General features: G+C 52.8%; 49 protein-coding genes and 1 other RNA gene (2 of these 50 running past the window's edge). 19 read left to right on the top strand and 31 right to left on the bottom strand.

Translation table 11 applies throughout. The features are described 5' to 3' along the window. The 3 genes from gcvP to gcvT all read right to left on the bottom strand — a co-directional run. On the bottom strand, window positions 1–2,199 hold the 5' portion of the coding sequence (gene gcvP / locus AB1N33_RS03870) for an aminomethyl-transferring glycine dehydrogenase (RefSeq protein WP_411270219.1). The gene continues 699 nt to the left of window position 1, outside the view; the window shows 2,199 of its 2,898 coding nt (coding positions 1–2,199); its start codon is at window positions 2,197–2,199; its stop codon lies beyond the left edge, outside the window. A gap of 91 nt (window positions 2,200–2,290) precedes the next feature. Continuing rightward, a complete protein-coding gene (gene gcvH, locus AB1N33_RS03865) occupies window positions 2,291–2,680 on the bottom strand; it encodes a glycine cleavage system protein GcvH (protein ID WP_411270218.1) in 390 nt (129 codons plus the stop codon). Between the two features lie 24 nt (window positions 2,681–2,704). Continuing rightward, window positions 2,705–3,784, bottom strand: a complete 1,080-nt coding sequence (gcvT, locus tag AB1N33_RS03860) for a glycine cleavage system aminomethyltransferase GcvT (RefSeq protein WP_411270217.1) — start codon at window positions 3,782–3,784, stop codon at window positions 2,705–2,707. A 136-nt stretch (window positions 3,785–3,920) separates the two neighbouring features. Here gcvT and AB1N33_RS03855 point away from each other — a divergent pair, with 136 nt between their 5' ends. After that, entirely contained in the window at window positions 3,921–4,766 is an 846-nt protein-coding gene (locus AB1N33_RS03855; protein ID WP_411270216.1) for a LysR substrate-binding domain-containing protein, read from the top strand. Between the two features lies 1 nt (window position 4,767). Here the strand turns inward: AB1N33_RS03855 and AB1N33_RS03850 are convergent, their stop codons facing one another. The 6 genes from AB1N33_RS03850 to AB1N33_RS03825 form a co-directional block, all read right to left on the bottom strand. After that, window positions 4,768–6,711 carry a PAS domain-containing hybrid sensor histidine kinase/response regulator gene (locus AB1N33_RS03850; RefSeq protein WP_411270215.1) on the bottom strand — a complete coding sequence of 648 codons (1,944 nt, stop codon included), beginning with the start codon at window positions 6,709–6,711 and terminating at the stop codon, window positions 4,768–4,770. Window positions 6,712–6,842: 131 nt separating this feature from the next. Beyond that, window positions 6,843–8,123 (bottom strand): M24 family metallopeptidase, encoded by a 1,281-nt coding sequence (locus tag AB1N33_RS03845; protein ID WP_411270214.1) that lies wholly within the window; start codon window positions 8,121–8,123, stop codon window positions 6,843–6,845. 119 nt (window positions 8,124–8,242) lie between these two features. Further along, entirely contained in the window at window positions 8,243–9,418 is a 1,176-nt protein-coding gene (locus AB1N33_RS03840; RefSeq protein ID WP_411270230.1) for an FAD-dependent monooxygenase, read from the bottom strand. Further along, window positions 9,405–10,634 (bottom strand): 2-octaprenyl-6-methoxyphenyl hydroxylase, encoded by a 1,230-nt coding sequence (ubiH, locus tag AB1N33_RS03835; RefSeq protein ID WP_411270213.1) that lies wholly within the window; start codon window positions 10,632–10,634, stop codon window positions 9,405–9,407. The genes AB1N33_RS03840 and ubiH overlap by 14 nt, the downstream gene beginning before the upstream one ends. Window positions 10,635–10,637: 3 nt before the next feature. After that, window positions 10,638–11,951 (bottom strand): Xaa-Pro aminopeptidase, encoded by a 1,314-nt coding sequence (gene pepP / locus AB1N33_RS03830; protein WP_411270212.1) that lies wholly within the window; start codon window positions 11,949–11,951, stop codon window positions 10,638–10,640. A 12-nt stretch (window positions 11,952–11,963) separates the two neighbouring features. Beyond that, a complete protein-coding gene (locus AB1N33_RS03825) occupies window positions 11,964–12,530 on the bottom strand; it encodes a UPF0149 family protein (RefSeq protein WP_411270211.1) in 567 nt (188 codons plus the stop codon). A gap of 339 nt (window positions 12,531–12,869) precedes the next feature. Between AB1N33_RS03825 and ssrS the strand changes: the two genes are divergently transcribed. The 7 genes from ssrS (at window position 12,870) to serA (ending at window position 19,300) form a co-directional block, all read left to right on the top strand. Continuing rightward, window positions 12,870–13,052: non-coding RNA, 6S RNA (gene ssrS, locus AB1N33_RS03820), on the top strand. A 21-nt stretch (window positions 13,053–13,073) separates the two neighbouring features. Continuing rightward, window positions 13,074–13,970: a ribokinase gene (locus AB1N33_RS03815; RefSeq protein ID WP_411270210.1), complete on the top strand. Its 897-nt coding sequence runs from the start codon at window positions 13,074–13,076 to the stop codon at window positions 13,968–13,970. 12 nt (window positions 13,971–13,982) lie between these two features. Then, window positions 13,983–14,924 (top strand): nucleoside hydrolase, encoded by a 942-nt coding sequence (locus tag AB1N33_RS03810; RefSeq protein ID WP_411270209.1) that lies wholly within the window; start codon window positions 13,983–13,985, stop codon window positions 14,922–14,924. 54 nt (window positions 14,925–14,978) lie between these two features. Next, window positions 14,979–16,598 (top strand): hybrid sensor histidine kinase/response regulator, encoded by a 1,620-nt coding sequence (locus AB1N33_RS03805; protein ID WP_411270208.1) that lies wholly within the window; start codon window positions 14,979–14,981, stop codon window positions 16,596–16,598. Next, on the top strand, window positions 16,595–17,221 hold the full coding sequence (locus AB1N33_RS03800; protein ID WP_411270207.1) for a 5-formyltetrahydrofolate cyclo-ligase: 627 nt from the start codon (window positions 16,595–16,597) through the stop codon (window positions 17,219–17,221). The genes AB1N33_RS03805 and AB1N33_RS03800 overlap by 4 nt, the downstream gene beginning before the upstream one ends. Window positions 17,222–17,288: 67 nt before the next feature. Next, entirely contained in the window at window positions 17,289–17,945 is a 657-nt protein-coding gene (gene rpiA, locus AB1N33_RS03795; protein ID WP_411270206.1) for a ribose-5-phosphate isomerase RpiA, read from the top strand. Between the two features lie 125 nt (window positions 17,946–18,070). Then, on the top strand, window positions 18,071–19,300 hold the full coding sequence (gene serA, locus AB1N33_RS03790) for a phosphoglycerate dehydrogenase (RefSeq protein WP_411270205.1): 1,230 nt from the start codon (window positions 18,071–18,073) through the stop codon (window positions 19,298–19,300). A gap of 60 nt (window positions 19,301–19,360) precedes the next feature. On the opposite strand, the gene AB1N33_RS03785 is transcribed toward serA, so the two are convergent. The 5 genes from AB1N33_RS03785 to AB1N33_RS03765 all read right to left on the bottom strand — a co-directional run bounded on the left by AB1N33_RS03785 (window position 19,361) and on the right by AB1N33_RS03765 (window position 23,152). Continuing rightward, window positions 19,361–20,080, bottom strand: a complete 720-nt coding sequence (locus AB1N33_RS03785) for a DUF481 domain-containing protein (protein ID WP_411270229.1) — start codon at window positions 20,078–20,080, stop codon at window positions 19,361–19,363. 173 nt (window positions 20,081–20,253) lie between these two features. After that, window positions 20,254–21,057 (bottom strand): DUF481 domain-containing protein, encoded by an 804-nt coding sequence (locus AB1N33_RS03780; protein WP_411270204.1) that lies wholly within the window; start codon window positions 21,055–21,057, stop codon window positions 20,254–20,256. An 81-nt stretch (window positions 21,058–21,138) separates the two neighbouring features. Then, window positions 21,139–21,960 carry an HDOD domain-containing protein gene (locus AB1N33_RS03775; protein WP_411270203.1) on the bottom strand — a complete coding sequence of 274 codons (822 nt, stop codon included), beginning with the start codon at window positions 21,958–21,960 and terminating at the stop codon, window positions 21,139–21,141. A gap of 101 nt (window positions 21,961–22,061) precedes the next feature. Further along, window positions 22,062–22,349: a DUF1289 domain-containing protein gene (locus AB1N33_RS03770; RefSeq protein ID WP_411270202.1), complete on the bottom strand. Its 288-nt coding sequence runs from the start codon at window positions 22,347–22,349 to the stop codon at window positions 22,062–22,064. Between the two features lie 92 nt (window positions 22,350–22,441). Beyond that, complete coding sequence (locus AB1N33_RS03765; RefSeq protein WP_411270201.1) at window positions 22,442–23,152, bottom strand: SIMPL domain-containing protein; 711 nt, start codon at window positions 23,150–23,152, stop codon at window positions 22,442–22,444. Between the two features lie 332 nt (window positions 23,153–23,484). On the opposite strand from AB1N33_RS03765, the gene AB1N33_RS03760 reads away from it, so the two are divergent. Further along, window positions 23,485–25,500, top strand: coding sequence for a S9 family peptidase (locus AB1N33_RS03760; protein WP_411270228.1), 2,016 nt, complete (start codon window positions 23,485–23,487; stop codon window positions 25,498–25,500). Between the two features lie 103 nt (window positions 25,501–25,603). Here AB1N33_RS03760 and AB1N33_RS03755 read toward each other — a convergent pair whose 3' ends face one another. Together AB1N33_RS03755 and AB1N33_RS03750 are read right to left on the bottom strand one after the other, a co-directional pair. After that, window positions 25,604–28,726, bottom strand: coding sequence for an efflux RND transporter permease subunit (locus AB1N33_RS03755; protein ID WP_411270200.1), 3,123 nt, complete (start codon window positions 28,724–28,726; stop codon window positions 25,604–25,606). A 2-nt stretch (window positions 28,727–28,728) separates the two neighbouring features. Continuing rightward, window positions 28,729–29,943 carry an efflux RND transporter periplasmic adaptor subunit gene (locus AB1N33_RS03750; RefSeq protein ID WP_411270199.1) on the bottom strand — a complete coding sequence of 405 codons (1,215 nt, stop codon included), beginning with the start codon at window positions 29,941–29,943 and terminating at the stop codon, window positions 28,729–28,731. A gap of 133 nt (window positions 29,944–30,076) precedes the next feature. On the opposite strand from AB1N33_RS03750, the gene AB1N33_RS03745 reads away from it, so the two are divergent. Then, window positions 30,077–31,105 (top strand): LysR family transcriptional regulator, encoded by a 1,029-nt coding sequence (locus AB1N33_RS03745; RefSeq protein ID WP_411270198.1) that lies wholly within the window; start codon window positions 30,077–30,079, stop codon window positions 31,103–31,105. Between the two features lie 42 nt (window positions 31,106–31,147). Here the strand turns inward: AB1N33_RS03745 and lpdA are convergent, their stop codons facing one another. The 6 genes from lpdA to ampD form a co-directional block, all read right to left on the bottom strand. Further along, window positions 31,148–32,566, bottom strand: coding sequence for a dihydrolipoyl dehydrogenase (gene lpdA, locus AB1N33_RS03740; protein ID WP_411270197.1), 1,419 nt, complete (start codon window positions 32,564–32,566; stop codon window positions 31,148–31,150). A 154-nt stretch (window positions 32,567–32,720) separates the two neighbouring features. Beyond that, on the bottom strand, window positions 32,721–34,709 hold the full coding sequence (gene aceF / locus AB1N33_RS03735; RefSeq protein ID WP_411270196.1) for a pyruvate dehydrogenase complex dihydrolipoyllysine-residue acetyltransferase: 1,989 nt from the start codon (window positions 34,707–34,709) through the stop codon (window positions 32,721–32,723). Between the two features lie 19 nt (window positions 34,710–34,728). Further along, window positions 34,729–37,395 (bottom strand): pyruvate dehydrogenase (acetyl-transferring), homodimeric type, encoded by a 2,667-nt coding sequence (gene aceE / locus AB1N33_RS03730; protein ID WP_411270195.1) that lies wholly within the window; start codon window positions 37,393–37,395, stop codon window positions 34,729–34,731. 137 nt (window positions 37,396–37,532) lie between these two features. After that, window positions 37,533–38,279, bottom strand: a complete 747-nt coding sequence (locus tag AB1N33_RS03725; protein WP_411270194.1) for a GntR family transcriptional regulator — start codon at window positions 38,277–38,279, stop codon at window positions 37,533–37,535. 267 nt (window positions 38,280–38,546) lie between these two features. After that, window positions 38,547–39,416, bottom strand: coding sequence for a beta-lactamase regulator AmpE (gene ampE / locus AB1N33_RS03720; protein WP_411270193.1), 870 nt, complete (start codon window positions 39,414–39,416; stop codon window positions 38,547–38,549). 18 nt (window positions 39,417–39,434) lie between these two features. Continuing rightward, complete coding sequence (gene ampD / locus AB1N33_RS03715) at window positions 39,435–39,968, bottom strand: 1,6-anhydro-N-acetylmuramyl-L-alanine amidase AmpD (protein WP_411270192.1); 534 nt, start codon at window positions 39,966–39,968, stop codon at window positions 39,435–39,437. 87 nt (window positions 39,969–40,055) lie between these two features. Between ampD and AB1N33_RS03710 the strand changes: the two genes are divergently transcribed. From AB1N33_RS03710 to AB1N33_RS03670, 9 genes are all read left to right on the top strand, one after another. Then, a complete protein-coding gene (locus AB1N33_RS03710) occupies window positions 40,056–40,562 on the top strand; it encodes a retropepsin-like aspartic protease family protein (protein WP_411270191.1) in 507 nt (168 codons plus the stop codon). 20 nt (window positions 40,563–40,582) lie between these two features. After that, on the top strand, window positions 40,583–41,473 hold the full coding sequence (gene nadC, locus AB1N33_RS03705) for a carboxylating nicotinate-nucleotide diphosphorylase (RefSeq protein WP_411270190.1): 891 nt from the start codon (window positions 40,583–40,585) through the stop codon (window positions 41,471–41,473). Window positions 41,474–41,709: 236 nt separating this feature from the next. Beyond that, window positions 41,710–42,138 (top strand): pilin, encoded by a 429-nt coding sequence (locus AB1N33_RS03700; RefSeq protein WP_411270189.1) that lies wholly within the window; start codon window positions 41,710–41,712, stop codon window positions 42,136–42,138. Window positions 42,139–42,229: 91 nt separating this feature from the next. Next, complete coding sequence (locus AB1N33_RS03695; protein WP_411270188.1) at window positions 42,230–43,441, top strand: type II secretion system F family protein; 1,212 nt, start codon at window positions 42,230–42,232, stop codon at window positions 43,439–43,441. 81 nt (window positions 43,442–43,522) lie between these two features. Next, window positions 43,523–44,413, top strand: coding sequence for a prepilin peptidase (locus AB1N33_RS03690; protein WP_411270187.1), 891 nt, complete (start codon window positions 43,523–43,525; stop codon window positions 44,411–44,413). Then, window positions 44,410–45,021, top strand: coding sequence for a dephospho-CoA kinase (coaE, locus tag AB1N33_RS03685; protein ID WP_411270186.1), 612 nt, complete (start codon window positions 44,410–44,412; stop codon window positions 45,019–45,021). The genes AB1N33_RS03690 and coaE overlap by 4 nt, the downstream gene beginning before the upstream one ends. 97 nt (window positions 45,022–45,118) lie before the next feature. After that, entirely contained in the window at window positions 45,119–45,871 is a 753-nt protein-coding gene (gene zapD / locus AB1N33_RS03680) for a cell division protein ZapD (protein WP_411270185.1), read from the top strand. An 18-nt stretch (window positions 45,872–45,889) separates the two neighbouring features. Further along, complete coding sequence (gene yacG / locus AB1N33_RS03675) at window positions 45,890–46,108, top strand: DNA gyrase inhibitor YacG (RefSeq protein WP_411270184.1); 219 nt, start codon at window positions 45,890–45,892, stop codon at window positions 46,106–46,108. Between the two features lie 9 nt (window positions 46,109–46,117). Continuing rightward, entirely contained in the window at window positions 46,118–46,981 is an 864-nt protein-coding gene (locus tag AB1N33_RS03670; protein WP_411270183.1) for an aspartoacylase, read from the top strand. Between the two features lie 31 nt (window positions 46,982–47,012). Here AB1N33_RS03670 and AB1N33_RS03665 read toward each other — a convergent pair whose 3' ends face one another. The 9 genes from AB1N33_RS03665 to AB1N33_RS03625 form a co-directional block, all read right to left on the bottom strand. Further along, complete coding sequence (locus AB1N33_RS03665; RefSeq protein WP_411270182.1) at window positions 47,013–48,173, bottom strand: iron-containing alcohol dehydrogenase; 1,161 nt, start codon at window positions 48,171–48,173, stop codon at window positions 47,013–47,015. Between the two features lie 201 nt (window positions 48,174–48,374). Beyond that, window positions 48,375–48,761, bottom strand: coding sequence for an 8-oxo-dGTP diphosphatase MutT (mutT, locus tag AB1N33_RS03660; RefSeq protein ID WP_411270181.1), 387 nt, complete (start codon window positions 48,759–48,761; stop codon window positions 48,375–48,377). Beyond that, the gene (gene secA, locus AB1N33_RS03655) at window positions 48,761–51,469 is read right to left on the bottom strand and encodes a preprotein translocase subunit SecA (protein WP_411270180.1); all 2,709 of its coding nucleotides are present in this window, start codon (window positions 51,467–51,469) and stop codon (window positions 48,761–48,763) included. Before secA ends, mutT begins: the two co-directional genes overlap by 1 nt. Before the next feature lie 182 nt (window positions 51,470–51,651). Beyond that, window positions 51,652–52,530, bottom strand: coding sequence for a M23 family metallopeptidase (locus AB1N33_RS03650; protein ID WP_411270179.1), 879 nt, complete (start codon window positions 52,528–52,530; stop codon window positions 51,652–51,654). Window positions 52,531–52,693: 163 nt separating this feature from the next. After that, on the bottom strand, window positions 52,694–53,605 hold the full coding sequence (lpxC, locus tag AB1N33_RS03645; RefSeq protein WP_411270178.1) for a UDP-3-O-acyl-N-acetylglucosamine deacetylase: 912 nt from the start codon (window positions 53,603–53,605) through the stop codon (window positions 52,694–52,696). Between the two features lie 177 nt (window positions 53,606–53,782). Next, window positions 53,783–54,976, bottom strand: a complete 1,194-nt coding sequence (gene ftsZ / locus AB1N33_RS03640) for a cell division protein FtsZ (protein ID WP_411270177.1) — start codon at window positions 54,974–54,976, stop codon at window positions 53,783–53,785. 105 nt (window positions 54,977–55,081) lie between these two features. Then, window positions 55,082–56,311, bottom strand: a complete 1,230-nt coding sequence (gene ftsA / locus AB1N33_RS03635; RefSeq protein ID WP_411270176.1) for a cell division protein FtsA — start codon at window positions 56,309–56,311, stop codon at window positions 55,082–55,084. A 6-nt stretch (window positions 56,312–56,317) separates the two neighbouring features. After that, complete coding sequence (locus AB1N33_RS03630) at window positions 56,318–57,058, bottom strand: cell division protein FtsQ/DivIB (RefSeq protein ID WP_411270175.1); 741 nt, start codon at window positions 57,056–57,058, stop codon at window positions 56,318–56,320. Beyond that, window positions 57,055–57,671: the 3' portion of a D-alanine--D-alanine ligase gene (locus tag AB1N33_RS03625; protein WP_411270227.1), read on the bottom strand. It continues 334 nt past the right edge of the window; only the last 617 of its 951 coding nucleotides appear in the window; its start codon lies beyond the right edge, outside the window — the gene reads right to left on this strand; the stop codon is at window positions 57,055–57,057. The genes AB1N33_RS03630 and AB1N33_RS03625 overlap by 4 nt, the downstream gene beginning before the upstream one ends.

Below are 57,671 nucleotides of genomic sequence, written 5' to 3'. Positions count from 1 at the left end.
CAGGTGCGATTTTACACCAATAGGACCCATGCCCGGACCGCCGCCACCGTGCGGAATACAGAAGGTTTTGTGCAGGTTAAGGTGCGATACGTCAGAGCCAATAAAGCCCGGAGAGGTAATTCCCACCTGCGCGTTCATATTGGCGCCATCCATGTATACCTGACCACCGAATTCATGCACGATGTCACAAATCTCGCGGATGGTTTCTTCATACACACCGTGAGTTGACGGATACGTGATCATGGCACACGACAGGTTGTCTTTCACTTCCTCGGCTTTTTTGCGCAGGTCGTTCAGGTCAACGTTACCGTTCTTGTCACACTCAACGACCACCACTTTCAGGCTGACCATTTGTGCTGACGCCGGGTTGGTACCGTGCGCAGAACTTGGGATAAGACACACATTACGGTGACCTTCGCCACGGCTTTCGTGGTAACGCTGAATCGCCAGCAGGCCGGCGTACTCACCCTGCGCACCTGAGTTAGGCTGCATAGACAGCGCGTCGTAACCGGTAATGTTAATCAGCCAGTCGCTCAGCTCCTGAATCATTTCCTGATAGCCAGACGCCTGATCCAGCGGCGCGAACGGGTGAAGCTGACCAAACTCAGGCCAGGTCACCGGGATCATTTCCGCCGTCGCATTCAGTTTCATGGTGCACGAGCCCAGTGAAATCATAGAATGGTTCAGTGCCAGGTCTTTATTCTCCAGCGACTTGATATAACGCAGCATTTCCGTTTCTGAGTGATAACGGTTGAACGTTTCATGGGTCAGGAAGTCACTGGTGCGCACCAGATCAGCCGGCACCGACTTGCTGCCTTGTGTGGTGACTTCCGCGTCAAGCGCATCCACGGTCAGGCCATGGCCTTCACCCAGTACTACGTCAAACAGCGCCATCAGGTCGTCACGGGTAGTAGTTTCATCCAGCGAAATACCTACCGCACCATCAAGGTCGCCACGCAGGTTAATGCCTTTGTCATAACCACGCTGAAGCACCGCGTCTTTGTTGTCCGTCATCACCGTGATGGTGTCAAACCAGGTGCTGTGTTTAAGCGACGCGCCTTTCTGCATCAGACCCGTCGCAAGGATGTCGGTCATGCGATGGATGCGGCTGGCAATGGTCTTAAGCCCTTGCGGACCATGGTAAACCGCATAGAACGAAGCCATATTCGCCAGCAGCACCTGTGCGGTACAAATGTTGGAGTTCGCCTTTTCGCGGCGGATGTGCTGTTCACGGGTTTGCAGCGCCATACGCAATGCAGGACGTCCGCGGGTGTCTTTACTCACACCAATAATACGGCCGGGCAGTGAACGCTTATAGCTGTCACGGGTGGCGAAAAACGCCGCATGCGGACCGCCATATCCCATGGGTACACCAAAGCGTTGGGCACTGCCCAGCGCCACGTCGGCACCCAGTTCACCCGGTGACTTCAGCATTACCAGGCTCATCAGATCAGCCGCCACGGCGACGATGCCTTTGTTCGCCTGAACCGCGGCAATCACATCGCGCAGGTCGGCAATTTCACCGGTAGTGCCGGGATACTGCAGCAGCGCACCGAACACATCGTGCTCAGCAGCTTCGGATGCCGGACCGGTCACAATACCAAAACCGAACATCTCTGCGCGGGTTTCTACCACGTCTTTGGTTTGCGGATGCACATCATCGGCAATAAAGAACAGGTTGGCTTTTTTGTTCTTCGACACACGCTTGGCCAGTGCCATCGCTTCCGCTGCCGCTGTCCCCTCGTCCAGCAGTGACGCAGATGCCAGCTCAAGACCAGTCAGGTCAATGGTCAGTTGCTGGAAGTTCAGAATGGCTTCCAGACGACCCTGGGCAATTTCAGGCTGGTACGGTGTATAGGCGGTATACCAGCCCGGGTTTTCCAGTACGTTACGCAGGATCACGTTAGGCACGTGGGTGTCGTAATAGCCCATACCGATGAATGAACGGTTTATTTTATTTTTAGCAGCAACCGCTTTCAGCGCATTCAGTGCTTCCACTTCGGTTGCGCCCTCACCCACTTCGATAGGCTTCTCCAGTGCGATACCGGCAGGCACTGTCTCATTCATCAGCGCTTCCAGTGAAGGCGCCCCGACAGTGTCCAGCATGGACTGTATTTCTGCTTCGCCCGGACCGATATGGCGGCGAATAAATTCGTTTTTCTGCTCAAGCTGAGCCAGAGTAAGAGAAGTAGTAGACATAAACCTGTTCAACATCCGCAATGAGTAAAAGATAAAAAGGGGCTATAGACGGCCCCTTTTTACTAATTTAAAGAATCAAGATCCTGCGACCTTACTCGTCTTCGAGTGTATTCTCGTAGCCTTCCGCGTCCAGCAGATTCTCTGCTTCAGACGCATCATCGGCCTTAATTTTGAACATCCAGCCGTCACCGTAAGGATCAGAGTTGACCAGTTCAGGAGACTCTTCCAGATCTTCATTCACTTCAACAATTTCACCGCTGATAGGCGCATAAACGTCAGAAGCGGCTTTTACTGATTCCGCCACTGCCACGTCATCACCGGTGCTGACCTTATCACCAACGTCAGGCAGCTCTACGAATACCATGTCGCCCAGCAGATCCTGTGCGTGCTCAGAGATGCCTACGGTGAACACACCGTCGCCTTCCGGACGTACCCACTCGTGAGTGGCGGCGTAGCGTAAATCGTTAGGGATATTGCTCATAATCGTTCCTGTTGTTGTTAGTCGTTATAAAACACTTTTACCATTGCGAACAAAGCTGGGTTTAACCACTTTTACTGTAACCCACTTTTTGCGCATTTCCACTTCCACGGTGTCACCGACACCGGCAGGCACGCGGGCCATTGCAATAGCATGCCCCAACGTTGGCGAGAAGGTGCCTGACGTGATCACGCCTTCACCGTTTTCAGTTTTCACTTTTTGTCCGTGACGCAGTACACCTTTGTCTGTCATGACCAGACCAACCAGTTTGTCAGTGCCGGCTTCACGCTGTGCTTCCAGCGCTTTACGACCAACAAAATCACGGTCACCCGGCTCCCATGCAATGGTCCAGCCCATATTCGCGGCCAGTGGCGATACGGTTTCGTCCATATCCTGCCCATACAGGTTCATACCGGCTTCCAGACGCAGGGTGTCGCGCGCACCCAGTCCACATGGCGTAACGCCAGCGTCCAGCAGCCCCTGCCAGAACTCAGCGGCACGTGTTTGTGGCACCATGATTTCGTAGCCGGTTTCACCGGTGTAGCCTGTGGTCGCAATGAACAGATCTTCAGCCTGTACACCGAAGAAGGGCTTCATGCCGGCTACCGCTTCTTTCTGCGCTGCACTGAACAGGGTTGCGGCTTTTTCCTTCGCATTCGGTCCCTGCACTGCAATCATCGCAAATTCATTACGTTCAGTGATGGTGACGTCGAAACCTTCCGCGCAACCGCGCAGCCAGTTCATGTCTTTTTCACGCGTCGCAGAGTTCACCACCAGACGATAATTGGTGTTGTCGAAGTGATACACGATAAGATCGTCTACCACTCCACCGGCTTCATTCAGCATACCGCTGTACAGGGCTTTACCTTTGTCCTGGAGTTTTTCAACGTCGTTGGCCAGCAGGTAACGCAGATAGGCTTTTGCATCCGCTCCTGTCACATCCACAATGGTCATGTGTGATACGTCAAACATCCCCGCGTCGCGACGCACCGCGTGATGTTCTTCAATTTGAGAACCATAACTGATCGGCATTTCCCAGCCAAAAAAGTCCACCATTTTCGCACCGGCTTCCAGGTGCTTGGCGTGTAGGGTTGTTTTACTGGTCATTCGACTCAACTCACAATGCAAAAAAATGTGACCTGAGTATAGAAACAAGGTAGTGGCGCAACAAATTGAAATTATTTATCATTACATTTAACTTTTAAATGTAAATCGATTAAGTGATTAGCTTTTCAAATAAATTATGAAGCAGCTTTCCCTCGATAATCTGCGCACCTTTGTCAGCGTCATTGAGCTGGGCGGTTATGCCAAAGCCGGTGATGCGCTGGGTCGCTCACAGCCGGCAATCAGTCTGCAAATAAAAAAGCTGGAAGCCCAGCTTGAACGCAAACTGTTTACCAAGGTGGGGCAGCGTCATCTGCCCAGTGCGGATGGCAACTGGCTTTATCCAAAAGCCAAAGAAATGCTGGAAATGAACGATGCGATTTTTCGGAGCCTCAATCCGGCGCCGCTGAGCGGGCGGTTACGTCTTGGGATCCCGAATGAGTTCGCGTCCACCCTGCTTCCGGGTCTGATTGGTGAGTTTTCCACCCGTTATCCGGATGTGTCACTGGAGGTGACGTCGGCGCTGAGTCGCGATCTGCTGCATCCGGCCAAACGCAACGAGTTCGATCTTATCCTCGCCCTGTCCAACCCCGACGATGATGCCGGCGGTGAAGTGATCCTGGAAGATGATGTGGTCTGGGTTGGCGATCCAAACCGCAGCTACCTGGGAGAAAGTATTGCCCTGGTGCTGGCACCCGATGGCTGCATGTACCGCAGCCGGGTGATTGAACAGTTGAAACAGCAGACCCGGGCCTGGCGTATCACCTACACGAATGCCGATCTGTCCGGCCTGGTGGCCGCCATTTCGCAGGGCTTAGGGATCACTGCACTGGCCAGGGCCAGTTTGCCGGAGAGCCTGAGCGTGCTCTCCCTGCCACAGCTCCCTGCGCTCGGAAAAATTAACATCTGCCTGTTCAGTCAGCATAGCCGCCATCCGGTGGTGAGTAAAACGCTGTCTGATTTTATTAAGAGCCGACTCAGATAGGTTATAAACAGGATTTTATTGCCGCATCGAACTCTTCAAATCTGAATGGTTTCTGTAGCACAGCTTGCGCACCATGCAACAGCAACCTCTCTGTTTGTTCACCAAGTAAAGACCCTGATGAAATAATCACCTTAACGTCAGGATTTATCGCCAGCAGCTGTGTTAATGTTTGCTCCCCCGTCATGCCCGGCATCATCATATCCAGAATGACAACATCAATATCCTGCTGATGTTGCCGGTACAGGTTAACCGCTTCATCTCCTTCACCAGCGAATACCCCCTGATAACCAAGATTATTGATAAACTCACCACAGATCTCGCGCAACAGCGCCTCATCGTCCACGACCAAAATCACAGGTTTCGTTTCTACTTTTGTCGCAACCCGTTCGACGCTGTCTGGCTTGACGTGCGCTGAATCGACAACGGGCAATAAAATCGTAAAACAGGTACCTCTGCCAGGCTCGCTGTCCACCGAGATAGTTCCGTCCAACTGTTCAATGGCTCGATATACCGATGCCAGCCCCAGCCCAGTACCTTTATCTTCCTCTTTGGTAGTGAAATAAGGCTCAAAAATGCGACGAAGATGCTCCGTTGGTATACCACAGCCTGTATCACGAACACTGATTTGCACATAACTGCCCGGCTGCAGCGTGCCATGTTTCGCAGGAAACGAGTCTGCACTTATCACTTTACCTGCTGTTGAAATATGGATTTCGCCCCCCTCAGGCATTGCATCGCGAGCATTTAGTCCAAGGTTCAGCAATACATTGGGGATGCTTGCTTTGTCCGCTTGAATGACCGCGGAAGGCGCCTGCAGGTCAGCATGAATGGTAATTCTTTTATCGAGGGTGCGGCTCAGCATATCAACGGCGTCGGTAATTTGTTCGTGAATATCAACAGGCTCAGCGTCAATACTCTGCTTTCTCGAAAAGGCCACCAACTGTTTTGTCAGTGATTTTGAATTTTCCGCGGCGGCGATAATCTTTTCGCAGTACCGTTTAACTTTTGTGATGTCGTCTGTTGAGTTAATAAGCTCCGCAAAGCCGAGAATAGAGGCCAGGTGGTTGTTAAAGTCATGGGCAACGCCACCAGCCAGGTGTCCTATCGCATCCATTTTCTGTGAATGCCGAAGTGCCGTTTCCATTTCTCGTCGCTCGGTGACATCGATATGCGAGCCAATCATTCTGACAGGATGACCGTTCTCGTCACCCATCACTGAGGCATGACACAAAATCCAGCGGTACTCACCCTGCTTGTTTTTGAGACGAAATAGCGTCTCGTGATTCTGAGACAATGTGGCGATACTGTGCTTGATAGTCGCGAGTGTTTCTTCACGATCATCTGGATGCAAGCGGGACTCCCACTCAACATATTCATCCGTCATTTCGTCCGCTTCGTAACCCAGTTGTTGCTTGTATTCTTTTGAAAAGTGAACGGTATTAGTGACCAGATGCCAGTCCCAAAACCCAATATTGCCCGCTTTTATAAGCTCACTCATCTGTAAATTTGCATCAATAAGCGCTTCTTTTTTAGCCTGGAGTCGTTCTACCAGATGCTTACTTTCAGTGACGTCAAAACAGGAACCCACGAAGCCAAGAAACTGGCCGTTGTCGTCGTAGTAAGGAGTACCATCATCGCGTATCCATCCATACTGCCCCTCACTGTCCAGTAAACGGTAATCCATTGAAAAGGGTTGCCGCGCATCAAATGCCTGGTTGTAAATGTCAAGACAAAGCTGGAAGTCATCTTTATGTACTCCCTCAGCCCAGCCATACCCATATTCCTGCACAAGCGTCCGGCCACGATAGTCCAGCCATGCCTTGTTGAAGTAGATACACTCCTTGACATCGTTTGAGACCCATATCATCACAGACGACGCATTGGCGATGATGGCGCCAACGCTGTTAATTTCAAACGCGCTGGTAACGTCTGGGGATGAATGCACAAAATGTCCTGATTAATTCAGTTGGGGTTATCCTGATAGTCTAGAGCATCGCGCAAAATATGATTAATTATTAATCAATTCGTTAAGCTTTAATTGATCCAGATCACAGTGAGTCAGTCCCTCAAGCGCGTTCAGATCTTAAGCGGTGCCAGCGCACCTAATGGCGAATCCAGCGATTCTGGCGGCTCAGTAAACCATGCGGGGCCGCTGTCCGTCATATACATGCAGTCTTCCAGACGCACGCCAAACTCGCCCGGCAGGTAAATGCCGGGTTCATTGGAAAAACACATCCCTTTTGCCAAAGGCGTTGTTTCACCATGAACAAAATTGACCTTTTCATGCCCTTCCATACCAATGCCGTGACCTGTACGGTGGGACAGGCCGGGTAGCTGGTAGGCCGGACCATATCCTAATGTTTCGTAATGCTTGCGCACCGCATCGTCCACCCTGCCTGCCGGCACGCCCGGACGGGCCGTATCAAAGGCAATCTGCTGGCCTTTTCTCACATGCTGCCATACCGTCTGTTGCTTTTTGCCCGGCGTACCAAACACAAAGGTACGGCTGATATCCGACTGGTAACCGTGCACACTGCAGCCGCTGTCCATCAGAACCACTGAGCCCTGACGGATAACCTGGCTTTCCCGTGTTCCATGCGGGTAGGCACTCGCCTCATTAAACAATGCCAGACACCAGGTACTTTGCCCGCCCAGACGCTGCTGCGTCGCATTCATCAGCGCCTTTACGTCCTGCTGCGTCATGCCCTCTCGAAGTTGCGCCCACACTTCCTCGTATGCCCGCAGGGTCACTTCGTTTGCTTTATGCATCAGGGTCAGTTCGTGCGCCGATTTGATCATGCGACACCCAAACGTCACCGGCTCCGCGGGGACATGCGTCATTGCCGGCATCGCATCCATAATGCCACTCAGCGCAAAATAGCGGACGGTACTTTCAAAACCCAGTTGCCCTTTTTCAATACCACGGTCGGCCAGCACTGCTTTCACCACATCAAACGGGCTTTCATGCTCCTGCCACACATGCACGTCACCCTCTACCTGCAGCGATTCCATGACACTCGGTTTTTCAAAAAATGGGGTCACGACGGCCACCCTGCCCTGTTTTGGAATGATCAGAGCGGTAAGACGTTCGCTACGCCACCACTGAACACCAGAGAAGTAATCCATCGCGGCGCCGGGTTCAAGGACGATAGCCTGAAGGTTATGTTTGTCCATCAGCTGCTGCGCCTTCACCACACGCGCTTCACGTTCTTTCGCAGTAATCGGCGTCACCGAACCGGTAATATTTGCCAGTTGTGGTTCAGAGACAGCGCTACCAGACGCCACGGCAGAGAGAGGAGACAGTGTCGCGGTGGCCAGGCCCAGCCCCGACAGTTTAAGGAAATGACGTTTATTCATGGGTTGTCAGCAATCAGTCAATCATGACTGCCAGTCTGACCTTTGCTGAGGATGAAGGCAATATACTGTGCGGCAATCTGACTGCCTGTTGCCACCAGCGACAACAGGCTGAGGAGGTATCAGCGAAGCCCCATCGCCTGGGCCACCAGCTTTTCTTTCACACCGGGCAGGCTGTCAGCCGCGGCAAGGCCAATGCCACGTACCAGTTTTTTCAGCGGATCATCACCATCAAACAGCGTTTTAAATCCGTCCATAGCGGCAATCATTTTGGCGGCTTCGTTTTTTCTGGCGCGTTCAAACGGGCGCAGCCAGCGTTTCGATGACAGCGCTTTACCCTGTTCCTGCAGGTGCTTCAGATGCGATGCCAGTGCCAATGCATCCTGGATCCCAAGATTGGCCCCCTGGCCGGCCAGGGGGTGAATGGTATGAGCGGCATCGCCAATCAGCACCACGCCGTCTTTTACCCACTCTCTCGCATAACGCATGGTCAGTGGAAAGCTGGCGCGCGCGGTGAGCAATGACACCACGCCCAGTGCCGACTGACTGGCTGCGGTCAGCGCCTGGCAAAATGCCTCATCGTCCAGACTCAGCAGGTGATTTGCCTGACTGGTTTGCTGTGACCAGACGATGGAGCAACTGTGTGGGTCGCGCATCGGCAGCAGTGCCAGCGGTCCGGTTGGGGTAAACGCCTGGCGAGCCGTTGCGTTATGCGGTTTTTCGGTTCGGATATTGGCAACAATGGCGGTATGTCCGTAGTCACGAAACGTGATGGGCAATTGCGCCTGCTGGCGGATAAATGAGTTCGCCCCGTCGGCGCCAACCACCAGTCTGGCGGCAATAACCTCATCGTTATCAAGCATCAGCATACTCTGCTCACTGCCCCACAGGATGCGGCTGATACGCGCAATGACAACGCGTGTAACGGTTTCGCTTTCTACCTGTGATGCCAGCGCGTTCACCAATGCCTGGTTCTCAACAATGTGCCCAAGATGTGGCATCTGCATCGACGCACAGTCAAAATGAATTTCGCCAAAGCTGTCTTTGTCCCACACATGCATGTGCTGGTAGGCCGCCACTTTTTCCGGATTTAATCTGCACCAGACGCCAAGCGTTTCCAGCGCCTGCCTGTTGGCCGCATTGATTGCACTTACCCTGACATCCCACTGCGGCGTGTCAGGCTGACGCAGTGGCAGGGTGCTGACCAGCGCGACCGACAGTCCACTGCCTTCCAGTGCCGCCGCCAGTGACAGCCCCACCATGCCTGCGCCAACAATGGCGATATCAACCTGTTGCATCATGTGTCCTGTTCGTTGTTGTGCCTGCGCCAAAACCGGTAGTCTGGCGCACAAACGCGTCTTTAATGCCCGGGATCAGTTCGAGCCCAAGCAGCCCGCCATTACGCGCCATCACCAGCGGTAAATGACGATTAGCGAAAACATGCACCAGCGTGTCGGTCAGTCCGATCGTCATTTGTCTGTCATCACGGCGAACCCGGGCATACTCGCGGGTAATCTGGCCCGCGTCAGCAGGCTGTTGTTTTAACAACGCAATCAGTGACAGGCAGTCGCGCAAGCCTAAATTAAAGCCCTGACCGGCAATAGGATGCAGGGTCTGCGCCGCATTGCCGACCACCACACACCGCAGGCCATCAACCCGGGTGTTACTGGCAAGTGCTAATGGATAAGTCAGTCGCGGGGTCACCCGGATGATCCTGCCCTGACGGTAACCAAAGGTATCCTGTAATGCATGAATAAACGCGCTGTCAGACAGCGACATGATCTTATCCGCGTTATGCGTTTCGAGTGTCCAGACTACCGAGCCGCCATGACCCGGCGTCATCTGCCCGTTAATCTCACTGTCGAAGGGCAACACGGCAAGTGGCCCTTCGGGAGTAAACCGCTCATAGGCACGGCCGGACAGCGGCTCTGAGCAATGTATATTGCATACGATAGCGGTTTGCCCATACGACTTAACGCTGCGCGTAAAACCGAGTGACGCGCCAAGTGCCGAGCGTCCGCCGTCAGCCAGCACCAACAGGCGACTGGTCAGCGCATCGTCGTTATCCAGAGTCAGCGTGGCAGCATCATTCGTGGTAACCGCGTCAACAACACTGGCCGGCGCAACATAGGTAAAAGCGGGGTTGTCTTTCACGGCAGCAAACAGTGCCTGCCCCAATAAGCGGATGGATACCACCTCACCAAATGCCGGCAGATGATGTTCATCCGCATGCAGTTGGCACAATCCGACGCGACCCTGATCTGACACTTCAATGTGCCTGATGGCTGTTGCACCTGCATCACCAAGATTAATGCCATATGCACTCAGCGCATCAGCAGAGCGGCGGGCCAGCGCAATGATCCTGGCGTCAAAGCCGCTGTGTGGCGTTTCGTTATTATCGGGCACCGGGTTCGCGTCGACCAGCGTCACTGAATAAGGCGTGTCGTTTAACAGCCCACGTGCCAGCGTAAAGCCGACAACACCGCCACCAATAATGATTACATCAGTTTGCACGGCTTACGCTTTCCTCATGAAGGCTTCGATGTCCTCTATCGTTTTAGGAACATCCGCGGTCAGGATCTCAATACCGGTTCCGGTGATCACCACGTTATCTTCGATGCGCACGCCGATACCGCGGTATTGTTCTGGCACGTCACGGTCCGGCGCAATATAAATACCCGGTTCGACGGTCAGCACCATACCCGGCTTTAGCGGACGATCCTTACCGTTTTGTTTGTAATCGCCCACGTCATGCACATCCAATCCCAGAAAGTGCCCGAGACCATGCATGTAATAGTCGCGCCAGGATTTGTGTGTGAGGTTATCTGACACGCTACCGGTTAAAATGCCAAGCTCTACCAGCCCGGCGGTAATCACTTCAACACTGCGGGTCATGGCATCAGCCAGTGTGACGCCGGGTCCCAGCATGGCCAGTACGGCTTCCTGCGCGTTTAATACAATCTGATACACCGCGCGCTGGGCCGGCGAAAATACGCCGTTTGCCGGGAACGTGCGGGTAATGTCAGAGGCGTAGCCTTTAAACTCTGCCCCGGCATCAATCAGTACCAGATCACCGTCCTTTATTTCATCCTGATTCTCTGTGTAATGGAGAATACAGGCGTTGTCACCGCTGCCCACAATGGTGCCATAAGCAGGACTGCGCGCGCCGGCCATTGCAAATTCGTGATGCAATTCGGCTTCCAGCTGATATTCATAGCAGCCCGGACGCACAAACTTCATCGCCCGCTTGTGGGCCGACGCTGTGATCTGCGCGGCGGCTTTCATCACCGCAATTTCACAGGCCGATTTAAACACCCGCATCTCGTGAAGCACAGGCCGGATATCTTCCAGACTACGTGGCGCCCGGTACTCTTTTGGCGCATTACGCAGTGACGCCAGCGCATCCTGCACCATCTGGTCAGCTACCGGGTTCTCGCCCAGCGCCATATAAACACAGTCATGGCCTTCCAGCATGCCCGGCAGAACGTCTTCCAGCTCATCCAGCTCAACCGCCTCATCCAGCGAGAAACGCTCCAGCGCCGCTTCAGCTCCCAGCCGGCGACCGTGCCAGACTTCGGCATCAGGATCTTTTGGCAGACAAGCCATGGCCCGGTAATGCAGACCGTCACCGTCATGATTAGACAGGAATAACCAGGCATCGGGTTCATCAAATCCGGTCAGATACCAGAAGTCACTGTGCTGACGAAAAAGATAGTCGGTATCACGGCTGCGCTTTACCAGGCTGGCGGCCGGAATAATACACAGGCTGTTTGGCCGGCATTCACTTAACAGCCGGTCCTGGCGGGCAATAAATTCCTGATTGCTAATCATGCGACGTCGCTTTTAATGCACTGACGGTTTACCGGGTTGATCGTCAAGCAGTGACTGCCCCAGTTCGCTGTAACACAGCATTGCAGACACTTTTACATACTCCATAACTTCATTAAGAGCCTTTTCTGACTCCTCATCCTCGTCCATGGGCTCTTCCATGCGAGCAATGTTAGCGAAGTCGTCCAACGCTTCTTTGACATCGTCAGAACACTGCATCAGGTCTTGCTGATGCAGCCCGAAGCCGGTCATGAAACCCTGCACCCAGTTGATCAGGGCAACGCCGCGGTCGTTAATCGGCGCGTTGTCGTCAGGCAGCAGCAGGGTCAGCGAAAACTCACCTTCCAGAAGTTGCTGACAGGTCTGGTTAAACAGCGCCGTGAGCAGACTGGTTGTCTGTTCGGTGAATGGCTCACCCTGATTGGTCATTTCTTTGAGACCGTCCATCCAGTGCTGGTCGGTCAGCGACATGCCGCCACACAGCATGCCACATAACAACCCGTGTATTTCAGCGCCGTCAGCCACCAGCCCCTGCTGGGAAAGACGCGTTGTCACGGTATCGTAATCGAGCTGTTTTTCCACAATATACCCTTACTCTTTACTGAAGTTCCATGGTAGCAAAACCTTGTCACTAAGCACACTACTGATGTTTGTGTACAGACTGACCAATCAGATGGATTTTGAGGTAAAGCAGGTGGCAGCGTGCTGACGTTTGCTCTATGATCAGCATGGCGAAAACGGAATTTTCTCCTGTGCTGATGATGAACGCAGGGTTAGTAGCCGTCCATTGCCGGACGTGTTGGTTTGTGTATACTACGACCCTGGCCAATCGGCCTGACCATCTGGTCAGGTCTGACAAAGTGAAGATCCACTTCACGGCTTATCGCGTTTGATATAGTCTGATGCGCATCATAATAACCATGCTTCCTGGGATGTTTGCCAGTTCATTCATGTCCCTGGCCGATGCTTTAAATTTAGGAAGTTGAAACGGTCGCTTTTGTGCAAGCTCGGCATGTACCGAGAAGCCTGCGGTGACTGTGATTCTTCCGCCCTGAACTTTTCGGTTCACGGGCGAACAATGGACAGCGGCATTCCGGGAGGCGCCCTCTTTCGACGGAAGAAGAAATGGCAGTAATTAATTTTGGATCGATCAATATCGATCACGTATACCACGTTGATCACTTCGTCCAGCCGGGCGAAACCATCGCATCAACCCATTACCAGCAACTGCTGGGCGGCAAAGGCGCGAACCAGTCTATTGCCCTTGCCCAGGCAGGCGCTGACGTGCGCCATGTCGGCAGCATTCATGAGAACGACGCCGCGTTTAAGCAGTTTCTGATCAAAAAAGGCGTCGATTGTCGCGGTGTAAAATGCCACGACACCCCTTCTGGACACGCCATTATTCAGGTAACGCCAAACGGCGAAAACGCCATTGTGCTGTTTGGCGGGGCCAACCAGACCATCACGCCGGAAACAGTGAAACGCGCATTCAGCGATGTCTCATCCAGCGACTGGGTACTGACCCAAAACGAGACCAGCAGCATTGCGGATGTCTTCACCCAGGCCAAAGCCAAGCAACTGAAAGTGGCGTTTAATCCGGCCCCCATGAGTGAGTCAGTCAAGTCACTGCCACTGGAATGTGTGGACCTGCTGATTGTCAACGAAACAGAAGCTGCGGCGCTTACCGGCAAGCACGAACTGGATGACATTATTGCTGAATTCCAGTGCAGCTGGTCACATGCCGAAGTTATTATCACACTGGGTAAAGACGGCGTGATTATGCTGCGTAAGCAGGACGTCATCCGGGTTGATGCATTCAGCGTAGATGCGGTGGATACCACTGCCGCCGGTGATACCTTCATTGGTTACTTCCTGTCAGCCTACAGCAACCATACTGACGCGAAACAGGCACTGAAACGCGGGTGCGCGGCATCGGCTATCGCAGTGACCCGTGAAGGCGCGGCACAATCTATTCCAACCCGTCAGGAAGTAGACAGATTCCTGGCTAAACATGCCAGTTAACCGAGTTAGACTATGACACACAAAATTATTCTTGATACCGATCCGGGCATCGATGATGCCATGGCGATTTTCTTTGCCTTTCAGTCTCCCGATATCGAGGTACTGGGACTGACCACGGTGTTTGGCAATGTGCCTGTTGATATGGCGGCTCAGAACGCATTACGTCTGGTTGAACTGGCAGGCAAAGACATTCCGGTTACCAAAGGCGTAGCCATGCCATGGGTGGGCCCTGAATCGACCTACGCGCATTTTGTTCATGGTAACAATGGCTTCGGTGATATTGACGTTGCGCCGGTAAAAAGCCAGCTTGATCCGCGCAGTTCAGCGCAGTTCATTGTTGATATGGCGCGTCAGTATCCGGGCGAAATCACGCTGGTCGCGATTGGGCCACTGGGTAACCTCGCGCTGGCACTGCGTCTGGAGCCCGAGCTACCCAAGCTGGTTAAGGGTGTGAGCATCATGGGTGGTGCCGCCTTCGTCAGAGGGAATGTTACGCCACTGGCTGAAGCCAATATCTGGAACGACGCCCATGCAGCAGAAATCGTATTTGCTGCCGACTGGGATCTGACCATGTTTGGACTGGACGTGACTAACGCTGTACCGTTTAAGCCTGAGTTTGTTGATATCCTCGCCGAGAAGAACGCAAAACTGGGTTCGTTCGTTCAGGCATCGGCACAGTTCTACATGGACTTTTACTCTCAGAACCGCGAAGACCGCGTCTGTTTCTTCCATGATGCGTTCCCGATTGCGCACCTGCGCCATCCGGAGCTGTTTGCGCTGACCGAAGGTCACGTTCGGGTTGGCACCGGACCGCTGGACCGCGGTCAGACTGCAGTCGCACCAAAAGGGACGACACCAAGTCCGCTGTGGACCGAAGCCAACACGATCAAAGTGGCAACCAAAGTTGACCACGCCCGGCTTGAACAGTTATTCATTGACACTTATGCTCTCTAACATACGCTAAGGGCTGTTTCGACAGCCCTTTTTTTTCAGGAGGACATCGTCAGTATGCAAAGTGCGCCGCACCCGGAGTCTGAAGCAAAACGTCTCACCGAGCTACTGAGCTTCGACGTGCTCGATACCGAAGCAGAAGCGCTGTTCGACGAACTCACCCTGCTGGCCTCAGAGATTTGCCAGACCCCCATCGCGCTGATTAGCCTGGTCGATCAGGACCGGCAATGGTTTAAGTCAAATCACGGACTGGATGCCAGCGAGACCCCACGCAATGTCTCCTTTTGTGCCCATGCCATTTTGCAGCACGACGTAATGGAGGTCCGTGATACCCACTCTGATCAGCGCTTTTTCGACAATCCGCTGGTCACAGAGGAGCCCCATATCCGGTTTTATGCGGGTAGTCCGCTGGTAACATCGGGTGGCGAAGCCATTGGTACTGTCTGCGTCATCAGCGATCGGCCTAAAACGCTGACCATTGAGCAGAAAAAGGCGCTGAAATCGATCAGTAAAACCATTGTCGCGCACCTTGAGCTGCGCCGTAAAAATCAGGAATTACGACGTACCAGTCAGATACAGTCCGATTTTTTATCCTATGTCAGCCACGAGATTCGCACCCAGTTAAATGGCATCAGTACATTGTCGGGCTTGCTTGAACAGGAAGCCCGGGATCTCCATCTGCCAGCCTCCTTTGCCGACGCGCTGTCGCACGTCCGCATGAGCGGCGAACGGCTGACCAATATTGTTAATTCGGTCCTGGATATCAAACAGATTGAGGCCGGTAAGCTTAAGCTATACCCGCGCCAGGTCCCTGTCCGGGATTTCTTCTCGCACATTTTCAGCCTGATGGCGACGCGGGCCAGCGCTGTCAGCGTGACGTTTGATTCTCATATTGCCGAAGACGTGCCCGACGTGCTGGAAATGGATGACACCAAGCTGGGTCAGGTTGCCCTTAATCTGATTGGCAATGCGATTAAATTTACGCCGCCGAAACGCGCCGTGCGGGTTAACGTGTCTTATCAGACTCCACACCTGGTTATTTGTGTCAACGATGAAGGGATAGGCATCAGTGAGGAAGATCAGACCCGACTGTTTGGTGCCTATGCGCGCATGGACAATGCGCAATCTTTTGCGGGCACAGGCCTGGGCCTGATGATCAGCCGGCAGCTGGTCGAACTGATGGGGGGCGATATTCAGGTGGACAGTGCCGTCAATCAGGGCACCCGCATGACGGCAACGGTGCTCGCCCAACCGGTAACTGCCGGCACACTGGTTACGCAGCAGCCTCAGGTTCCGCTTCGCCCGCTGTCTGAAGACGCAGACCCGGTCATTCTTGTGGTCGAAGATAACGACATCAACCAGGTCGTTATCAAAGCCCTGTTTGACAGCGCAGGATTACCTATCGTTATCAAAGACTCCGGTGAAGACGCCCTTGCGTGGCTTAAGGATCATATCCCTGATCTGGTGTTGATGGACCTGCACCTGCCGGGCATTTCAGGCAGAGAAACCACCCGACAGCTTCACGCCCTTCACCCTGATGTACCCGTGGTGGCACTGACGGCAGACTCGTTTCACGATGCGGGGGACCTGAAAAAAGACGGCATGTGTGACATTCTTACCAAGCCGGTTGACCGCGCCGCACTGGTTACCCTGCTGCAACATTATCTCGGACAATGACCACCACGACCGCATCCTCTCAATCTCAGCGACAGCAGTTAAGACGTGAGCTCAGGGCGGCCCGACGCGCCCTGTCAGACGCCCAGCAGGATATGGCTGCGGCGGATATTGCCTCACAGTTGCTTTCACTGCCGGCGGTCGCGGATGCCAGCGTGGTAGCCGGCTATCTGCCAAACGATGGTGAAGTCGACCTGACGCCGTTGTTCACCCGCTTTTTTTCTTCACCTGACGCCCCTGCCGTTGCGCTGCCTGTGCTGCACCCGTTCACACCAGGCCATTTATTGTTTCTGCATTACCATCCGCAAACGCCGATGCAGACCAACCGGTTTGGCATTGCTGAGCCGGTCTGTGATGTGACGCGCGTTATTCCGCCGACCGCCATTGACGTGGTGCTGCTACCCCTGGTCGGGTTTGATGCACACGGCAACCGCCTGGGTATGGGCGGAGGTTTTTATGACCGCACGCTGGCGCACCGTGACCGCTGGGCAAAAAAACCTGTGCTGATTGGTATTGCGCACGACTGTCAGCAGGTGCCGGCTTTGCCGGTACAATCCTGGGACGTCCCACTGGACATCATCGTCACCCCCGAACAAAAGATTTATTCTCGCCCGCCACAATCCTAAAAATTGGCTACGGCTCTGCGGCTGTTTTCAGTTACACTTTGCGCAACACTTAGTAACGGGAAAAGGCATGGATCAGAATGACAAAAAGCGCGCAGTAGCGCGGGCAGCGCTCAATTATGTTGAACCGGACACCATCATTGGCGTAGGCACAGGCTCAACCGTCAACTTCTTCATCGACGCGCTGGCAGATATCAAAGACAGCATCACCGCGGCAGTGTCCAGTTCAGACGCTTCAACAGAGCGACTCAAAGCAATCGGTATTGAGGTAGTATCACTGAATGATGTCGACGGCCTGTCAGTCTATGTGGATGGCGCCGATGAAGTCACCGAACACAAACACATGATTAAAGGCGGTGGCGCGGCACTTACCCGCGAAAAAATTGTCGCGGCGGCCTCCAAAACCTTTGTGTGTATTGTCGATGACAGTAAACGTGTACCGGTACTCGGTAAATTTCCTTTACCGGTCGAAGTCATCCCGATGGCCCGCTCGATGGTAGCCCGGGAGCTGGTAAAACTGGGCGGCGACCCGGTTTATCGTCAGGGTGTGGTAACCGATAACGGCAATGTTATTCTGGACGTTCACAACCTTGAGATACTGGCACCGCGTGACCTGGAGCAAACCATTAATAATATTCCGGGCGTGGTTACAAACGGCATTTTTGCCCTGCGCGGGGCTGATATTGTTCTGACCGCCACCGATGAAGGTGTTACAGCCTACGAGTAACGCCTACCGGACAGACAGCCTGAAATTCATCTTTTCAGGCTGTCTGAATTCTGATAAGTTGACGTATAGACGTCCAGAAGTCTTAAAAACAGCAAACGCAAAACCTTCAACCGAGATGCGAGTCCATGTCAAAAGTTTCACTGCCCAAAGATAAAATTCGAATTCTGTTACTTGAAGGGGTACACAAAAGTGCCCTGAGAACCTTTGAGAACAATGGCTACACCAACATCGAGTATCTGTCGACATCGCTTCCTGAAGATGAACTGATCGAGAAAGTGCGCGATGCACACTTTATTGGCATTCGTTCACGAACCCAACTGACCGAGGCTGTTTTTGATGCAGCCACTAAGCTGGTTGCTGTGGGCTGTTTCTGTATCGGAACCAACCAGGTAGATTTGCAGGCGGCACTGCACCGGGGCGTTCCGGTGTTTAATGCGCCGTTCTCTAATACCCGCTCGGTCGCAGAACTGGTGCTGGGACAGATTATTCTGCTGCTGCGTGGTATTCCCAGTAAAAATGCTAAAGCCCACCGCGGCGAATGGGAAAAAAGCGCCGTCAGCTCCTATGAGGCGCGTGGTAAAACCCTGGGGATCATTGGCTACGGCCACATTGGTACACAATTGAGCATTCTGGCTGAACATCTTGGTATGCGCGTGCAGTTTTACGATATTGAAGACAAGCTGGTGCTGGGTAACGCCATGCAGGTTAAAAGTCTGGATAAGCTGCTGGCAACGTCAGATGTGGTATCACTGCATGTCCCGGAAACCCCGCAAACGCAAAATATGATCAATGCGGCGGCGTTAGCCAAGATGAAGGCCGGCAGCATTCTGATTAATGCATCCCGCGGTACCGTGATTGATATCGATGCGCTGGTTGACGCACTGGAAAGGGGTCATATTAATGGGGCCGCGATTGACGTATTCCCGGTTGAACCAAAATCCAATCAGGAAGAGTTTGAATCACCGCTGCGCCGTTTCGACAATGTGATCCTGACCCCACATGTGGGCGGCAGCACCCAGGAAGCCCAGGAAAATATCGGCATTGAAGTCGCGGGTAAACTGGCGAAATACAGCGATAATGGCTCAACCCTGTCGGCTGTGAACTTCCCGGAAGTGTCGCTGCCCGAACATATCGGACGCTCGCGTCTGCTGCACATTCACCAGAACCGTCCTGGTGTGCTGACCCAAATCAACCACGCGTTTGCTGACAAAGGGATTAACATTGAGGCCCAGTATCTGCAAACCTCTGCCGACGTGGGCTACGTGGTGGTGGACGTGGAAGCCGACCGCGCCTATGACGCACTTGAGCAACTGCAGCAAATTGACGGGACAATTAAAACCCGTATTCTGCACTAACCGAAGACAGACAAGAAAAAAGGAGGCGCCTGCCTCCTTTTTTGTTTCTGCGGCTTAGCCTCAGAAGAAGTTATACACCAGCGTCACCGCGGTTTCTGTGTCCAGCTTCTCAATGCCCGGATTCACATTGGTGTTGTGATCCAGCTTGATAGACAGTTTCATTGAGAGCGCGCCACTGATGGTGGCAGTGAGTGCCGATTCCGCCCGTGACTTAGTATTGTCTGAGTTTAATTCAGTACTGACGGTCTGGGTGAAACGCGCGGTTTCGGAAATTTTCCATGCATACGCAGCTGACGCACGCACCATCACGCCATTTAAGGTTTCCCCTTCCTGAGTCTGACGGAAGGCGTAACCCGGACCGACTGAATACTCCAGGGTGTGCGTAGCATTGTTGAGCACCTTATGGTTAAAACCGGCCGCCACTGATGCCTGGTAATCGAAGTTACTCAGACGGTCATCTTCATATGAGGCAAAGCCAAACAGACGGTAGTCAGGGTTGTCCAGCTTATAGTTGCCCTGCGCCGACGTATAAAACTTCTGTGCTGAAGTACGCTCAACTTCCTCACCGTCCACTTCTACCGTTTCACTGCGGTACAGGCCTTCAATAATGTAGTCGTTACTCCACATATCCAGCTCCTGATGGGCGTTGATACCCGCTGAAGCTGAGGTCGTTTCGGTGTTACCGGTAGTAAAAATAAATCCGAACTCACCGTCCATTGAAAACGGCTTTACTTCCTGTTCTTCCTGAGCAAGCGCACTGCCTGTAAACGCGCACGCCATTGCCAGCGCGGTCAGCTGGCAATAAAACCCCTGTCTTTTCATAATCATTCCTGTTTTAACCTAAAATTCGATGTTCTGTTTTTACCAGCACGCCTGCTAACTGCACATAACGTCTGTGATGGCCGCTTCATTGTCCGGTCACTGCACGTTATACATGGTATCGCAAACTGAGACTAGAAGTAATGGTATACCAGTGACACTGAAGTCTCTGAACTCAGGGTTGAACTGGTCGGTGCCGGATTAGTTTCATGGATCAGAATCAGCGACAGCTTCATTGCCAGTGAGCCAAAAATACTGGCCGACACCGAGGTCTCGGAGCGTGAACGGATATTGGATGTACCCGCTTCGGTACTGACAAATTGTCTGAAACGCGCACCGGTACTCCAGTTATAGCGATACTCAGCCGATGCCCGAAGTACTGCGCCGCTGTTTACCGAATTGAGTGTAGGTTCTTCAGACTCAATCAGCGTGTAACCTGGCCCGATACTGTAGCGAAATTCTGTCTCCAGCCCTTTCCAGGCCCGGTGCGACCAGCCCGCTGCCAGCGTTGAACGGTATTTGTAACCGTTAAAGCGATCATCTTCATAATCGGCATACAGGAACAGGCGGCGATCATTCGCATGCAGCTTGTAGTCAAACTGTGCGGTCGAATAGAATCGCTGTGCGGTAACCGCACGTTCAGAGCCATCGGTATCACTTTCCGTGTATAACAGCTCAGCATTGTAGGTATTGTTCCAGTCATCCATGTTATGGTCAGCGTTGATGGCCGCTTTTATCGACGACGCTGCCGTGTTGCCGGTTGATACGATCAAACCCAGCTCACCATCCATTGTAAACGGTTTTGCAGGCTGCTCTTCTTCCTCAGAAAAGTCTGAGTAATACAGCCGTTGGATGAGGTCCTGCGGTTCTGCACTTACTCCTGTGCAGGCAAAAAAGCACACCGATACCAGGACATGTTTGACATGGTCTTTTTGCATAATTGCTTATAGTCGTTATTGTTTAGCGCACGTAAACGAGCTTTGTATTAAACGTTGTCAGCAGACACGCTGACGCGGTGTCTACTGGATAAGTGTCGATAACCTTGCGGCTTCCTTATTTGCGAACTCAATCGCGTTACCCAGCGTTTCACCTTCAATTTTCAGCGTTTTCGCAATCGCCGGCGGAAAGATGTCAATCTGTACGCCGGATTCTTGTCGTTCCTTGAGGGTAATGCGTCTGGCGCACTCGAGCACTGCAATATCAATGTCAGAGGTAAGTTTGCCGATGTCGTATAAATGCTGAATGGGATAATACAGCGGCAGAGGAAGTTTCCATCGTTCCAGGATTGTGCCGCTGCATTGCGCGAAGGTAAAACCGAAATGCCGTTGTTGTTTTATTTCCGGCATTACCTTCTCGTCATCTGCTTTATAGGCTTCAAATGACATGGGATCGCACTTGGCGACCACAGGTTCACTCAAATCCATCAGAATGCCCGTGACGAAAAACCGTTCACTGCCACGGATCTTTGCCTGCTTCGCAAGATAGCGGGCGATCACACCGCGATACACTGATTGTTGCCAGTGTTTGTCCTGGTCAATCAATGACGAATCAAAAGTTTTAAAAGCCGTCGTGGCGGTTTCCGCCATGACCAGATTGTAAAGCGCTTCACCACCGATAATGCTGACTGCTTTACTGATTGATTCAATTTGCGATGGGAAACGAAACAGGGCACTGTTGGCCAGGCGAAGTACCTTGGCAGTCAGTGATGGATCAACACTAATAAGTTGCGCAATGGCGTCAGCGTCCGAGCGGGGATCATCGAGTACATCTCTAATCCGCAGACATATTTCCGGTAATGTAAATGATGTCGCCGCGTACGAGACAAACTTTTCCATCGACATAGAGTATCCACCTGTTTTCGTTGCGCGTTATTATAACAAGTGCCGTTAAAATCTCAGCCGCTAAATCGCACTAATTGAGTAAGTCATCCAATAACTGCGCATCAGGTTTCATCCCCTTGACTGCCAAACAGATCTGGCTGGATCATCTCTTCGGACTGACTGGCCGCGATGTCCTCCTGACGCTTACGACGTAATGCCTGTTGTTTACGACGATAACATGCTGCGACAATTTTACGCCGGGTGGCATCATCCACTTTCAGCCAGTACAGTCGCTCTTCACGACTACGGAAGCAGCCTTTGCAGTAACCGCGAGGATCAGCCTCACACACGCCTATACAGGGGCTGGGAACAGTAAAGAATTCTAATTGTGTGCCTTGCCCCGATGCCATACCGGACAACACCTTCTTGTTTTGCCTGAGGGTGACGGCGGGCGTTGCCCGGATACCGTCTGCTTACCCTACATAGTAAATCGTGGCGACAATTAATCAATCAGCGTGTAATCAATAGTGGAAACGACCCGGATTAGCTTGATATGCGGATGCCACCTGTCACGGCTGGTAATACTGAACTGCCCCTGTCGCGCGCGCTTGATTTTACCGATCTCAGAGGCAGAATCACGGGCGAACTTTTGCGCGACCTGGCGCGCGTTCACGGTCGCCTCTTCAATCATAGACGGCTTAATGTCATTCAGTCGGGTAAACACAAACTCGGCATTCGCAGCATAAGGTTCACCCGACAGCGCAACTCCCTCTTTGACCAGCCCGGTGATGCGGTCCATCACCGCCAGTGTCGCCTCCACATCATCGGAGACCACGGTAATGGTGCGGGATGCGTGATAACGAAAAGGCACCTGAGATGCGTTGCAGTACTGTTGCGCCAGCTTGTCGGTGATCTGTGGCTGACTCAGCGTAATGGCTGACGCCTCAACCCCGGACGCCTGTAAGAAGGCCAGCACCCGCTGACTGTGTGCGCCGATATTGCGATGCAGGGCCGGAAGTTTATTGTCTGCCACCACAAACTGTATCGGCCAGATAACCCGGTCAGCCATCACCTGACGCTCCGACAAGCCTTTCACCGTAACAATTCTGTCCCAGCGCTTAGCAGATATGACTGCACTCTTTACATACACGCCGAGCATCGTCAGGCCTACGATAACGCCCACGGCTAAAATACCTGCTGTGACTCTTCCCATTGCTTATACCCCGGTTATTTATTCAGCACACAGCATGCCTGCCAAACGTGGCCTGAATAAGGCAAAGTAAGGGCAAACAGAGGGATTTTCAGGTTCATAACGGCGGCGTTTATTGCGCATTCTCCGGCTTTATCGTCTATTTGCGTCAGCTCGCCGTATATTTAAACGCCGACGCATTGAGGCGGTAAGATAACGGTGAAGCAATCTGCACTTAAAAAATAAATAAAGGGTAACCCATGTTTTTTTCATTTAACCAATCAACAAGACGAGCATCGCGCAGCCGCTGGTTGCGCGTAGCGTCGTTCGGCCTTTGCGCGCTGATCGCTCCCCAGATGCAGGCATCGACGGTGGACGCAGGTGAGACACCAGAGAAACCTTACCTTTTTCAGTCAAAAGACATCTTTGATCTGGAATATGTCAGTGAGGTACAGGTATCGCCTGACGGTGAACAGGTGGCGTATGTGCGCCGTTCGCATGACATCATGACTGACAGCACGCGCTCCAATATCTGGCTGGCCTCAACAGACGGTAAGTCACACCGGCCGCTTCTGTCCTCCAAAAAGAATTACTACGCTCCCCGATGGTCTCCGGACGGACAGCGTCTTGCCTACCTGTCGAACGAAGAAGGAAAGCCACAACTTTACATTCGCTGGATGGATACCGGCCAGACCGCACTGGTTACTAACGTGACGTCTTCACCGGGCAACATCACCTGGTCGCCCGACGGCAAGCATATTGCATTTACGATGAGTGTGGACGCCGATGAGAAGCCCCTAAAAGTCACCCTGCCAAAAAAGCCAAAGGGCGCAACCTGGTCACCGAAATTTGAGTACATCACCAAAGCCCGCTATCAGGCCGACGGACGAGGTGTCCTTGACCCCGCCTTCACCCATATTTTTATTGTGCCGGCTGACGGTGGTACTGCACGGCAGTTAACGTCAGGCAATTATAATCACGGCGGCAGCCTCAGCTTTGCGCCGGATGCCAGTAAAATTTACTTCTCGGCAAACCGCAGCGACAACTGGGAGTATGAACCGGTGGAGGCTGATATCTACACCGTCGACATGCAGGGCCAGATTACTCAGGTCACCGATTTCAAAGGGCGGGAAGCCTCGCCGGTCGTCTCGCCTGACGGGCGTTATGTTGCCTATGCGCGTCGGGACGACGAGAAAGTCATGTATAAGAACAGTTATCTGTACGTGATGAAGGCGGATGGTACCGAGCATAAAAACCTGACTGCCGGGATTGATAACACGGTGTCTGACTTTTACTGGAAAGATAATTCCCATGTTTATTTTCAGCAGTCGGTTCGTGGCCTCGCGCAGATTGACCTGGTCTCGCTATCAGGAAAGGTAAAGCAGATTGCCACCGGACTGGGCGGTACGACACTTGGCCGTCCCTACGTTTTCGCCAACTATCACGCGGTAGGTGATGTGGTGGCCTATACCAAGGGCAGAACCGACCGTCCCGCCGACCTGTTCCTCAAAAAACGGAAGGAACAGCAGCTGACGTTTCTGAACGAAGACGTGCTGGGCCACAAAACGTTAGGCGAAGTGAAGGAACTGGTGTACACATCCTCGATTGACGGTGAGGAAATTCAGGGCTGGTATATTCTCCCGCCGGATTATGACAGCAGCAAAACCTATCCGCTTATTCTGGAGATCCACGGTGGACCGAACCTGGCCTACGGACCTGTCTTCACAGCAGAATTGCAGCGAATGGCCGCTGAGGGGTATATCGTGTTCTATGATAACCATCGCGGCAGCACAGGCTATGGCGAGCGGTTTGCTCTGCTTTTACAGGGTAAATACAGCTCCAAATATGATTTTGCCGACCACATGTCAGGGGTTGATGCGCTGATTGAGAAAGGACTCGCTGATCCGGAGCGCTTGTACATTACCGGCGGTTCGGCGGGCGGTATTGCCTCAGCGTATGCGATTGGTCTGACTGACCGGTTTAAGGCTGCCGTGGTCGCCAAGCCCGTCATTAACTGGCTCTCAAAGGTGCTGACCGCCGATTCCGGTCTGTATCAAATTCCTTATCAGTTTCCCGGCAAGCCCTGGGAGAACGTGGAACATTACTGGCAACGTTCCCCACTGTCTTTGGTGGGGAATGTGACAACGCCGACAATGCTTATCACCGGCGTAGAAGATAAACGCACGCCGATGTCAGAAACCGAACAGTTCTATCAGGCGCTGAAACTGCAGAAGGTGGATACGGTGCTGGTAAAAGTGCCCGAGTCCTCTCATGGTATCGCCGCACGGCCATCGCGGATGATTGCAAAAGTGGAAAATATTCTGGCCTGGTTTAAGAAGTATGGTGGTCAGAAGACGGAAGAAAAACACTAACCGCAGGCGGATTTGTTCATTACTGCATGCAAAAAAAGGCCGCTCGGGAGAGCGGCCTGAAACAGCCCCTGTTTGGAGGAGAGGCGCTACGCTTGGGTAAGCGTTACTGCTTACGGGAGAGTAAGTAGTAGAAAACCGGGGTCAGGATCAACCCGAAGAAGGTCACCCCAATCATTCCGGCGAACACAGCCACACCCATGGCCTGACGCATTTCCGCACCGGCACCGGTCGAGATAACCATCGGCAGTACCCCCATAATGAAGGCGATGGAGGTCATCAGAATAGGACGTAAGCGCAAGCGGCTGGCTTCCTTGATTGCTTCCAGTGCACTTTTGCCCTGCTCCTGCAGCTCTTTGGCAAACTCCACAATCAGGATGGCATTTTTGGTCGCCAGTCCCACCAGCACGATAAGTCCGATTTGGGTGAAAATATTGTTGTCACCGCCATAAATCAGCACACCAATAAGTGCGCTTAACAGGGTCATCGGGACAATCAGAATAATCGCCAGCGGCAGACGCAGGCTCTCATACTGGGCAGCCAGTACCAGGAATACCAGTACGACAACCAGCGGGAACACGAACACCGCCGCATTACCGGCCAGGATCTGCTGGTAGATGAGTTCAGTCCATTCGTAGGCCATACCGCGCGGCAGTGTTTCCTCAAGGATTTGCTCGATCGCCGCCTTCGCCTGATCAGAACTGAAGCCAGGGGCCGGTGCCCCATTTACCTCGGCGGCAATGTAGCCGTTGTAATGCATCACCCGGTCAGGACCTGCGGTGTGATTGACATCCACGAAGGACGCCAGCGGGATCATATCACCATCGGCATTCCGCACTTTGAACTGACGAATGTCCTCAATATCCTGACGATAGGGGGCATCAGCCTGCACATTGACCTGATACGTGCGGCCAAACAGATTAAAGTCATTCACATACACTGAGCCCAGATACGCCTGCAGCGTAGTGAACAGGGTGTCCAGTCCAACCCCCTGGCTGATGGCCTTTTCACGATCCACGTCAACATCCAGTTGCGGCACATTGACGGTAAAACTGGTAAACGAGCCGGTCAGTGCCGGGTGTGCCCAGGCTTTCTGGATCACCGTTTGGGTCATCTTTTCCAGTTCGGCAAAGCCGAGCCCTGCACGATCCTGAATTTGCAGTTTGAAGCCGCCAATGGTACCCAAGCCAAGCACCGGAGGCGGCGGAAAAATTGCCACATAGGCGCCTTTAATGGATGCAAATTGCTGATTCAGTTGCCCGGCAATCGCCCCTGCCGACAATGCGGGGGACTGACGCTGATCAAACGGTTTTAAGGGCACAAACAACACACCCGAACTCGGACTATTAACAAACCCGTTGATATTCAGTCCCGGGAACGCCACAGCATCTGACACCCCGGGGTGCTGCGTCGCAATTCGCGACATCTCACGTACTACCGATTCGGTACGATCCAGTGATGCGGCATTGGGCAACTGCGCAAAGGCAATCAGGTACATTTTATCCTGTGACGGAACATAACCGGTCGGGGTTTTATCAAACTGAAATACCGTCAGGCCCAGTAATCCTGCATACAGCACCATCACGATACTGCTTTTGCGCACCAGGGTGCCGACCGCCCCGGTGTAGGCGATGGCCCCACGATCAAATACGCGGTTAAACGGTCTGAACAGCCAGCTTCCGAGGGCTTTCTCCATCCCTTTAGTCAGCCAGTCTTTGGCCTGTCCATGCGGCTTAAGCAATAACGCAGACAGCGCGGGGCTTAGTGTCAGGGAGTTAATCGCTGATATTACTGTAGAAATGGTGATAGTAAGCGCAAACTGACGATAAAACTGTCCGGTCAGTCCGGACATAAATGCCGTTGGAATAAACACCGCTGCCAGCACCAGCGTGGTGGCAATAATTGGCCCCGTGACTTCCTTCATGGCCTGCACGGTCGCTTCTACCGGGGGCTTGCCTTCGGCAATGTTGCGCTCCACGTTCTCAACAACCACTATCGCATCGTCGACCACAATACCGATGGCCAGCACCAGCCCGAACAGCGACAGCGCATTCAGCGAAAAGCCCATCAGTTGCATAAACGCAAATGTACCAACCAGCGACACCGGCACGGCCACCAGGGGGATGATGGAGGCGCGCCATGTTTGCAGAAACAGCACCACGACCAGCACTACCAGCAGCACGGCTTCAAACAGGGTGTTTACCACGGCCTCAATCGAACCGCGCACGAACACGGTAGGATCATAGACGATGTCGTATTCCAGCCCGTCGGGAAAGGTTTCACTCAGGCTAGCCATGCGCGCGCGAACGTCATCCGAAATCTGGATCGCGTTGGAGCCAGGCGCCTGAAAAATAGGCAGCGCTGCCGCCGGACGGTTATTCAGTAAAGAGCGCAGTGCGTACTGATCCGCCCCCAGTTCGACACGGGCGACGTCCCGCAGGCGGGTGATTTCTCCGCTGTCACCGGTTTTTACAACAATGTTTTCAAATTCCTCAACGGATGCGAGTCGTCCGCGTACGTTAATCAGCAGCTGAAACTGGCTGCTGCCGGTTGGCTGTGCGCCAAGGCTGCCCGCGGCCGCCTGCTGGTTCTGAGCACGAATTGCGGCAATCACATCACCCGGATTCATGCCCAGTGCTGCCAGCTTGTCCGGCTCCAGCCAGACACGCATACTAAATTCGCCGGCGCCAAACAGACGCACCTGCCCTACCCCTTCGATACGCGCCAGCTCGTCTTTCACGTACTGGTCAGCATAGTTGGACAGGTACAGCATATCGTAACGATCGTCCGGCGACGTAAGATGCACCACCATCGTCAGGTCGGGAGACGATTTTTCGGTGACAATGCCCAGTCGCTGCACTTCCTGAGGCAATCTCGGCGTGGCACGATTGACCCGGTTTTGTACCAGCGTTGTCGCAGCATCCGGATCGGTGCCAATCGCGAAGGTGACCGTCAGCGTCATTCTGCCGTCGGAGGTCGCCTGCGACGACATGTAGAGCATGTTTTCTACCCCATTGATTTCCTGCTCAAGGGGGGTTGCGACCGTTTCAGCAATGACTTTGGGGTTAGCGCCCGGATAGTTCGCCGTGACAACCACGGTGGGAGGCACCACCTCAGGGTATTCGGTAACCGGCAGCTGCCAGACGGCGATCGCGCCGCCGATAAAAATAAGCAGACTCAGTACCGCAGCAAAAATAGGGCGATGAATAAAAAAGCGCGAAAAGTTCATGCTCAGCGACCCGCCGTATTGTCTGATGCACTTTTCAGCGCAAGCTGCATCACTTCCTCAACCTGCGACTGCCATTGATGCAGGGCTGCCAGACTTTCTTCATCCGCCATACTGACCGTATTGGGCGCAACCAGGGCACCGGGTCTGACACGCTGCAGGCCATCCACGATCACGTTGTCTGAGCTATCCAGGCCTGAGCGGATAATACGCAGATTACCGATCTTATCGCCCAGCGACACGGCGCGGTATGCCACGGTATTGTCATCAGTGACGACCAGCACAAATTTGCTGTTCAGGTCGGTACCAATAGCGCGTTCCGCTACCAGAATACCGTTGTCCCGGGTTTCACCGGCCAGTTTAAGGTGCGCAAACAACCCGGGCAGTAATCTGCCATCGGTATTGTCAAAGACCGCCCTGACGCTCAGTGTGCCGGTTTGCGGATTGACCTGGTTATCGACAAAGTCAATCTGGCCCAAGTGCATAAAGCGGTTTTCGTTTGCCAGTCGCATGGCCACTGGCTGACCTTCAATACCGGCCTCGCCCGAGGTTGCGTTCAGGTACGTTTGCTCATCGATATCAAAATAAGCAAAAAGGCGGTCGGTAGACACAATGGTGGTCAGTTCTGTCTGTCCCGCGCTGACAAAGTTTCCTGCGGTCACACTGGCACGTGAAATACGCCCGGAGATGGGTGCCTCAACGCGGGCAAAACCACGGTTCAGTTTAGCGACATCGAGTGCCGCCTGCGTTTGTGCCACTGCCGCTGACGCCTGCTCAACCGCAGCCCGACGGGCATCCAGTTCATCTTCAGACACGGAGTTTGAATGGCGCAGTTTTTTCGCTCGCTCGAAATTGGTTACGGCAAGTGCGTGGCGGCTTTCTGCCTCCGCAAGCTGAGCCTCAAGACGCTCGGCTTCGGCTTTAAACGCACGGTTATCAATGAGGAACAGAGTTTGTCCCTGCTCAACCCACTCCCCTTCCTCGAACGCAACAAAATCAATGTAGCCTGATACGCGTGGACGCAGCGAGACCGTTTGCGGGGATTCGAGGCGCCCCGTGAACTTGTCCCAGGCGGTCAGGCGTTCAGAGACCACCTGCGCAACATCAACCGGAATGGCCGACGGTCCCGGTGATCCCGTGCCAGGACCAGTGTCCTGCCCACAGGCTGACAGTACGGCCGAGACCAGAAAAAGAATACTCAAGCGTTTGATTGTCAACATAACGAATTCTCTAAGCTTTTTTGATGGTGGAATTATGCGGGAGTCAATTCAATAAAAATAATTATCTTTTCATATGCAAAACATCACATCATGTTATATATTAATCCTCCTGTTTTATTCCGGAGCGGCTCCTATGCGAACGCACGACCTGAATTTATTAATGATTTTTGACGCCATCATGACCGAGGGGGCAATCACCCGTGCTGCGGATCGGCTCGCCATGACGCAACCCGCCGTGTCCAACGCGTTGTCACGCATGCGTACCGCGTGGAACGATGAGCTGTTTGTTAAAGACGGCAGAGGCATTCAGCCGACGACGTATGCCAGGAACCTGTGGAGCCAGATTCAGGGGCCACTCAGTCAGCTTGAAAACGCAGTCAGCCCCGGCGACTTTGACCCGGCAACCGCACAGCGCACTTTCCGGGTCGCGGCACCAGACGGCATTGTGTCCATGGTATGGGGTCCGCTGCGCCAGCATATTGAGCGTGAGGCTCCCGGTATCAATGTCTATGCCATTCCCAATACCAATATCGACTCAGACCAGGTGTTAAAAGATGCTGAAGCGGAGCTGGCCTTTACCAAACAGTCTGTCCCTGATCCGGTGATCCGGTCAGAAGCCATCCTGTCACCACCTTATGTGGTGGTTATGCGCCAGGGTCATCCACTGGCCAAGCAAAGCCTGTCGCTGGAAGACTTCATCAGTGCCGATCACCTGCTGGTGTCCGTATCCGGTGATGTAACCGGCCCTACCGATCAGGTGCTGGCCAATATGGGGCTTACGCGGCGCGTTGCGATGACCGTCAACTCGTTCCACAATGTGCCGGAACTGGTCAAAACCAGCGATCTTATCTGCGTGGCCCCGTCTATCACGCTGGAACGCGAGATCTTTACCGGCGAACTGGCCGTTTACGAGTCTCCGGTAGATATTGTGACATCGCCGTTGAGTATCATCTGGCACAAACGTCAGGATCACGATCCGGGTCTGAACTGGCTGCGCCAGCTGATCGTTGGCTTTATCAAGGAGCGCAGTCGTCAGCATGATGAGCGCTTGTCGGTATGCTGCCGCAAGGGCTACTGTGAAAATACCGTCAGACAGTTTATGGAAAAACAGGGTAAAGCTGCCCAGACCGTGCCGGCTATTGCCGCAAACGAATGGCAGTAACAAAAAAGGCGGGATAACCCGCCTATTTTTGTTCAGAAGCGATTACTTCTTTTTGGCTTTCGGGTTAGGCATGTCGGTGATGCTGCCTTCGAAGATTTCCGATGCCAGACCAATTGACTCATTCAGCGTCGGGTGCGCGTGAATGGTCAGTGCCACGTCTTCAGCGTCTGCGCCCATCTCGATGGCCAGGCCAATTTCACCCAGCATCTCACCGGCATTAGTACCCACCATAGCACCACCAATCACACGACCTGATTCTTTGTCGAAAATCATCTTGGTCATGCCGTTGGTCGCATCAGACGCAATCGCACGGCCAGAGGCTGACCATGGGAAGGTCGCTGTTTCGTAGCTTAAGCCCTGCTCTTTCGCTTCTTTTTCAGTCAGACCTACCCAGGCAACTTCTGGCTCAGTGTAGGCAACCGAAGGAATGCAGCGCGGATCGAAGAAATGCTTCTTGCCAGAAATGACTTCAGCAGCAACGTGGCCTTCATGCACGGCTTTGTGCGCCAGCATTGGCTGTCCTACTACGTCGCCGATCGCGAAGATGTGGTCAACATTGGTCTTCATCTGCTTGTCAACATTGATAAAGCCACGGTCATCCACGTTGACGCCCGCTTTTTCAGCGTCAATCAGCTTGCCGTTTGGCTTACGGCCAACGGCCACCAGCACTTTGTCATAACGTACCGGCTCTTTCGGCGCGTTCTTACCTTCAAAGGTTACGTACAGACCGTCATCTTTCGCATCAACTGCCGTTACTTTGGTTTCCAGCATCACATTGAACTTGTCTTTGTACTCTTTCATAAAGACTTTCATGATGTCTTTATCAGCCGCAGGGATGAGCTGGTCGAGGAATTCGACAACGTCAATTTTTGCGCCCAGCGCCTCGTACACGGTGCCCATTTCCAGACCAATGATACCGCCGCCCAGTACCAGCATTTTTTCGGGAATGTCTTTCATTTCCAGCGCGCCGGTAGAGTCGATCACACGCTCATCTTCAGGAATGAATGGCAGAGACACCGGCTCAGAACCTGCTGCGATAATGGCGTTGTCAAAGGTAATGGTAGTTTTACCGTCTTTGCCTTCCACTTCCAGGGTGTTGCTGCCGGTAAATTTACCGTAGCCCTGTACGTGCTTCACCTTACGCATTTTAGACATGCCAGCCAGACCTTTTGTCAGCTGACCGACCACGTCGTCTTTGTACGCGCGGATCTTATCCAGATCGAACGTCGGCTCGCCAAACGTCACGCCGTGCTTAGACAGGTGCTTGGCTTCTTTAATCACTTTCGCTACGTGCAGCAGTGCCTTTGAAGGAATACATCCTACGTTAAGGCAAACGCCACCCAGTGTTGCTCGGGCGTCTACAATGACGGTTTCAATGCCTAAATCGGCAGCGCGGAATGCCGCAGAGTAGCCACCGGGGCCGGCGCCTAATACGACTAACTGAGTTTTTATTTCGCTCATCGTGACCTCAAATTCTGTCCAACTGTCTATGCGTGTAGGGTTTAGTGTGTAGTACACGCGCGAATTTTAACTAGGGCATACAAGCCCTGTAAAGCAATGCCGGGCGAAAAAGCCCAAATACGGCAACAGGGAGCATGGCTCCCTGTGTCATTTGTTACAGCAACATCTGCCGCAAATCTTCAAGTACCGTTTTTAAGTGCACCGCAAAGCGGGCAGCAACGGCACCGTCAATCACACGGTGATCGTAAGACAGTGACAACGGCACCATCAGACGCGGCTCAAATTCGCTGCCGTTCCATTTCGGTTTTATGTCACTCTTTGACACACCCAGGATGGCTACGTCCGGCGCATTGACGATAGGTGTAAACGCCGTACCACCAATACCTCCAAGGCTTGAAATGGTGAAGCAGCTGCCTTGCATATCAGCAGCCTTCAGCTTGCCATCACGCGCCTTGGCGCTGATTTCCATCAGTTCCTCAGACAGTTCATAGATGCCTTTCTTATCAACATCCCTGACAACAGGAACCACCAGGCCATTCGGTGTATCTACTGCAATACCAATATGGTAATACTTTTTGTAAATTAAAGACTCACCCGACTCCGACAGCGACGTGTTGAATACCGGATACGCTTTCAGCGCATCGGCAACTGCTTTCATCATAAACACCAGCGGGGTGATTTTAATGCCCAGCTTGCGCTTCTCAGCCACCTTGTTCTGCTCTTTACGGAACGCTTCAAGGTCGGTAATGTCGGCCTCTTCAAACTGCGTCACATGTGGGATAGTTACCCAGTTACGATGCAGGTTAGGCCCTGAGATTTTCTGAATGCGCGTTAGTGGCTTCTCTTCCACCTCGCCAAACTTCGAGAAATCAACTTTTGGCGGCGCAATGACCTGCAGACCACCACTGCCGGCACCGACCGAACCTGCGGTTGCTTTCGGACGTGACAGTTCGTACTTCACGAAGCTCTGAATGTCTTCCTTAAGGATGCGGCCTTTACGTCCGGTACCTTTCACCAGTGACAGGTCAACACCAAATTCACGTGCCAGACGGCGCACAGACGGCGACGCATGGACTTTGCCTGACTTGGGTTTTTCGCCCGCAGACGGGTGATGTGGCACTGGCGGCGGCTTCGGCCGGCTGCTGTCACGGTTATCAGTCTCTGCTGGCGCAGGGGCCGGCGCACTGTCTTCCTGTTTAGGCGCCGGTGCACTGCCTGCCTCGCCCTTGATTTTCAGCATCAGTACTTTTGAGCCCTTGGACACTTTATCACCCTGCTTCACCAGCAGTTTGGTGACCGTACCGGCTTTTGGTGCCGGTACATCCATCGTTGCTTTGTCTGTTTCCAGCGTGATCAGGCCGTCTTCAGCTTCAATCGTGTCGCCTTCAGCCACCAGCACGTCGATAACGTCAACATCTTCAGCGTCGCCGATATCCGGCACAGTGACTTCAATTTCCTGTTCTTCGCCTGCAGACGATGCTGCCGGTGCGGGTGACGGAGCAGGTGCTGCAGAGGCTGATTCTGAGGCTGCGCTGCTGCCTTCCCCGGCAACTTCAAGCGTCAGGATCAGGCTGCCCTGACTGACCTTGTCACCTTCTTTAATCTTAAGGCTGACGACCTTACCGGCTTTCGGTGACGGTACGTCCATGGTCGCTTTATCCGTCTCCAGCGTGATCAGGCCATCTTCGGCTTCGACGCTGTCGCCTTCAGCCACCAGCACGTCGATCACGTCAACTTCATCGGCATCGCCGATGTCCGGCACGGTCACTTCAATGGTTTCTGTGGCGCCAGACGCACTGGCCGGTGCGGCACTGCCCGGTGCCGCGCTTTCCTGCTGTGACTCGCGATCTTGCTCTGGCTCACTCTCTTGCTGGGCTGGTGCCGCGTCAGCGCTGTCACTGCTGCCTGCGGCTTCCAGTTTCGCCAGCAGGTCACCCTGGCTGATTTTATCGCCCACTTTCACCGACAGTTCAGTCACTTTACCCGCGAATGGCGCAGGAATGTCCATACTGGCTTTGTCACTTTCGACGGTAACCAGCGCATCTTCTGCCTCTACACTGTCGCCAACAGACACACAGAGTTCGATAACTTCAACGTCGTCTTCACCGAGGTCGGGTACGTGTACGTCTTTAATCTCTGACATAAACTGAGTCTCCGTTAACTTACGCGTAAAGTGGGTTGAGTTTGTCAGGATCGATATGCAGATCCTTCATCGCCTTGTTGAGCGTCTTCGCGTCAACGTCGCCGGCTTTGTATAACTCATACAGCGCGGCATACGTTACATACGCGGCATCCACCTCAAAGTGACGACGCAGATTTGCGCGGCTGTCTGAGCGACCGAAACCGTCAGTACCCAGGACGCGGTAGCTGCCAGGTACAAAATTACGTACCTGATCGGCATAGCTCTTGATGTAATCCGTTGCGGCAATGGTCGGACCTTCGTTTCCTTCGTTCAGTACCTGAGTAATGAACGGAACACGGGCATCACCGTCAGCGTGCAGCATGTTGTAACGATCACAATCCAGACCATCACGCGCCAGCTCGTTAAATGATGTCACTGAGTACACGTCAGATTCCACACCATAATTCTCAGACAGCATTTTTGCTGCCTCACGAACCTGTTCCAGAATCGTACCTGAGCCCAGCAGTTTAACTTTCTTCTTGCTCTTGCCGACGGTATCCAGCTTGTAGATCCCTTTGACAATACCTTCTTCGCAGCCCTTCGGCATTTCTGGCTGAACGTAGTTCTCATTCATCACCGTCAGGTAGTAGAACACGTCTTCCTGCTCTTCGAACATACGACGCAGACCGTCCTGCACAATCACTGCGACTTCGTAACCATAGGTTGGGTCGTAGCTGATGCAGTTTGGTATCAGTGCAGCCTGAACGTGACTGTGTCCGTCCTGGTGCTGAAGACCTTCACCATTCAGTGTGGTGCGACCCGCGGTACCGCCAACTAGGAAGCCACGTGCACGTGAATCACCGGCCGCCCAGGCGAGGTCACCGACGCGCTGGAAACCGAACATGGAATAATAGATATAGACAGGGATCATCGGCAGGTCGTTAAGACTGTATGATGTTCCGGCAGCCAGCCATGACGCCATTGCACCCAGTTCGTTGATGCCTTCCTGCAGCACCTGACCTTTTTTATCTTCGCGGTAATACGCGACCTGATCAGAGTCCTGCGGCTCGTATTTCTGCCCCTGTGACGAATAGATCCCCACCTGGCGGAACAAACCTTCCATACCGAACGTACGGGCCTCATCTGGAATAATCGGCACAACCCGCTTACCAATCTGCTTGTCTTTCAGCAGCGCGGTCAGCACACGGACAAACGCCATAGTGGTTGAAATTTCACGATCGCCCGAGCCTTTCGTTACCGCCTCAAAGGCTTTGAGCTGCGGTGCCGGCAGTTCTTCGGTGCTCTTTTCCCGACGACGTGGCATGAAGCCGTGCAGCGCATCACGACGCGCTTTGAGATACTTCATCTCTTCACTGTCGTCATCAAACTTGTAGTAAGGCAGGTCAGCCAGCTTGTCATCCGATACCGGAATGTTGAAGCGGTCGCGATAGGCCTTCACTGCATCCATGTCCATTTTCTTGACCTGGTGTGCAATGTTCTTACCTTCACCGGCTGCGCCCATACCGTAACCTTTAACGGTTTTCGCCAGGATGACCTGTGGACGCCCTTTGGTGTTCACCGCGCGATCATAGGCCGCGTAGACTTTCACCGGATCATGACCACCACGGTTCAGACGCCAGATATCCTCATCTGACATGTTAGCCACCATTTCTTTCAGCTCAGGATACTTGCCGAAGAAATGTTCACGGGTGTAGGCACCGCCTTTCGCTTTGAAGTTCTGGTATTCGCCATCCACGGTTTCGTTCATAACCTGCAGCAGCTTGCCAGAAGTATCACGCGCCAGCAGTGGATCCCAGTAGCGGCCCCAGATAACTTTGATAACTTCCCAGCCGGCGCCGCGGAAGTTGCCTTCCAGTTCCTGAATAATCTTACCATTACCGCGCACCGGGCCATCCAGGCGCTGCAGGTTACAGTTAATGACAAACGTCAGGTTATCCAGGCCTTCGCGCGATGCCAGACCGATTGCCCCCAAGCTTTCCGGCTCGTCAACCTCACCATCTCCAAGGAAACACCACACACGCTGTGATGAGCAATCTTTAATACCGCGATTAGTCAGGTATTTCAGGAAACGGGCCAGATAAATAGCCTGCATCGGACCGAGGCCCATTGAAACGGTTGGGAACTGCCAGAAATCAGGCATCAGTTTAGGGTGGGGATAAGAAGACAGCCCCTGACCATCGACTTCCTGACGGAACATGTCCAGCTGGTCTTCAGTCAGTCGTCCTTCAATATAGGCCCGCGAGTAAATACCTGGTGCAACGTGCCCCTGAATAAACAGGAAATCGCCACCGTCTTTGTCGTTCGGTGCACGGAAAAAGTGATTGAAACCGACATCGTAAAGCATAGCAGACGACGCGAAACTGGAGATGTGACCGCCCAGTTCAAGGTTTTTCTTCGATGCCCGCAGTACCATCATTACTGCATTCCAGCGCAGCGCGTTACGGATTTTCGCTTCAATGGTCTGGTCGCCTGGCATGGTAGGTTCCTGCCCGGGCGGGATCGTATTGATGTATGCTGTCGTCGCATCATACGGTAAGTGGGCACCATTTCTGCGTGCTTTCTCAATCAGTGATTCCAGCAGGAAGTGTGCGCGTTCAACGCCTTCCTCTTCTAATACTGACTCTAACGACTCCAGCCATTCTTGTGTTTCTTGAGGATCCACATCTTGGTGCATCATATCAGTCATGGTGCCATCCTATCGTTGCTAATTCAGAAGCCCTCATCCGGTGTCGCCACTCGGTCAGGGACCTACATAGTGTTGTACTCACGGTAAGCCGGTCCGGCTCACCCTGTTGTCGCTTCCCGTCACCGGCAAGCGTCTGATCATATCTCCAGCCGTCGCAGCGCGCGCTGCACACGGCTGTCACGCTGATTAATGCTCAGCAGTGTTTTCTCAATAAATGCCAGGTGCGCATTACACGCCTGTCGCGCCGCTTCCGGATCGCGCGAGGCTATTGCCGCGACGATTTCATGGCGCTGGCGCGCGATATCGTCGCTGACGTTTGTATGCGTCGCCAGCATCTCAAGATTTCGTTCAATATTGTCGACCAGCATGGCCTGCATCGTACTCATGACGTGCAGCAGAACCATGTTGTGCGATGCCCGGGCCATGATGATGTAAAACTGCCCCAGCGCCTGTGCCTGTTCCCGCTTGCTTTCGCCCCGTTTGGGCATAGGCAGACGGTCAAGCGCATTCTGCAGCGCGGTATAGTCTTCGGGCTGACCGCGCAATGCGGCATAATACGCTGCCATTCCTTCCAGCGCATGACGAAACTCCAGCAAATCAAACTGGGTCTCCGGTCGTTTACTGATGAGCGCCATTAACGGATCGGTCATAGCCGCATTCAGCTCTTTGCTGACAAACGTGCCACCGCCCTGTTTACGCTCTACCAGCCCACGCGCCTGAAGATTACCAATAGCTTCGCGCAATGACGGGCGCGAAACGTCAAACTGCAGTGCCAGCTCACGCTCAGGTGGCAGCTTTTGTCCCGCCAGCAACGTACCGTCGAGGATCATCGACTCCAGTTGCTCGGTAATTACGTCAGCCAGTTTTTTACGCCCGTGCTGCATTTCACTGCCCTGTTGCTATAAAAAAGGCGGCCAAAATGTAAACAACTTACATCGCCACCCATCAATTGGTAATACCATTTTACCTATATAGTTTAGGCCAGAAAATTCGCAGCGACAACACCTGGTACTAAACACACAGCTTAGCACGTCCAGAAAAAGGCGCTTATCTATTGATAATTATAGGAAAAACAGGAAATCTTACACTGGTCTGAGCAGATCATATAGCAGGCCGGACTGATGAAACTCTGGCCAGCCTGCTATACGACATCAGGCCAGCAGGCCGGTCAGCGTCAGCGCCGCTGTCACCGAGAGTAAAAATAAAATATTACGCTTAGCCAGCTTAACCAGGATTCGCGGTTCTACCGACGCGTTGCTCTGCTGTGCCTGAAGCTCCTCGGGCGTCAGCATTTCAGCTTTGGCAGAGACCCGGGTGAGCACACAATAAGGTGTCAGCGAGGTGGTACCCACCAGCTTCAGCCATTCGGGCAGCGCGCGGGAAAAATGGCCCATCATCAGCAGTCCGAACGCGGTAATACGCACAGGGATAAAATCCAGTGCATACAGTAATCGGTAGACATTGTCAGTCTGTGGGTGATTGTCTTCACTGAACGCATTAAACGTTGTACGGACCAGCGTGTAAAACAACGCGCCGGGCGCACCAAAGCCAATAAACCAGAGGATAACGGCAGCATAGTGCTGATAATTCAGCCAGCTAAGATGCTGACCAAAGCTGCGCCCCTGAGCGATCGCGGTGCCTTCTTCGGAGATCACGCTGTTGCAGTGACCAAGCTGTTCGGTATACAGGCTGCAGGCTTCCAGATCGCCGCGGTCCGCCGCCTGCAGAAAACACTTGTAGGTCTGTCGCAGTGCAGGACACCCGACACAGATAAATAACACCAGTGTTTGCTCTACCAGAGTCAGGAAAGGTCCCAGCAAATAGTATTCAATCATGGCCAGCAACAATGCCGGCAACAACAGCAACAGCCAGACCTGCAGTGCCGGCGTCTCATCTTTTATCCATCCCTGGCGGAGCGCTTCATTTCTGAGCCAGGCCGAGTGCCACATGATGTGCCAGTGGCTTGATTTCACAACCACCCGTTCCAGCGCAAGCACAATTAACAGACTGATGAGAATCACGGTGTTTTCCTTTTTCTATTAAACAACAATGCCTGAGCGAAACCGGGGCCAGTCAAAGGCAGGGCCAGGATCGGTTTTTCTGCCGGGCGCGATGTCATTATGACCAACAATACGCCCTAAAGAGATCCGAGGATAGTGCTGTTGTAAAAAACGTGTCAGATGCACCAGCGTATCGTACTGAGCATCGGTATAAGGGATTTCATCGGTGCCTTCCAGCTCAATGCCGATAGCATAATCATTACACACTGCGCGCCCCTGAAAGGCGGACACGCCGGCATGCCACGCCCGCTGGGAAAATGGTACATACTGCTCAATATGGCCATCACGGTAAATCACACAGTGCGCCGACACGCGCAGTCCCTCAAGCTGCCGGTAAAACGGATGCGCGGACGGATCAAGCCGCCCGGTAAACAGATCATGGATCCCCGGCGTGCCAAATTCACCCGGCGGCAGGGAGATATTGTGGATAACCAACAGTGACACGTCGTCAGGGTCGGGACGTGCATCGAAATGAGAGCACGCTATTTGCGTAGCCAGAGGATAGTGATCCATTATCCGTATCAGAAGAAAACCATGTTATAAACAGTATAAACAGGAATGACCGTGCGCTGGCAATAGTGCGCATGAAAGGAAAACAACATGAGTGATACCTCGTCAATGGGAAAGTGGATGGTGCTGCTGGCATGGCTTAGCGCAATTGCCCTTCTGGTGATGGTGTTTGGAAATATGCTTGATGCCCAGGTTAATCCAAACCGTCAGCCACAATCTGTCTCTGCCGGAGGACGCACTGAAGTGACGCTGGAACAAAACCGCGCGGGGCATTACGTTACCAGTGGCTTTATTAATAATGTGCCTGTGGTCTTTTTGATTGACACCGGGGCAACTGACGTCTCTGTACCTGCACACCTTGCCGGGCCGCTCGGTCTGACTGCGGGCGCCTCATCGGTGGTCAGTACCGCCAACGGCACTATCCGCGTGGCGCGTACCGAACTCGACAGCGTGAGAATTGGCGATATTGTCGTAAACGAGGTTCGCGCCAATATCAATCCGGGCATGCGTGACGATCACGTGTTACTCGGAATGAGCGTACTGCGACAATTGGAGTTTACTCAGCGCGGGGATTCGTTAATATTGCGGACCCTGTAAAAAAACCGACAAAATAAGCCATGACGCAAACTGTTCCTGCCCCCGCGGCGCCGCAATTTACTGACCTGTCACTGGTAAGAAATCAGGTGACGCTCGCCCTTGAAGAAGATTTAGGCGGCACGCTTACACCAGAGGCAGACATTACTGCCATGCTGATTGATGAGGACAGCGGTGCCTCGGCCACCATTCTTACTCGGGAGGCGTGTACAGTATGCGGCACGCTATGGGCGACGCAGGCCTTTGCGCTGATTGATGAACGTATTGAGGTTACCTGGCATGTTAACGACGGAGACGTTGTCGCCGCCGACACTGTACTGGCAACCCTGACGGGCCCTGCACGCGGTATTCTGACAGCCGAGCGCACCGCGCTTAACTTCCTGCAGACCCTGTCAGCAACGGCGAGTGCAGCACGTCACTATGCCTCGCTGCTCGGCAACTCAGCAACCCGAATTCTTGACACCCGCAAAACGTTACCGGGTTTACGCCTGGCGCAGAAATACGCTGTACGTTGCGGCGGCGGACAAAATCATCGCGTCGGGCTGTATGACGCGTTCCTGATTAAAGAAAACCATATTTTTGCGTGTGGTGGCATCGACAAGGCGGTCAGTCGTGCCAAGGCAATGGCACCTGGGAAACCAGTAGAGGTGGAAGTTGAGTCACTTGAAGAACTGCACGAGGCGATCGCAGCACACGCCGATATCGTGATGCTGGATAACTTCAGTGATGAGCAGATCCGCAGTGCAGTAGCGATAAATAACGGGCGCTGTAAACTTGAAGTCTCAGGCAATATTACAGATGAAAGACTCGGCTCCCTGGCCACCATTGGGGTTGACTATATTTCGTCCGGTGCACTGACCAAGCATGTTCAGGCGATTGACCTGTCATTAAGAATATCACTTGACGACAACTAAGTTATTGAGCATAAAAGAGATAAGCAATACAGAAGGAACATTCATCTCACGCTGTGCAACAGGTGAACGAATGAACAAAAGCAACACATGAGTATGAATTCTAATACTTGTCAGTGCCGAATACCCTTCTATACTGAGACTCAAGTACCGGGGCCGTTTGACAGGACGACTCAGGTATCAACGTCAATGTAAATTGCGAAATTTTAGTAACGTAGAATACGTCCCGGAGAATGACCATGAAAAACGTTAAAGCATCAAACCAGAAAGGTTTTACACTTATCGAACTGATGATCGTTGTTGCTATCATCGGTATCCTTGCAGCCATCGCTCTGCCTGCTTACCAGAACTACACGCAGAAAGCGCGTTTCACTGAAGTGACTAACGCGACTGCAGCGGTTAAGTCAGCGGTTGAAGTTTGTGCGCAAACTACCAACGACCTGGCAAACTGTGACGGTGGTACTAATGGCATCCCAGCAGACGTAGTGGCTTCAGCAGCCGGTGCAGATCCAGACATCGTAGGTCTGTCTACCACTAACGGCGTTATCGTTGCTACTGCACACGGTGATATGGACGTACCAGGAGCAGGTACGTTCACTCTGACGCCTGCACTGAACAACGGTCGCGTAACTTGGACCGCTGTGTGTGACCCTGCTACACTGTGTTAATACAGTCTTATAGTTAAAGATAAAGCCCAGTCCAGTACTGGGCTTTATTGTCTCTGGCACTGCAAATGTAACTCACATACCGGATAACACCATGGCGAAAGCAGCAAGCACATTTACCTGGCAAGGCAAAGACCGTCGCGGCAATGCCAGAAAAGGCGAAATTTCTGCCACCTCCCTCGCTGAAGCAAAAAATCTGCTGCGCAGGCAGGGTATTTCTGCCAACAAAGTACGCAAACTCAGCAAACCGCTGTTTGGTGGCAGAGGCAAAAAGATCACTGCTTCGGATATCGCGGTTATCTCCCGTCAGATCGCGACCATGCTGAATGCCGGCGTTACGCTTATTCAGTCACTGGAAATGATTGCTCAGGGTCATGCCAACGAGAATGTGCGCAAACTTCTGGGTGAGATTACCGATGAAGTGAAATCCGGTAACCCGCTGTCCGGTGCCTTGCGCAAGCATCCTGAATATTTTGACGACTTGTACTGTGATCTGGTGTACACCGGCGAACAGTCCGGTGCACTGGAAAATATTTATGACCGGATTGCTACGTACAAAGAAAAAGCCGAAGCGCTAAAATCCAAAATCAAAAAAGCCATGTTCTACCCTATCGCGGTACTGGTTGTAGCATTTATTGTTACCACCATCCTGCTGATTTTCGTGGTGCCGCAGTTTGAAGAAATCTTTAGCAGCTTTGGCGCGCAGTTACCGGCCTTTACGCTTTTCGTTCTCGCCATCTCCGCCTTTGTGCAGGACTATGGCGTGTACATCGCCGCCGCGATGGTAGGCGGTGGCTATATGTTTATGCGCACCTACAAGAAGTCACCTAAGCTGCGTGACAATGTCGATAAGAAACTGCTTAAAATACCGGTTATTGGTGAAATTCTGAAGAAAGCCAGTATCGCGCGTTTCACCCGTACTCTCAGTACCACCTTTGCTGCCGGGGTGCCGTTGATTGGTGCACTGGAGTCGGCCGCTGGCGCGTCAGGTAACGCCGTGTACCGTGATGCCGTGCTGTTTATCCGCAAAGAAGTTGCCGGAGGTATGCAAATGCATACGGCAATGCGTGCGACCAACGTCTTCCCCGACATGGTCAACCAGATGGTGGCGATTGGTGAGGAATCAGGCGCGGTCGATGAGATGCTGAGTAAAATTGCAACCATCTACGAAGCTGAGGTTGATGACATGGTAGACGGTTTAACCAGCCTGCTAGAACCGCTGATTATGGCGGTGCTGGGTGTGGTTATCGGTGGCCTGATCATCGCCATGTACCTGCCAATCTTCGAAATGGGTAACGTGGTATAAACGCACTCGCTTGCGTCACCAGTTGTTCTCAGACTGCGATTCTGGCAGTCTTCACCTGCCTATTATAAAAAGCAGGGTACTATGGATTCTCTGATACAACTATGTCTTCTCTACCCGGGTGTATTTTACACCCTGGTATTTATTGTCAGTCTGATGGTTGGCAGCTTTCTGAATGTGGTGATTTACCGACTGCCTATTATGATGGAGCGGGACTGGCAGCAGGAGTACAACAGTTACTTTGGCGACGATACCTCCACTTCGGAAGCCCTCACCGACGAAGCCCCCTTTAACCTCGTTAAACCGGACAGCACCTGTCCTAAGTGCGGTCACCGTATCCGAGCATGGGAAAATATACCGATTATCAGTTATCTGCTGTTAAGAGGCCGCTGTGCCAGTTGCCAGACGCCGATCTCACTGCGCTACCCCATGGTCGAGCTGCTGACCGCCATCGTTGCTACCCTGGTTGCCGCGCATTTTGGCCCGTCTGTGGCCGCACTTATCGCCGTTGTTGTGGTGTATATTCTGGTTGCGCTGCTGTTTATCGACCTGGACAAAATGCTGCTGCCTGATCCCCTGACGCTGTCTTTACTCTGGCTGGGGCTGATAGTCAGTACCGCAAACGTCTTTGTCGACACCACCAGCGCAATCCTGGGTGCGACCTTTGGTTATCTGAGTTTGTGGTCTGTGTACTGGCTGTTTAAGCTGATAACCGGCAAAGAAGGGATGGGATACGGCGATTTTAAACTGCTTGCCGCCCTCGGGGCCTTTACCGGCTGGCAGGGGCTGCCCGTCATCATTCTGATGTCGTCTCTGGTCGGTGCGCTGGCCGGTATTGCCATTATGTTTATTCAGAATAAAGGAAAATCACTGGCGATACCTTTCGGCCCCTATCTGGCCGTCGCGGGGCTGCTGACGCTGCTTTACAAAGCGCCTATCATTGATACTTATCTTAAATGGATAACCGGCACATGAGCGAGCTGGTTATTGGCCTGACAGGTGGCATTGGCAGTGGAAAAACCGCCGTCAGTGATGCGTTTGCCGCCCATGGCATTACTATCGTTGACGCCGATGTCATCGCCCGTGACGTCGTGATGCCGGGCACCCCTGGTCTGGCACAGATCACTGGACATTTTGGTAAGGGTATTCTGCTTAACGATGGTTCACTGGACCGGCACGCGCTTCGTGAGCGGGTGTTTCATCACCCTGAAGAGAAAGCCTGGCTTAACGGCCTGCTTCATCCCCTTATCCGTGAAAGCATGACAGAGGCGGTGTCGAAAGCGACCAGTCCGTACTGTATTCTCAGCGTACCACTGCTGGTTGAAAACGGGCTTACTACCATGGTGTCGCGGGTACTGGTTGTCGACTGCCCAGAGTCGTTACAGCTTGCCCGGGCCATGCGCCGCGACGGCAGCAGTGAAGCCACTATTCGTAACATCATGGCATCGCAGGCCAGCCGCGATCAGCGCCTGGCTGCAGCTGATGATGTCGTCGATAACAGCGGGACACTGGATGAACTCACCGCACAAGTCACCGCGCTTCACAGGAACTATCTGGCAATGGCTAACGTCAAAGCAAAATGACGTGATATGTGACTTAACCACTGCAAAAGGCCCTTGTGCTTGAATTTTTTAGTAATATACGTTGTAGTGCTGCAATTAAACTCTATCAGGCAAAGGCATGACTGACGCTGTATTAGAATTTCCGTTGAAAGAAAAGGTTCGTAATTACCTGCGCGTTGAGCAGTTGCTCGGGCTGGTAAAAGCTGCCGCGAAGGCACAGGAACCCCAATTTCAATTTATTTTCTTTGAACAGCTCTTTGTGTTGCTGGACCTGGTTGAACGTCTCGATTTACGCACCGACATGCTGAAAGACCTGGACGTACATGAAAAAAGTCTGGTCTACTGGTCGCAACACCCGAAAATTGACAGTGAGGCCCTGGAACAGACGCTCAAACGCCTCATTTCGTTACGTGAAAGGCTGAAAAATGCCAGCCGGTTCGGCTCTGCCCTGAAAGAAGACAAGTTACTCAGCAGCATTCGTCAGCGCTTTTCTATTCCAGGCGGCGCTTGTTCATTCGACCTCCCCAACCTCCACTACTGGCAACATCAGCCCGCACCGGTGAAACAGGCGGACTGTGCTCGCTGGCTGGACACGCTGTCGCTGCTGGATGATGCCGTTGCGCTCAGCCTGTCTTTTCTGCGCGAACGCGGTACGTTCACCGAACAGGTGGCACAAAACGGTTTTTATCAGGGTGCGGCTGAAGATAAAAATGAGCTGATCCGCGTCAGGTATGCCTGCGATCAGGGTTATTATCCTACGCTGAGCGGAAATAAGTACCGTTATGCCCTGCGGTTTATGTATTATGCCCCCGAACCTTCTCAACCCTCAGCGGTTGAACAGGCAGTAAATTTCAAACTGGCTATTTGCTGAATTACAGGAGGCATTACGTTGAAAGTCACCTGCCCAATTTGTGTTAAAGAGGTCGAGTGGTCTGAAAAAAGCCCCTATCGTCCCTTTTGCTCTAAGCAGTGTCAGCTTATTGATCTGGGCGAATGGGCCTCAGAAGATCGAAAAATAGACGACAAAAGCAGCCCCGCTGACCTTCCCGACGAGGCCGCCATAGAAGCCATGCTTCAGGAACAGGAAGCCGACTTTTTTAAACATTAGGAACACAGCATGATATCGTCCGTAGCGATTGTCGGCGGAACCCACGGCAATGAAACCAGTGGTATTCAGTTAATTCAGAACTGGCAGCGCTCAGGCGCCCCCGATTTGCCCGGCGCTAAGGTGTCGCTGGTAACCGGTAATCCCGCAGCGGTGAGTGCCAACGTCCGGTTTATTGAGGAAGACCTTAACCGTCAGTTTACCGTCGACCGGCTTACCAGCGCCGGCGCGTCCTTAGAAGCGACACGTGCCCGCGAAATAAATGACATGCTTGGGCCCAAAGGAAACAGCAACACCGGCCTGGTCATTGATATTCACAATACCACCAGCAATATGGGCGCCACGCTGATTATTCTGGCGATGGACGACTTTAATGTTCAGCTTGCCCGCTACGTTAAACTGCATATGCCGGACGCTAATATCCTGCTGGAAGATGACAAGCCGTATCATGACCACGCCTATCTGTGCACTACCGGTCAGCGCGGTGTGATGGTGGAAGTCGGCGCACAGCCTCAGGGCGTATTGCGTGAAGATGTGTTCAATGAAGCCCAGGCGATGGTCATGCATATTCTGGATTACTGCCGGGCGGTCAACAATAACGAGCTGCTTGTGCTTCCACCGTGTGAAGCCTTCCGGCTGGGCGAAAACATTCACTACCCGCTCAATGACAATGGCGAGCGTACTGCCATGATTCATCACCACCTGCAGGATCAGGACTTTGTTCCCCTACTGCCCGGTCAACCGGTATTCCGGACCTTTGACGGGCGGGATATTGTCTGGTGGGAGGAGCAGGAAACCTATCCGCACTTCATTAATGAAGCGGCGTATCACAAACTTCACGTGGCCTTTGCTACCGCATCACTGATTACGCTCTGACCGGCGTCAGTGCGCCGGACAGGGCTTAGCTTCAGGCGTAGACCTGCTGGTATAACGCTGCCATTGCAGCCGTATCTGGCACTGTCGGATTATTCAGTGGCGAGCCTGATGCCAGTGCCTGTTCAGCCATGGTTGGGATCAGCGAGCGATACTGGTGCTCATCGATACCAAATTCAGACATTAACGGGACACTCAGTGTCGCGTTCAGTGAGGTGAGTAAGTTGAGCAGTTCCTCATGACAGTAATCAATATCCGCAATATTGCTTACCAGCCCCATGATTTGCGCACACTCGGCATAGCGCACTGGCGCACCAGTGAGTGAATAGCGGGTGACGGCGGGTAACAGCATGGCATTACTCATGCCGTGTGGAACATGGAAGTGCACCCCCAGCGGCCGGCTCATGCCATGAACCAGACACACTGATGCGTTAGAAAACGCCATACCGGCCAGGCAGGACCCCAGCATCAAGGCCTCTTTGGCTTCCCGGTTATCTGGCTGTTCACACGCGGTAATCAGGTTAGGCGCGATAAGACGCATCGCTGCGATCGCCTGCTGATCAGAAAACGCATTGGCTTTTCGACTGACGTAGGCCTCTATGGCATGTGTCAGCGCATCGATACCAGTGTCGGCTGCGACCCTGAACGGTACGCTTAAGGTCAGTTCATAGTCCACAATGGCAGCACTGGGGATAAGTCCGGGCCCCATGCACAGCATTTTCTCGGCCGATGCAGAGTCACTGATTATTGTCACACGGGTACATTCTGATCCGGTACCGGCGGTCGTAGGAATGGCAATAACGGGCATGCTTTTTTGCGTCACCACATGCGGCACCTTGTAGTCACGCATGTGCCCTCCGTGTGTGGCAAGCAGCGCAATCGCCTTAGCACTGTCAATGGCACTACCGCCCCCCAGTGCGACCAGACAGTCAAACTGTCCATCCCGGGCTTGTGTCACTGCGGCAGTAATCGACGTGTCGTCAGGTTCCGGCATGACATCGTCAAATATCTCGTACCTTACCCCCTCTGCATCAAGCACGTCGGTAATACGCGCCGTCACACCTATCTTCACCATAGTCTTATCGGTAATGATCAGCGCTCGCTGACAGCCCAGCCTTGCCATGACCTGCGGCAGCTGACCACAGGCGCCACCACCAATTTGCATGATCCCGGGAAGAATAATTTCGGATGACATAAACCCCTTGCCTCTGCGTGTCTTTGTTACCACTACAGCATAACGCAACGGCGTTCTATTAACATTTTAATTACAAATAGTCATTTATAGCCCAAGGAAAGGCAGCGTCACCCGGTGATAAAACAGAGTATGTACTAAAAAAGACTAAAGAAGCATACGGTTGACAGGAGCCCCTGACAGGAAGGAAGACCTTGCATGAACTCAGCGTTCACGCAAGGCGTCAATGATTGTCTTGTTGGCGTCTGGAAAGTCTGCATAATCCAGCGCATTGATATCAACCCAGCGCGTGGCCTGGCCCTCTTTGCCGACAGGCTCGCCCTCAAACGCGGTGACGGTATAAACATCCAGCAGAACATGTTTATCCGGGTAATGATGGTCAATGGTAGTAAGTGGCTGGCAGGCCGTTACCCGAATTCCAATTTCTTCACGTAACTCACGCCCCAGGGCGTCAGCAACGGTTTCGCCCTGGTCAACCTTACCACCGGGAAACTCCCACTTACCGCCCTGATGCTGATGGGCAGCGCGCAGGCACACGAAGGTTTGTGTGCCCCGCAAAACGACGCCCACGGCGACATGTACCTGCTTCATCAGGTCAGCTTACCGTGACACTGCTTGTATTTTTTTCCTGAACCGCAAGGACAGGGATCGTTGCGGCCAACCTTAGGCCCGTCTCGGACCTCGGTGCGCGGTCTGGCTCGCGCGGTATCCGGCTCTTGCGATGTACTCTCGTGCTGATAATTTTTTGGTACATCATCGGCCTGACGACGCTGCTGCTCGACTCTCTCAACATCTTCTTCTGCGCGCACTTTCACGCGAGACAAAATGGTGATGACTTCCAGCTTCAGCGCTTCCAGCATTTCCGAGAACAGTTCAAAAGACTCGCGCTTGTATTCCTGCTTCGGATTCTTCTGGGCGTAGCCACGCAGGTGAATGCCCTGACGCAGATGATCCATCGCTGCCAGGTGTTCTTTCCAGTGGCTGTCCAGGTTCTGCAGCATGACCGCTTTTTCAAACTGACGCAGCACATCGGCACCCACTACGTCCTCTTTCTGTTTATACGCCGACACGACTTCTTCCAGTACGCGTTCACGCAGTTTCTCTTCGTACAATTTGTCATCGTTGTCGAGCCACTGCTGAATCGGCAGGTCTACCGCAAAGTCCGCTTTAAGACGGGTTTCGAGACCACTGACATCCCACATTTCTTCAAGAGACTGCGGCGGAATATATTCATCAACCACCCCATTGATCACGTCTTCACGGATTGCAGCAATGGTTTCACTGATGTCACCTTCATCAAGCAGCTCGTTGCGCTGCTCGTAAATCACCTTACGCTGGTCGTTAGCGACGTCATCGTATTCAAGCAGCTGCTTACGAATATCGAAGTTACGTCCTTCCACCTTACGCTGGGCATTTTCGATGGCACGGGTTACCCACGGGTGCTCAATGGCCTCGCCCCGCTCCATGCCAAGACGCTTCATCATATTGCCCATCTTTTCTGAGGCGAAGATACGCATCAGGGCATCATCCAGTGACAGATAGAAACGGCTTGAGCCGGGATCACCCTGTCGGCCCGAACGACCGCGCAACTGGTTGTCGATGCGGCGGGATTCGTGACGCTCGGTACCGATGATATGCAGACCACCGGCTTCCAGTACCTGGTCGTGACGGGCCTTCCACTCGGTCTTGATCTTATCAATCTGCTCCTGGGTTGGGTTTTCAAGCTGCTCTACTTCAGCCTGCCAGTTACCCCCAAGGACAATATCCGTACCCCGTCCTGCCATGTTGGTCGCAATAGTCACCGCACCAGGCTTACCCGCCTGAGCAACAATATCAGCTTCCTGCGCGTGGAATTTCGCATTCAGCACCTTATGCGGGATTTTTTCTTTTTTCAGGATGCGTGACAGCAACTCAGAGTTCTCGATGGAAATGGTGCCGACCAGGGTAGGCTGCCCGCGTTTCACACAGTCGCGGATATCTTCGACAATCGCTTCGTATTTCTCTTCTGCCGTCAGGTATATCAGGTCGGCCATGTCCTTACGCACCATCGGACGGTTTGTTGGGATCACCACCGTTTCCAGACCGTAAATGTGCTGGAATTCGAACGCTTCGGTATCCGCCGTACCGGTCATCCCGGCCAGTTTATTGTAAATACGGAAATAATTCTGGAATGTGATAGAGGCCAGCGTCTGGTTTTCGTTCTGAATTTTTACGCCTTCTTTCGCTTCTACCGCCTGGTGTAAGCCCTCAGACCAGCGACGGCCTTCCATCGTGCGGCCGGTATGCTCGTCGACAATCACAATCTGGTCATCTTTTACGATGTAATCCACATCTTTGGTAAACAGCTTGTGTGCGCGCAGTGCGGCATTGATATGGTGCAACAGAGAAATATTGCCGGCAGCAAACAACGACTCACCTTCAGGCAGCAACCCAATACGCAGGAGAATTTCCTCCACGTGCAGTTGCCCTTTCTCGGTCAGATGAACCTGTTTGGATTTAAGGTCAACCGTAAAGTCGCCATCACCCTCTTTGCCTTCCTCGTCTTCTTTATCCTGCTGAACCAGTTCAGGAATAATGGTGTTGATACGACGATACAGCTCTGAGCTGTCTTCAGCGGCACCAGAAATGATCAACGGGGTTCTGGCTTCGTCAATCAGAATCGAGTCGACCTCATCGACAACCGCAAAGTTCAGCGGACGCTGCACCCGGTCGTTAGGGCTGAACGCCATGTTGTCACGCAGGTAATCAAAGCCAAATTCGTTATTGGTACCGTAGGTAACATCACACTGATAGGCAGCGCGTTTCATCTCTTGCGGCATTCCGGGCACGTTACAGCCCACGGTCATGCCAAGGTATTCAAATAATTTGCGGCTCCAGTCGGCGTCACGTTTGGCTAGGTAGTCGTTGACAGTAACCACATGGACACCTTTGCCTGAGAGCGCATTCAGATACGTCGGCAATGTTGCGGTCAGTGTTTTACCTTCACCTGTCCGCATTTCAGCAATTTTACCCTGATGCAGCACCTGACCACCGAGCATCTGGACATCGAAATGACGCATTCCGTATACACGCTTACTGGCTTCGCGCACCACGGCAAAGGCTTCAACAAGCAGGTCATCCAGCGTTTCGCCCTTCTCCAGTCGTTCACGGAACTCACTGGTTTTCGCCTTCAGGGCGTCGTCGCTCAACCCTTCGAACTCGGCTTCCAGCGCATTAATCGCGTTCACGCTTTTTTGTAATTGTTTTATCAGGCGGTCGTTTCTGCTGCCGAAAACTTTTCTCAGGATGCTTCCAAACATTGGCTCAACTATTCCACTACTTGTCAGGACACTCTTATAAAAAAGCGTCAGATTAATGATAACGGTCAGTATTTGTTGTTCACGATGTCTTTGTAAGACCCGGTCCTAACGATACTTAATTCTATTGTCACGGGCCTGTTGGCGCCGCTGTACTGGAGGTGACCTGTGGCTGCTACCCGGGTTTACCGCTGGTAAACATAAGGCAGAGGATCGACTTGTTGTCCGTTTCTGATTACTTCGTAATGCACATGGGCTCCGGTTGAACGACCCGTATTCCCCATTGAGGCAATGACCTGCCCACGGGTAACTACATCGCCCACCTTCACATTGAGCGTCTGGTTATGACCATAGCGTGTCACCAGACCATCTCCATGCTCAATTTCAATAAGCTGACCATAACCATAGCGCTCGCCAGCCCAGGTCACGATGCCTGCTGCTGTCGCGAGCACGTCAGCACCGGCTTCACCGGCAAAGTCGAGCCCTTTGTGCATAGCCTGCTCACCTGTAAACGGGTCAGCACGCATTCCGTAATAAGAAGACAACCAGCCAGAATCCACAGGACGTCCCGATAACTGACTTTCAGCGTTAATATGGTGACCCCGCACCAAAGATTCAAGCATAGAGAGTTGTCGGGCTTTTACATCCAGCGATTGCTGCAGCACATCAATGCGCGCCAGCAGCGGTTCATCATCGGCGATGTCCGTCGATATGTCCGGTACGAAAGCATCCAGTTCTGCTGCTGTCATACCTAATTCTTCTGCGAGTCGTTTCCCCTGATTGTCGAGTTGCTTTACCGTTGCAGACATCGCTGCGACGCGGGCCATCAGGGTATGTAATTTTGTTGCCGTCTCAGCGCGCACGACATCCACTTCGTTCTTTGCATTATTCGTGTGGGACTGTGCAAGACGGATCCTTGCCAGATCTTCTGACACCGACTCCGTTGAACGGCTGGAAACTAACATAAACAACGAAGACAGCACCGTCAGGCTCACCAGTGTTCTCACACTGAAGCTGCGCTGATAGCTTTTCTGTCTTGAAGAAAATGTTACGGTCAGTTTCATAAAATTACTAGATATCTCGCCAACCCTCAGTGTACCCCTGATTGCGGTCAGGAACAAACGGGAAAATGGGATTTACGCGGCGGATTGGTTATATGCGTATCGACCTGTGTACAAATTTGGTCATTCATAACAAAAAAGCCGTCATATCTGACGGCTTTTGCAATTATGCCATGGCTGGCTGGACGTACTGTATCGGCGCTTTGTCCTGCGAGTCGTAAGTAACAAACTCCCAGCAGTCTTTTTGCGCAAGTACGGCGTTTAACAACTTATTGTTCAGACCGTGTCCGGTCTTAAAGGCTCGCAGTTCACCGATGATGCTGTATCCACCAAGATACAGGTCACCAACCGCGTCGAGGATCTTGTGCTTAAGAAACTCATCATCGTAACGCAGGCCTTCAGGGTTAAGAATGCGGTAATCGTCAAGCGCAACGGCATTCTCCATACTGCCACCCAACGCCAGGTTGTTGGCATTCATGTATTCAAGATCACGCATAAAACCAAAGGTACGCGCACGGCTGACTTCGTTGACATACGAGCAGGAGTCAAAGTCCATGACCATATGCTGACGGGTCTGACTGATTACCGGATGGTCAAAGTCGATCCTAAAATCTACCCGGAATCCATCGTAAGGGCGGAGCTCTGCCCATTTGTCACCGTCTTCTACACGTACTGGTTTCTTAATTCGAATGAATCGCTTAGGCGCATTGAGCTCTTCAATGCCGGCAGACTGCAACAGAAAAACGAATGGACTGGCGCTGCCGTCCATGATCGGCAGTTCATTACTGTCCACCTCAACGATGATGTTATCAATACCCAGACCGGCCAACGCGGAGGCTAGGTGTTCAACCGTATGGATAGTTACGCCATCGTCGTTATTTAAACACGTACACAGCATAGTGTTCCCAACCGCGTTAGCACGCGAGGGAATATCGACATGGGGTGTCAGGTCAACACGCCGGAATACGATACCCGTATTCGCAGGCGCAGGCCGGAGAGTCATTGTGACCTTTTCCCCTTTGTGTAAACCAATGCCAGTTTCCTGAACCGGATGCTTTATCGTACGTTGTTTAATCATTTCTGTGCTTTTATTACCTGTTCAAAAAGCGGTCGCGAATTATAGTGAGTTATCACTTACTTGTCAAAAAAGTGTCATAACTGCGACAGGTTAACGCGCATTTGGTTCCATTTATACGCAAATTAACCCTATCGGACTGTAATTCACTTTCAACAGTCTTCGCGTTTTCGTTACCGCTTAATCAGCCTGTTTGCGCAAAAATGCCGGAATATCCAGATACTCCAGATCGTCCGGGTGAGCTTCATCTTCTGCTTTCAACGCCTGGTTACCGTCGGTAGACCCAACGCTGCTGCGCGATTCAGCGCTCACACTCTGACCATATTCACGAGGCGCTGCGTCACGACTACCGTACTCGCGTGCCGTCGCAGACAACCGTGAACCTTCTGTGCTGACTAAAGATATATCAGGTTTTCTTTCTGCACCGATACCCGTGGCAACCACTGTGACACGAATTTCGTCGGTCATTTCCATATCGATGACCGTACCGACAACGACGGTCGCATTCTCAGACGCAAACGCTTTAACCGCGTTACCGACTGTTTCGAATTCGTCAATCGCGAAATCAGGTCCGGCAGTAATGTTGACCAGGATGCCACGCGCACCAGACAGATCGATATCTTCCAGCAGCGGGCTTGCGATGGCTGCTTCGGCCGCTTCTTCGGCACGATCCGGACCGGTTGCTGAACCGCTGCCCATCATCGCTTTACCCATTTCTGACATGACCGTGCGCACGTCAGCAAAGTCGACGTTAATCAGACCAGGACGGGTGATCAGCTCGGCAATACCCTGCACGGCGCCACGAAGCACATCATTAGCGGCGCTGAAGGCCTGCAGCAACGGCGTACCCGGCCCCATGACTTTGAGTAACTTTTCGTTAGGGATGGTAATCAGTGAGTCGACATTATTTGCCAGCTCAACAATACCCTGCTCAGCGAAGGTTGTGCGCTTTTTACCCTCGAACGGGAAAGGTTTGGTCACTACCGCAACGGTCAGAATACCCATTTCACGGGCAATCTTAGCAACCTCTGGTGCCGCGCCGGTACCGGTGCCACCACCCATACCAGCAGTAATGAATACCATGTCGGCACCTTCCAGTGACTGACGGATGGTTTCACGATCTTCCTGTGCTGCCTCGCGACCAATATTTGGATCAGCGCCTGCGCCTAACCCTTTGGTTACGCTGCTGCCAATCTGCAGTGTGACATCGGCACTTGAACTACGCAGTACCTGTGCATCAGTGTTGACTGCAATGAATTCAACGCCTTCAATGCTGTGAGACACCATGTGCTCAACGGCATTGCCGCCGCCGCCACCGACACCGATGACTTTGATTACGGCTTCTTCGCCGTGACTATCCATTAATTCAAACATACTTACTCTCCGGTTGTACGTCTTCAACACTAAGCCAGGCCATACACTGCTGGTCACCTTATTCCCTGTTAACCACTATGTCCGGGCCTTAGCGCCCCCTAATAATTAAAATTCACCTTTGAACCAGCTTTGCACGCGCTGAAACAGGCTCTCGCCGCTACGCTGCTTACTGATTTTCTTATTCTCTGACTGCATCTTACCGTAGTGCAAAAGCCCTACAGCGGTTGCAAATCCAGCATCGTCGACGTATTCGGACAAGCCTTTTACGCCGATCGGTTTGCCCACGCGCACGGGCATCTGGAATAACTCTTCTGCAAACTCTACCGCACCTTCCATCTTGGCAGTTCCACCCGTTAATACAAGGCCTGCGGCGATTTGTTCTTCTAATCCACTGGCACGAATTTCGTCGTGCACCAGTTCAAACAGTTCCTGGTAGCGCGGTTCGATAACCTCCGCCAGTGTATGGCGTGACATTACACGGGCCGGACGCCCACCCACGCTGGGTACCTCAATACTTTCTTCCATGCTAACCATGTCTTTTAGTGCACAGGCATAGTTAACTTTAATTTCTTCCGCGTTGCTGATTGGCGTTCTGAAAATCTTGGCAATATCACTGGTTATCTGGTTGCCAGCAACAGGGATCACTGCAGTGTGACGTATTGCGCCGTCCGTGTAAATCACGATATCAATGGTTCCGCCACCAATATCCACAACACAGACACCTAATTCGCGTTCATCGTCGGTCAGTACCGCATAACTGGATGCCAGCGCAGAGAAAATCAGCTGGTCAGCATGCAATTCACAGCGCTCGACACACTTCACCAGATTTTTCGCCATATCGTCCGCGCAGGTAATAATGTGTGCGTCAGCTTCCATCCGCACGCCCGACATACCAATCGGGTTTTTAATACCTTCCTGCACATCAATAGTGAACTCCTGAGGCAGCACGTGCAGCAGGCGACGTTCAGCGGCAATTGGCACACTGCGGGCCGCATGAATAACGTTGTCGACATCTTCCTGCGTCACTTCCTGATTGTTGATCGGCACCATACCATTTTCATTCTGGCATTTAACATGACGCCCGGAAATCGACATAAATACCGACGACACCCGACAATCCGCCATCAGTTCCATTTCATTGACGGCACGCTGCACCGACTTCACGACCAGGTTAAGGTCGTTGACGCCGCCTTTATCCATGCCTTTTGCGGCATGTGTGCCCACGCCGACGATACTGATTGAATCATCATCCAGCAATTCGCCAACAACCGCTTTCACCTGGCTGGTGCCAATATCCAGTCCGACGATAAGGTTGCGTTCCGCAGGTTTAGACATGCTCTGTTAACTCTCTTTATTGTTATTGTCTTCGCTCTCAGCCTGCCAGCCTACAGCGAGTCCTGTGTCATACCGAAGATCCACGTAGCGCACGGACTTCGGTTGTCTGGCCAGCAACGGATAAATGTCAATAAACCGCTGCAGCCTGTCGATAAATTCTTTACGCCCCAGGTTCAGCTCAATGCCATTGCTCAGCTGAACCTGCCAGGCGAAACGTTCACTCAGTGACAATTCCGCAATGGGCATACCGATGGTTGCCAGTAACGACTGCATCGCATTGTAGCCCTGCAACGCCGTCTTCTCACTGCCGCCAGGGCCATACAGCCTGGGCAGTGCACGGTCGCTGACCGTGGCATCAAATGATTCACCGTACGGGTTTAACAGTAAGTCGTCATTCCAGTGGGCAACCGGCTGTTGCTCAACCAAATAAATTTTCAGTGTATTTGGCCACTGCTTTCTCACCGATGCCCGGTAAATCCAGGGCTGGGCTTCCATCAGTTTGTGCACGTCATTGACGTCCAGCGAGAAGAAGCTGCCAGGCTGCGACTCGCGTATCAGACGCTCAAGCCGGGTGACATCCACTTCCTGATAATCACCCGAGAAGTCAACAACCTGCACCGGCATCTGCTGTTCGTCCTGCAGCCATGCCCTGACTTTCACAATACCGACAATCAGTCCAATCAGGACGAGGGCTAAAAACACCACGCCAATCCATAATTGTTTTTGTTTGTCGGTCAGGTGAATCACTCGTATTCCCTGTCTTCGAAACTGGTCGCCAGAATAGCCAGCGCCAGTTCATCAAAACCGATCCCCGCGACACTCGCCGCTTTCGGCACCAGGCTTTTCTCTGTCATGCCCGGCACGGTGTTCGCCTCAAGCAGGTAAAACTGTCCCTGCCTGTCCTGCATCACATCAATACGGCCCCAGCCACTACCCGCTACCGCTCCGAAGGCTTTAACGCATAGCGCAGCCAGCGTGGATTCCTGTTCTGCATCAAGCCCACTGGGGCAAAAATACTGGGTCGTGTTGTCCTGGTACTTGGCAGAGTAATCATAAAACTGATGGGGAGTAGACATGCGAATAGACGGCAAAGCACGGCCCTGCAGTACAGATACCGTGTATTCCGGGCCGTCTATATACTGCTCAAGGAGGACCTGATTATCATAATTAAAGGCGTCCTCAATGGCAGTGACGAGTTGTTCAGCGCTTGTTACTCTGGCCATACCGATGCTCGAGCCTTCGCGCGCCGGTTTTACCATGACCTCATTCCCCAATTCCTGCATTATAGCGCCGCATGATCCAGCTTCAAAGTCACTTTTATCAGCGATTTTATATTTTGCTGACGGCAGACCTAAGCTGT

Source organism: Alteromonas nitratireducens (assembly GCF_040812025.1).
Taxonomy (GTDB): domain Bacteria; phylum Pseudomonadota; class Gammaproteobacteria; order Enterobacterales; family Alteromonadaceae; genus Alteromonas; species Alteromonas nitratireducens.
This window is presented reverse-complemented; position numbering and strand designations above follow the sequence as displayed.

What these genes read in the sequence shown, in the direction of transcription:
- AB1N33_RS03810 (WP_411270209.1), top strand. Translation starts at nt 13,983, where the DNA reads ATGACACACAAAATTATTCTTGATACCGATCCGGGCATCGATGATGCC.
- ftsZ (WP_411270177.1), bottom strand. Translation starts at nt 54,976, where the DNA reads ATGTTTGAATTAATGGATAGTCACGGCGAAGAAGCCGTAATCAAAGTC.
- AB1N33_RS03750 (WP_411270199.1), bottom strand. Translation starts at nt 29,943, where the DNA reads ATGTTGACAATCAAACGCTTGAGTATTCTTTTTCTGGTCTCGGCCGTA.
- AB1N33_RS03815 (WP_411270210.1), top strand. Translation starts at nt 13,074, where the DNA reads ATGGCAGTAATTAATTTTGGATCGATCAATATCGATCACGTATACCAC.
- AB1N33_RS03840 (WP_411270230.1), bottom strand. Translation starts at nt 9,418, where the DNA reads ATGCAACAGGTTGATATCGCCATTGTTGGCGCAGGCATGGTGGGGCTG.
- coaE (WP_411270186.1), top strand. Translation starts at nt 44,410, where the DNA reads ATGAGCGAGCTGGTTATTGGCCTGACAGGTGGCATTGGCAGTGGAAAA.
- AB1N33_RS03805 (WP_411270208.1), top strand. Translation starts at nt 14,979, where the DNA reads ATGCAAAGTGCGCCGCACCCGGAGTCTGAAGCAAAACGTCTCACCGAG.
- AB1N33_RS03855 (WP_411270216.1), top strand. Translation starts at nt 3,921, where the DNA reads ATGAAGCAGCTTTCCCTCGATAATCTGCGCACCTTTGTCAGCGTCATT.
- mutT (WP_411270181.1), bottom strand. Translation starts at nt 48,761, where the DNA reads ATGAAGCAGGTACATGTCGCCGTGGGCGTCGTTTTGCGGGGCACACAA.
- AB1N33_RS03800 (WP_411270207.1), top strand. Translation starts at nt 16,595, where the DNA reads ATGACCACCACGACCGCATCCTCTCAATCTCAGCGACAGCAGTTAAGA.
- aceF (WP_411270196.1), bottom strand. Translation starts at nt 34,709, where the DNA reads ATGTCAGAGATTAAAGACGTACACGTACCCGACCTCGGTGAAGACGAC.
- AB1N33_RS03780 (WP_411270204.1), bottom strand. Translation starts at nt 21,057, where the DNA reads ATGCAAAAAGACCATGTCAAACATGTCCTGGTATCGGTGTGCTTTTTT.
- AB1N33_RS03670 (WP_411270183.1), top strand. Translation starts at nt 46,118, where the DNA reads ATGATATCGTCCGTAGCGATTGTCGGCGGAACCCACGGCAATGAAACC.
- AB1N33_RS03650 (WP_411270179.1), bottom strand. Translation starts at nt 52,530, where the DNA reads ATGAAACTGACCGTAACATTTTCTTCAAGACAGAAAAGCTATCAGCGC.
- aceE (WP_411270195.1), bottom strand. Translation starts at nt 37,395, where the DNA reads ATGACTGATATGATGCACCAAGATGTGGATCCTCAAGAAACACAAGAA.
- AB1N33_RS03765 (WP_411270201.1), bottom strand. Translation starts at nt 23,152, where the DNA reads ATGGGAAGAGTCACAGCAGGTATTTTAGCCGTGGGCGTTATCGTAGGC.
- zapD (WP_411270185.1), top strand. Translation starts at nt 45,119, where the DNA reads ATGACTGACGCTGTATTAGAATTTCCGTTGAAAGAAAAGGTTCGTAAT.
- AB1N33_RS03770 (WP_411270202.1), bottom strand. Translation starts at nt 22,349, where the DNA reads ATGGCATCGGGGCAAGGCACACAATTAGAATTCTTTACTGTTCCCAGC.
- rpiA (WP_411270206.1), top strand. Translation starts at nt 17,289, where the DNA reads ATGGATCAGAATGACAAAAAGCGCGCAGTAGCGCGGGCAGCGCTCAAT.
- secA (WP_411270180.1), bottom strand. Translation starts at nt 51,469, where the DNA reads ATGTTTGGAAGCATCCTGAGAAAAGTTTTCGGCAGCAGAAACGACCGC.
- ampD (WP_411270192.1), bottom strand. Translation starts at nt 39,968, where the DNA reads ATGGATCACTATCCTCTGGCTACGCAAATAGCGTGCTCTCATTTCGAT.
- nadC (WP_411270190.1), top strand. Translation starts at nt 40,583, where the DNA reads ATGACGCAAACTGTTCCTGCCCCCGCGGCGCCGCAATTTACTGACCTG.
- AB1N33_RS03755 (WP_411270200.1), bottom strand. Translation starts at nt 28,726, where the DNA reads ATGAACTTTTCGCGCTTTTTTATTCATCGCCCTATTTTTGCTGCGGTA.
- AB1N33_RS03710 (WP_411270191.1), top strand. Translation starts at nt 40,056, where the DNA reads ATGAGTGATACCTCGTCAATGGGAAAGTGGATGGTGCTGCTGGCATGG.
- gcvT (WP_411270217.1), bottom strand. Translation starts at nt 3,784, where the DNA reads ATGACCAGTAAAACAACCCTACACGCCAAGCACCTGGAAGCCGGTGCG.
- pepP (WP_411270212.1), bottom strand. Translation starts at nt 11,951, where the DNA reads ATGATTAGCAATCAGGAATTTATTGCCCGCCAGGACCGGCTGTTAAGT.
- AB1N33_RS03665 (WP_411270182.1), bottom strand. Translation starts at nt 48,173, where the DNA reads ATGTCATCCGAAATTATTCTTCCCGGGATCATGCAAATTGGTGGTGGC.
- AB1N33_RS03700 (WP_411270189.1), top strand. Translation starts at nt 41,710, where the DNA reads ATGAAAAACGTTAAAGCATCAAACCAGAAAGGTTTTACACTTATCGAA.
- AB1N33_RS03760 (WP_411270228.1), top strand. Translation starts at nt 23,485, where the DNA reads ATGCAGGCATCGACGGTGGACGCAGGTGAGACACCAGAGAAACCTTAC.
- AB1N33_RS03725 (WP_411270194.1), bottom strand. Translation starts at nt 38,279, where the DNA reads ATGCAGCACGGGCGTAAAAAACTGGCTGACGTAATTACCGAGCAACTG.
- ftsA (WP_411270176.1), bottom strand. Translation starts at nt 56,311, where the DNA reads ATGTCTAAACCTGCGGAACGCAACCTTATCGTCGGACTGGATATTGGC.
- AB1N33_RS03845 (WP_411270214.1), bottom strand. Translation starts at nt 8,123, where the DNA reads ATGAATAAACGTCATTTCCTTAAACTGTCGGGGCTGGGCCTGGCCACC.
- AB1N33_RS03690 (WP_411270187.1), top strand. Translation starts at nt 43,523, where the DNA reads ATGGATTCTCTGATACAACTATGTCTTCTCTACCCGGGTGTATTTTAC.
- AB1N33_RS03775 (WP_411270203.1), bottom strand. Translation starts at nt 21,960, where the DNA reads ATGTCGATGGAAAAGTTTGTCTCGTACGCGGCGACATCATTTACATTA.
- AB1N33_RS03785 (WP_411270229.1), bottom strand. Translation starts at nt 20,080, where the DNA reads ATGGCGTGCGCGTTTACAGGCAGTGCGCTTGCTCAGGAAGAACAGGAA.
- lpdA (WP_411270197.1), bottom strand. Translation starts at nt 32,566, where the DNA reads ATGAGCGAAATAAAAACTCAGTTAGTCGTATTAGGCGCCGGCCCCGGT.
- lpxC (WP_411270178.1), bottom strand. Translation starts at nt 53,605, where the DNA reads ATGATTAAACAACGTACGATAAAGCATCCGGTTCAGGAAACTGGCATT.
- AB1N33_RS03695 (WP_411270188.1), top strand. Translation starts at nt 42,230, where the DNA reads ATGGCGAAAGCAGCAAGCACATTTACCTGGCAAGGCAAAGACCGTCGC.
- gcvH (WP_411270218.1), bottom strand. Translation starts at nt 2,680, where the DNA reads ATGAGCAATATCCCTAACGATTTACGCTACGCCGCCACTCACGAGTGG.
- serA (WP_411270205.1), top strand. Translation starts at nt 18,071, where the DNA reads ATGTCAAAAGTTTCACTGCCCAAAGATAAAATTCGAATTCTGTTACTT.
- AB1N33_RS03745 (WP_411270198.1), top strand. Translation starts at nt 30,077, where the DNA reads ATGCGAACGCACGACCTGAATTTATTAATGATTTTTGACGCCATCATG.